The sequence below is a fragment of the Pseudomonas sp. R11F genome (assembly GCF_050312575.1).
Classification (GTDB): domain Bacteria; phylum Pseudomonadota; class Gammaproteobacteria; order Pseudomonadales; family Pseudomonadaceae; genus Aquipseudomonas; species Aquipseudomonas palleroniana.
In genome coordinates this window covers 57,672-110,659 of the sequence record NZ_JBNPJU010000080.1, presented here as the reverse complement: position 1 = coordinate 110,659, position 52,988 = coordinate 57,672, and the positions used below count along the sequence as shown (strand labels likewise).

Below are 52,988 nucleotides of genomic sequence, written 5' to 3'. Positions count from 1 at the left end.
CTTGTTTACCAAGGAGTTTTCAGTTTCGACTGCGCCGGAAGTGGGGCGAATTATAGACAGATACAATTTGCCGTCAAGCAATAATTACGTTTTTGTTGCAGAGGGGGCTTTTTTCGCAATAAGACGAGGGATCCGGCGCATCACTGGAGGCAAACGCAACATTAAAAGCAGAGCACCTATAGATGCATAGATAGCCCATTCCTTCAGATCAGCCCGCACGATCCACAACATATGCAGCAAACCGAGCCCCAGAATGACATACACCAGACGGTGCAGTTTCTTCCAACGGCTACCCAACCGGCGCTGGCTATAGCGGTTTGAGGTCACCGCAAGCACCAACAAGGAAATGAACCCCAGCGCACCGACAATAATGTAAGGCCGCTTACGCAGCTCCACTCCCAATTGCGACCAATCAAGCCCAAGGATAAACACGCAGTAAGCCGCCAGGTGCAAAAACACATACGCAAAACACCAGAGTCCCAACTGTCGCCGCACCGCAATCCACCCGGCCCACCCGCTAAGCTTCTGCAGCGGTGTCATGCTCAAGGTGATCAATAGCAAGATCAGCGTCCCAAGCCCCAACCGATCCATCAGCACTTTCCCAGGATCAGGCCCCAGCACAGAACGCCATGCTTCATACAGCCAGTAAAACGGCCATATCGCCGCCGCTATAAAAACGCCAATGCGCCAGATGGGATAACGCATCAATAGTTCTTCCGCAAATCGAGACCTGTATAGAGAGAAGCGACCTCATCCGAATAGCCATTGAACATTTGCGTTTCGCGCACATTCGGGCTGAACAAACCGCTCGGCAAGCGCCGCTCCCGCGCCTGGGTCCAGCGAGGGTGATCGACTGTAGGGTTCACGTTTGCGTAGAACCCATATTCGTTGGCCGCAATACTCTGCCAGGTAGTCTTAGGCTGTTCGCTCACCAAGCTGATCCGCACAATGGACTTCACACTCTTGAAGCCATACTTCCACGGCACCACCAAACGCAATGGCGCGCCATTCTGGTTAGGCAACTCCCGCCCATACATGCCCACAGCAAGGATCGCCAAGGGATTCATCGCCTCATCCAGGCGCAGCCCTTCTACATAAGGCCAATCGATCAATCCGAAACTCGACCGCTGACCCGGCATACTCTTAGGGTCCTGAAGCGTTTCAAACCGGATGTACTTGGCATTTGATGTCGGCTCAACCTGCTTTAGCAAAGCAGAGATCGGAAAACCGATCCACGGAATAACCATCGACCACGCTTCAACACAGCGCAAACGGTAGATCCGCTCCTCCAATTGATAAGGTTTCATGAAATCTTCCAAGGCATAACGCCCCGGCTTCGCCACCTCGCCGTCGATGACCACACTCCAGGGTTCGGTCTTGAGTGAGCCTGCGTTCGCCGCCGGGTCGCCCTTGTCAGTACCGAATTCATAAAAGTTGTTGTAGTGGGTGGCATCCTTGAACGGCGTAATAGCCTCGTCCTTTACCGTAACCGCCTGCCATTTGGCTCCCGACAGCTTTTCGGCAAACCAGGCCGGCGCCTTGCCCGGCTCAACATCAGCATAACGCGAAGCATCACCAGCACTGGCCCAACGCGGCAGACCAGTGGCGGCGATGCCGGCCAGCGCACCACCGAGCAAGCTACGACGAGAAAGGTAGAAGGATTCAGGCGTGACATCCGATTCGTGACAATCGGAGGCTTTGGGAAGTTTGATTAACATGGCTACTCCGCAGTGTTGGAGGACTGATGCACCAATAGACTGCGGAGTATGGGGGAAATTACATTAAGGCAACGTTTTGTCCCGACGCAGATGCAGTAAATACTGAATCGGCCCCGAAGCCGCGTAAACCAGGAAGGCCAGCAGCAGAATGCGCGGTGGATCGCTGAAAACTACGGCGAACACCAACACCACTATCAGGATCGCCACGAAAGGCACCCGCCCCTTGAGGTCGAACTCCTTGAAGCTGTTGTACTTGATGTTGCTGACCATCAGCATGCCGGCCGCAGCCACCATCAAGGCGACCAGGAACGACATTTTCGAACCCTGGATGCCGTAGTCGCTGAATGCCCACACGATACCCGCGACCACTCCCGCTGCAGCAGGGCTGGCCAAGCCAATGAAGTAACGCTTGTCGGCCGTTCCCACCTGGGTGTTGAAACGCGCCAGGCGCAAGGCAGCCCCCGCGACATAGATGAAGGCAACCATCCAGCCGACCTTGCCCATATCACCCAGTGCCCAGGCAAATGCCAGCAACGCCGGAGCAACGCCAAAGGCAACCATGTCCGATAGCGAATCGTACTCTGCGCCGAAGGCGCTCTGAGTATTGGTCATGCGCGCTACACGACCATCAAGGCCGTCGAGCACCATGGCGACGAAAATCGCGATGGCAGCAAAGCCGAAATACTTGCTGGCACTCGCCGCATCACCCGCCGCCAGGGCGCTTTGGGCACTCATGGAATTGATGATGGAATAAAACCCGGCAAACAGGTTCGCCGTGGTGAACAGGTTGGGCAGAAGATAGATACCACGATGCCGGACCTTGCGGCCTTCCGCGTCATGCCCTTCTTCGACATGCTCATCGATCGGCAGCAGGCTTTCGGCGTCAGAAGCCTGGTTTGGCTCTTCGGGACGTTCGCTCATGGACTTTACCTTACAACGGTGTGAAAAAAATTCGACAAGTACTTGCGGCGAGTGTTCGCACGCAAAGGATGCAGCTTTATACCAGAACCCGTCCTCCCAAACGAAAAAACGCGGCCTAGGCCGCGTTTTCTCTTGATACATACGACTTAGTTTTTGGCTTTGTCGACGATCTTGTTGGCACCGATCCACGGCATCATCGAGCGCAGCTGCTCGCCGATGACTTCGATGCCATGAGCGGCGTTGTTACGACGCTTGGCGGTCATCGAAGGGTAGCCGGTTGCGCCTTCACTGATGAACATTTTGGCGTATTCGCCGTCCTGAATACGTTTCAGGGCGTTGCGCATAGCCTGACGGGACTCGGCGTTGATCACTTCCGGGCCAGTCACGTACTCGCCGTATTCGGCGTTGTTGGAGATCGAGTAGTTCATGTTGGCGATACCGCCTTCGTACATGAGGTCAACGATCAGCTTCAGTTCGTGCAGGCACTCGAAGTAGGCCATTTCCGGCGCGTAGCCAGCTTCAACCAGGGTTTCGAAACCAGCTTTTACCAACTCAACGGTACCGCCGCACAGAACGGCTTGTTCGCCGAACAGGTCAGTTTCGGTCTCGTCCTTGAAGGTGGTTTCGATGATGCCGGTACGGCCGCCGCCCACGCCGGAAGCGTAAGACAGTGCAACGTTCTTGGCGTTGCCCGACGCGTCCTGGTAGATCGCGATCAGGTCAGGAATACCACCGCCTTTGACGAACTCGGAACGTACGGTGTGACCCGGGGCCTTCGGTGCGATCATGATCACATCGAGGTCGGCGCGCGGCACAACCTGGTTGTAGTGAATCGCAAAACCGTGGGAGAAGGCCAGGGTGGCACCCTTCTTGATGTTCGGCTCGATTTCGTTCTTGTACAGCGTGGACTGGAACTCGTCCGGGGTCAGGATCATGACCACATCGGCAGCAGCTACGGCGGAAGCCACGTCAGTGACTTTCAGGCCATGGGCTTCAGCCTTGGCAACCGTGGCCGAGCCTTTGCGCAGGCCGACAGTCACGTCAACGCCGGAATCTTTCAGGTTGCAGGCTTGTGCATGACCCTGGGAGCCGTAGCCGATGATGGCGACTTTCTTGCCCTGGATGATCGACAGGTCACAATCTTTATCGTAATAAACTTTCATGAGGTTCCTCTATATATCCAGGCCGTAAGGCCATTCGCTAATTTGGGTTAGATGCTGAGTACTTTGTCGCCACGGGCAATCCCGGTGACACCACTGCGTACCGTTTCCAGAATCGAGGCCGTCCCGATCGACTGGATGAAGCTGTCCAGCTTGTCGCTCGTACCGGTCAGTTGAACGGTATAAACGCTGGCACTCACATCGACGATCTGCCCGCGATAAATGTCGGTGGTGCGTTTGATCTCGGCACGTTGAGCACCCGTGGCCTTGACTTTAACCAGCATCAGCTCGCGCTCGATGTGGGCACTTTCCGACAGGTCGACCAGCTTGACCACTTCGATCAGCTTGTTGAGGTTCTTGGTGATCTGTTCGATGACCTCATCGTGACCCACGGTGGTTAACGTCAGGCGCGACAGGGTCGGGTCTTCGGTTGGCGCCACAGTCAGGCTTTCGATGTTGTAGTTACGTTGCGAAAACAGGCCGACAACACGAGACAGAGCGCCGGGTTCGTTCTCCAAAAGCAGGGAGATAATATGCCGCATGATTAAGTACGCTCCGTCTTGTTCAACCACATGTCGCGCATAGAGCCGTCTTTGATCTGCATCGGGTAGACGTGCTCGCTGGTATCCACCTGAATATCGATGAACACCAGGCGGTCCTTCATGGCGAACGCCTCTTCCATCTTCGGCTTCAGATCTTTCAAATCCGTGATGCGAATGCCGACGTGGCCATAGGCTTCAACCAACTTGACGAAATCTGGCAGCGACTCCATGTAGGAATGGGAGTGACGGCTGTTGTAACTCATGTCCTGCCACTGACGAACCATGCCCAGCACGCCGTTGTTCAGGCACACGATCTTCACCGGCAGCCCGTACTGCAGGCATGTCGACAGCTCCTGGATATTCATCTGAATACTGCCCTCACCGGTGACGCACGCGACGTCGGTGTCAGGGAAGCTCAGTTTCACACCCATGGCGGCAGGGAAACCAAAGCCCATCGTGCCCAGGCCACCGGAGTTGATCCAGCGGTTAGGCTTGTCGAACTTGTAGTATTGCGCGGCGAACATCTGGTGCTGGCCCACGTCGGAGGTCACAAAGGCGTCGCCCTTGGTCACTTCGCACAGGGTCTCGATCACGGTTTGTGGCTTGATGATGCTGCCGTCACCCTTGTCGTAAGGGAACAGGCCGCGGTCACCGCGCCATTCGTCGATCTGTTTCCACCAACTGGCCACGGACTCTTTGTTCGGCGCTTGGCCGATGTCCTTGAGCGCGGCAACCATTTCGGTCAGTACGCTTTCCACTGGCCCCACGATCGGCACATCGGCCTTGATGGTCTTGGAAATGGACGCCGGGTCGATGTCGATGTGGATGATCTTGGCATTCGGGCAGAATTTGCTCGCGCCGTTGATCACTCGATCATCGAACCGTGCGCCTACAGCCAGAATCACATCGGCGTGGTGCATGGTGAGGTTGGCGGTGTAGCTGCCGTGCATACCGAGCATGCCGACGAACTGACGGTCCGTCCCCGGAAATGCGCCAAGGCCCATCAGGGTATTGGTGACCGGCAGGTTAAGCAGTTTGGCCAGTTCGGTGAGCGGTGCTGAACCGCCCCCCAAAATCACGCCACCGCCCGAGTACAACACAGGGCGCTTGGCCGCCAGGAGCATTTCTGCCGCCTTGCGGATTTGACCCGAATGCCCACGAACGGCCGGGCTGTAGGAACGCAGCTTGGCTTTCTTCGGGAAGACGTATTCGAATTTTTCCGCCGGGTTGGTCATGTCTTTCGGGACATCGACCACCACAGGGCCCGGGCGACCGGACTGTGCGAGGTAGAAGGCCTTCTTCATGACTTCCGGGATTTCCGACGGATGCTTGATCATGAAGCTGTGTTTCACGATCGGCCGGGAGATACCGATCATGTCGGTTTCCTGGAATGCATCGGTACCCACCATGGTGCTTGGCACCTGGCCGGAAATGATCACCATCGGGATGGAGTCCATATAGGCAGTCGCGATGCCGGTAATGGCATTGGTTGCGCCTGGGCCGGACGTTACCAGTACCACGCCGGCTTTACCGGTGGCACGGGCGTAACCGTCAGCCATATGGGTCGCGGCCTGTTCGTGGCGAACCAGGATGTGGGTAACAGCCGGTTCCTTGAACAGTGCGTCGTAAACATGCAGCAGAGCACCACCTGGGTACCCGTAGATATAGTCGACGCCTTCGTCACGCAAAAAGCGGACGAGCATCTCACCACCAGATAAAAGCTCCACGTTGTTCACCTCTAAAACGCCAGAATACCGTCCGTTGAAAACCGACGGGTCTTAATAGGTTTACTTCTCAACAGAGCATGAGCGACGGTGGTCGCCGACTACGTCAGCACTGACTGAGCAAGTATTGGGATCGTCCCAAGTGTTGCGGGCTTTTCCCACCCAGCGCGAGGTAACGCGTTGCGGGTGTTACAGGTCGGCGCGGATATGCGCCTCATGATCTGCCGAGCGGGCCTGCTTCTGGCAGTCCCGATACAGCGGACTTTGGATTCTTCTGTTTCAGCCCCTTCAAGTCAAGCAATAATTGCGCTTTTTTCCAACTAAGCGCACGAGAACGTAGAAGAAAGGGGTTTGAGGAGGGATAAAACTCGCCTGAATGTCGTCAAGCGGTAGAAATATGCGCAAGACTGCCGGAAAAACCGGCAGTCAGGCAATTAACGAGCGTCGACGATCAGTTGGTCGAACTTTTTCAGCGCATCACGCAAGCCAAGGCTCTCCGACGGCCGATCGGCGTAGACCATCTCGGCCATCTCCAGGATTCCCGACGCGTTGGGCAGCGGCAGATCCTGCTCGAGAATCTGCTTCATGCGCACCAGGAAGATCCATTGCAGCCACTGATGAAAATCCAGGGTATCGACCGAAAAGGGCTCCGTGCTGCCAAGCGCCTCGGCGCTGGGGGGCACTTCGTCCCACCAGCCCTGCACACGCAACTCGCGCTCAATCAACAGCAACTGTTCGGCAATCGCGGGAAAACGTGCATCCATCAGAGGCTGACCTTGGCTTTCTGCCGCGCTTGGGCGGCACCGGCGGCATCACCTTGCGCCGCACGCGCATCACCAATCAAAGCCCACAAGTTGGCCTGCAGGTCAGGGCGACCGTTGGCCAGAGTCAGGCCGCGACGTGCGAACTGTTCGGCTTGCGGTGCATCCCCCTGGGCCAAACGCACCTGGGCGAGTCGATACAGCACTTGCGGCTCGCGAGGTGCAACACGTTGGGCACGCTCAAGGCTCGACGATGCGCCGTTCAGGTCACCACCGGCCTGCTGTTGCTGGGCGGTGGTCAGCAAAGCCAATACCGGCCCGTCCAGTTGCTCGTCAGCCGACAGGCCGCCGGCATTCGACGATGGAATGCCGCTCGGCGTCGAAGGCGGCATGTTGTAGGTGCCCTGGTTGATCGGTGCGGCCTGGATCGGCGTCGAATCCACTGGGCCCGAAGTGCTCGGCCCTGGCGTCCACGGCTCGGCACTGATCGGCGCCGAGGTAGCGGCTCCGGCACCCGGCACCATGACGACCACGCCCGAATCCTGCGGCACGGCTTGAGGGGCCTGGGCAGGACGTTTGACGACAGTCTGGCGGAAACCGCCGTTGGCCGAAATCCGGTCGTTATTGGAAACGGTCGTGCTCGAATCCACTACGGGAATGGAGCCACGTTGCACACTGGAGCAACCGTTGAGCAAAGCCAGAGCTGTAATAGCTGGAATCCACCACTTGTTCACTTGAAACCCTCTTTGCTTAATTCATCCAGCCCTTGACCCAATCCATCACCGACTCCGCATCAGCAGGCGCACTGCCACCGCACGCGGCGCCAGGTGGTGGCTCGCTGCCGCGAATATACGGCATCTGTACCGCACCCGGACAGTTGGCATCGGAACCCTGGCCGGTGTGCGGATCAATCCATGCCTGCACGATATTGTCCGGCTGCGGCATGTTCAACGGCAGCGGGTCGGCCTTGCGCATAAAACTGGTCCAGACCTGCAATGCACCAGTGGCACCGGTGAACGGCGTTTTGCCGTTGTCATCTCGGCCCAGCCACACCACCGCCAGCACATCCTGGCCGAAGCCAGCGAACCAGCTGTCGCGAGAGTCGTTACTGGTGCCGGTCTTGCCCGCCAGCGTCAGGTTGGACGGCAACACGCTATAGACCGAGCGCCCCGTACCTTCACGCATTACGCGCTGCATGGCGTTCTGAATCAGGTAGATGGAGCCCGCGTCGAAACGCTGCTGGATCTGGAACGGATAACGTTTGAGCGGCTCACCGTCGGCGGTCAGTACGCTGCGAATGCCGCGCATCGGCGTATTGAACCCCCCGTTGGCGAGGGTCTGGTACATCGTGGCCACTTCCATCGGGGTCATCGCACCGGCGCCCAGCAGCATCGATGGGAACGCCGGGAACTCACGGTTGATGCCCAGGCGCCCCAAGGTTTTCAGCACGTTCGGCACGCCCACTTCAAGCCCGAGGCGCGAGGTGGAAATGTTGTAGGAATGCGCCAGGCCTTGATACAGGAACACCGTGCCGTGGGAGCGGCGATCGAAGTTCTGCGGCGTCCATACCTGGCCATCGGCACCCTTGACCGACAGCGGTTCATCCGACAGCCAACTGGTCAGGGTGTATTTGCTTGGTTTCTCCAAGGCCGTCAGGTAGACCGCAGGCTTGACCAGCGAACCGATCGGCCGCACGGCATCCAGCGCACGGTTGAAACCGGCGAAACTGGCTTGGCGACTGCCGATCATGGCCTGGACTTCACCGGTTTCCGGGTTGGTCACAACCATGGCCGCTTCCACTTCATCCGAGCCCTTGCGACCGGTCAGGCGCTTGAAGGTGTCATTGACGGACGCTTCGGCCTTCATCTGCAGAATCGGGTCGAAACTGGTGAAAATCCGCAAGCCTTCTTCGGTCAAGTCTTCGTCGCGGTAGTCTTCACGCAATTGGCGTTTGACCAGGTCGATAAAGCCTGGGAAGGAACTGTCGGCAAGCTTGCCGCGAGTAGTCACACCCAGTGGCATTTTCTTCGCCGCAGCCACCTGCTCGGCGGTAGCGACGCCCTGCTGTTCCAACACATCGAGCACCAGGTTGCGGCGCTCAAGGGCGCGCTCCGGGTTACGACGCGGGTTGTAATAGGAAGGCCCTTTGACCATCCCCACCAGCAACGCGACTTGATGCAGCTTCAATTCGGACAACGGCTGGCCAAAGAAGAACTGGCTGGCCAAGCCAAACCCGTGCACAGCACGCTGACCATCCTGGCCGACGAATACTTCGTTGAGGTACGCCTCAAGGATTTCCTGCTTGCTGTAGTGCAGCTCCAGCAACATCGCCATCATGGCTTCGGTGAGTTTGCGGGTCAGGCTGCGCTCGTTGGTCAGGTAGAAGTTCTTGACCAATTGTTGCGTGAGCGTACTGCCGCCCTGAGTCATCTTGCCGCCGGACGTGTTGACCCAGATGGCACGGGCAATCGACTTGGGCGACACGCCCCAGTGGCTGTAGAAGTCGCGGTCTTCTACCGCAACCAGGGTTTCCAGCAGATACGGTGGCACCTGATCGAGCTTGATCAGGATGCGATCTTCAAGGTTTTTCGGGTAAATACCGCCGATCAACAGCGGTTCCAGGCGGACTACGGGCAGTTTCGAGCCATTGAGCGACGAAAGCTCGGCCACATAATCGCCGGAGAAGCGCACGCGCACCGGCTGGGCTTTTTCCAGGCCCTCATAGAACTGGAAGCCACGGGTATTCAAGTCGACGGTATTGCCGCTGACGGCAGCCGCACCTGGGCCATTGCTTACGGGTTCGCGACGATAGCCCAGCGCATCGAGCTCAGTGAGGAAGTCATCCTTGCTCAGCTTCTGGCCGGTGAACAGCTCCAGCGGGCGAGCGTATACCTTGGCCGGGATGGTCCAGCGCTTGCCGGAGAACTTCTCCTGAACCACAGCGTCGAGGTACACCGCGAAGCCGGCAAGCACCACAAGGCCCACCAGGCTGAGCTTGAGCGCCCAGCCCAACCAGGGACGCAGGCCGCGGGAAGGAGGTTTTTTACGGGAACGGGGAGATCGGGTTCGAGTCATGGCGGCGGATTATACGCACTTTATTGATGATCAACATGAGCCGGACAGCGGTTTGCACGACCGGCTGTAGCCGCCATAATGCCTGCCATGATTTCTCCCAGACTTTGAAGGATCGCCCGTGAGCCAGTCCCTGATCGCTGCCCTGCAAAACCCGGCTTTATACCCTCACCCGGTTGAGGCGTTTCAAGTCATCGAGACCCATATTTCCTGGGTGATACTGACCGGCCCTTATGCTTATAAGCTGAAGAAACCGATGAACTTCGGTTTTCTGGATTTCACCAACCTGGCTGATCGCGGCCACTTCTGTCGTGAAGAACTGCGCCTCAACCAGCGTCTGACCAAAGATTTGTATCTTGAAGTGTTGCCTATCACCGGTACCGCTGACGCCCCGCAAATCGGCGGCGACGGCCCGGTGATCGAATACGCGCTGAAAATGCGCCAATTCCCGCAAAGCCAGATGCTCAGCACGTTGCAGGCGAACGGCGAGCTGACCAGCGCGCACATCGATGAAATGGCCCGGCAAATCGCGCACTTCCACCTCAACGCGCCAAAGGTGCCGCAAGACCACCCTGCCGGCACCCCGGATGAGGTAATGGCACCGGTACGCCAAAACTTCGAACAGATCCGCCCGTTCCTCAGTGACAAGGCCGACCTGGTTCAACTGCAAGCGCTGCAAGCCTGGGCAGAAAGCAGCTTCGAACGCCTCAAACCACTGCTGGCACAACGCAAGCTCGATGGCTTCACCCGCGAATGCCACGGTGACATCCACCTGGGTAACGCCACCTTGATCGATGGCAACGTGGTGATCTTCGACTGCATCGAATTCAATGAACCGTTCCGCTTCACCGATGTGTACGCCGACACCGGCTTCCTGGCCATGGACCTGGAAGACCGCGGCCTCAAATCCCTGGCCCGACGTTTTATCAGCCAGTATCTGGAATTGACCGGCGATTATCAGGGCCTTGAAGTCCTGAACTTCTACAAAGCCTACCGGGCCCTGGTACGCGCCAAGGTTGCGCTGTTCAGCATGCCGAGCGAAGCCGACCCGGTGCAACGCGCTACCACTCTGCGCCAGTACCGTAACTACGCCAACCTGGCGGAAAGCTACAGCACCATTCCGTCGCGCTTCCTGGCAATTACCCATGGCGTTTCGGCCGTCGGCAAAAGTCACGTCGCCATGCGTCTTGTTGAAGCCCTGGGTGCCGTGCGCCTGCGTTCGGACGTCGAGCGCAAGCGCCTGTTTGGTGAGCAGCAGATTGAAAACACGCCGCAGGCCGGAATCTATAGCCAGGACGCCAGTGCTGCGACTTACGCGCGCCTGAACGAAATCGCCAACACTATATTGCGCGCGGGCTTCCCGGTGGTGCTCGATGCCACTTTCCTGAAGCGAGAACAGCGTGACGCAGCCGCCAAGATAGCCGAAGCCACGGGCGCGCCTTTCCTGATTCTGGACTGCAATGCACCACAGGCCGTTATCGCCAACTGGTTGGCGCAACGTCAGGCAGATAAAAACGACCCGTCTGACGCAACACTCAGCGTTATTGACGAACAGCAAGCCCACCGCGAACCGCTGACTGCCGAAGAACTGCTCCTGAGCAAACGCGTAGAAACCAATGAGAGCGGAACGCTTGACGCACTCGTGGCGCACATTCGCCAGCGTCTGCCCGGCCTGTAAGAAATATTTCTTGGTCGTGTCACCGACCTACGGTGCACGGCCAAGAAATAGTGGCACTATAATGGCATTATAAATCCAATCGGAGTCGCCATCATGAGTCAGCCCAAGCTTCTTGATACTCCGCTCTTCGCTCTCCTGCATAAAGACGATATCCGCGGCTTTAACCAGGAGCGCCCCAAAGAGGGTGTCATCAACCTGCGCGGTGGCGACTTCCGAGGGCTGGACCTGCGCGACCTGAACGCCACCGGCGTGGACTTCACCGATGCCTATTTCCGCTCGGCCGACCTGCGCGGCCTGGATCTACGCGACTGCTCGCTGGAAGGCGCCAGCCTGGCGCATGCGCAGATCTCCGGCACCTACTTTCCAGCCGAATTGACCGCCGATGAAATCCTGATGTCCGTCAACTTCGGCACCCGGCTGCGCTACCGCACCAAGTAACAGCGCCTGCCCCCCTCCCCCGGCACGTCCTCAAGCGCGCCGGTATTCCTCGCCTGCTTGTGGCTGAAGCGTGTTCGTCACTCTTATAGCTTTTCAGCCGTTTCTGCCCAATGAACTACGCTTTTCCTACTGAGCGCTACACTCCTTTCAGGCTTGCCTGGTCACGATACCCACCGCACCATTCGGCCGTCGCAAGGAGGCTTGATGAACGATGAGCTGCAACACCTGAAAAACCTCGGCAAGACCTCCGCGCAATGGCTGCACGCAGTGGGTATCCACAGTGCGTCGGATTTGCGCCGCCTGGGAGCGGTTGATGCCTACCGCGCCGTGCGGACTCGTGGCTTCCGGGCCTCGAAAGTACTGCTGTATGCAATCGAAGGTGCATTGATGGATGTGCACTGGAACGACATCCCCGCAGAGCGCAAGGAAGCGTTGAACCGTCAGTTGGATGCGATTTCAGCGCGCCAGAAGAATTAAATCGGCCACAAACCCCAAGGTTTACAAGCGTTCCAAACAGCTGTTTGAGAAAATTCGATAGGCAGCCAAAACAACTGTTGACTCACAAATGAGAATCGTTATGATTATCACAACTGGTCGCGAGATCAGCCGATAACTGAAAGACCCTTGGTTCGGACTCTCAGATTATCTCCTCATCAGGCTAATCACGGTTATTTGACCCGGCTCTTGCCGGGTCTTTTTTTGCCTGATAAAAGCCGCCTGTGAGAAGCTGCTTTCAGCGCGCAATTATCAACGGATGCCCAAGCTCCGGATGTGGCTGAACCAGCACATCCAAGCCAAACACAGCCTTGAGCAATTCCGGCCGCAACACGTTTGATGGCGTGTCCAAGGCCTGTGGGCAGCCGTTTTCCAGCAACAGGATACGATCGCAGTAGCGAGCCGCCAGGTTCAGATCGTGCAGAATCACCAATACGGCCGCCCCTCGATCGGCAAAACGGCGGATGGCCTGCAGCGTCGTGTGTTGATGCAGAGGGTCCAGCATCGATGTCGGCTCATCCAGCAGCAAGGTTTGACCCGCTTCGCCCGGCCATAACTGCGCCAGCACTCGTGCCAGGTGCACACGTTGACGTTCGCCGCCGGACAACGCCAAATAGCTGCGACCACTCAAATGCCCGACATCCGCCGCGTGCAAGGCTGCGGCGATGATTTCATCATCCCGCACCCGCCCGGTCTGATGGGGCAAGCGGCCCATGCCGACGACCTCTTCGACACGGAAAGCGAAGTCCAGGCTCGACGTCTGCGGTAACACTGCCAAACGCTGCGCACGCTGTGGGCCACTCCAATGCGTCAACGCCTGCTCAGCCAGCCAGACGCTGCCTTGGTCCGGATGCAGCTCCCCGCACAATGCCCCAAGCAAGGTACTTTTACCGGCGCCGTTGGGCCCCAGCACACCGAGCACTTCGCCCGACAACAGATCCAGCGTGATATCCGTCAGCACCACCTTGCGCCCGCGCCGAATCTGCAGCCCTTCCACACGTAGCATCAGGCGCGCCCCCGCAACAACAGATATAAAAAGAACGGTGCGCCAATGAACGCGGTCACGATGCCGATCGGCAGCTCTGCAGGTGCCAGCGCCAGGCGCGCCACCAAGTCCGCAAACAGCAGCAAACTTGCGCCTGCCAGTACCGAGGCCGGCAACAACACCCGATGGTCCGGGCCCGCCAGCAACCGCACCAGATGCGGCACTACCAGGCCGACAAAACCGATCATCCCCGCCGCCGCTACCGCAGCGCCCACACCCAGCGCGGTGCAGAACACCAATTCGCGCTTGAGCCCTTCGACATCGATGCCCAAGTGATTGGCCTCGGACTCACCCAATAACAGTGCATTCAACGCCTTGGCCCGGCGCGGCAACCAAAGCGCCACACCCGCGCTCACCAGCAGCAATGGCCATAACCGCGAATAACTGGCGCCATTGAGGCTGCCCAGGTTCCAGAAAGTCAGGGTACGCAACGTAGCGTCATCTGCCAGATAGGTGAACAGGCCCACAGCCGAACTGCCGAGAGCCGTAAGAGCAATGCCGGCCAGCAACATCGTCGCGACATGGGTCTGGCCATTACGGCGCCCCAATCGATATACCAGCGCGGTAACCCCCAAGCCGCCAAGAAATGCACACAGCGACAACAAATAGGGCCCGAACGCGTCCGGTAACCCGCCAAAAAACGAACCACCGACAATCGCGATCGCTGCCCCCAGCGCTGCGCCACTAGACACCCCCACTAACCCGGGATCAGCCAACGGGTTGCGAAACAGGCCTTGCATCGCCACGCCCGACAGCGCCAGCACGCCGCCCACCGACAAACCCAGCAACGTGCGCGGAAGACGGATTTGTCCCAGGATCAATTCGGCCTGCTCCAGGCCTTGCGCATCAATCGGCAACCCCATCAAGCGCAAAGCGGCCTTGAGCGTATCCAGCAAAGGCAGACTGACGGGCCCCAGCGCCAATGAAAGCCAAGTCGCGAATACACACATCAGCGACAACCCGATAAACAGTGTCTTCGGCTTTACCAGTGTGGTCATGGGGCAGGCTTGGCCTGGGAGGGATAGAACCCGGCAGACAGCTCAACCAAACTTTTTGGCAGGCGAGGCCCAAGGCCGCCGACCAGCAGGGTCGGGTCCAACTCAAACACTCGCGCCTGCTTGGCCGCCGGGGTTGAAGCCAGGATCGGGTTCTCTTTGAACAGAGCCGCACGCGCTGCATCGCCGGTCAAAGCTCGGTCGGCAAACACCAACACGTCAGGGCTCAGCCCCGCCAGCGATTCGACCGAAAACGGTTTGTAACCGGTGTGGGTCGCCAGGTTATGGCCGCCTGCCTGCTGCAATATCCAGTCGGCGGCAGTGTCTTTACCCGCAATCAGCGGCTTGCCACCCGCGTGGCCCAGCAACAACAGCACACCCGGCGCCTTTTGCGTAGCCTGCGCCTTGGCGACCCAATGCTTCTGCTGCTCAAGAGCCTGCTCATACTCGGTAAACAGCTCGCTGGCCTTGGCTTCACTGCCCAGCAATTTGCCCAAGTGCTGCAGGTTGCCTTTCAAGGTTGGCAAATCCGGCTGGGCCGAGAACATTTCCACCCGCACACCGGCGTCACGAATCTGCGCCAGCACCGGCGGCGGCCCCATCTCCTCGGTACCGACGAGGATCTGCGGGCGCAGGCTGAGAATGCCTTCAGCCGACAGCTGCCGCTGGTACCCAATACTCGGCAACGCCTTGAGCGACTCCGGGTGCTGGCTGGTCGTGTCGACCCCCACTAACTTCGACTCTGCACCCAGGGCCGTCACCCATTCCGACAACGCCCCACCGGCACTGACCCAACGTTGTGGCTGTTCAGAGGCTTGTGCCCCGTGGTTGACCAGCAGTGAGACAACAAGCGCAAAAACGCTGGTACTCAAGCGCATAACAGGGTTTCCTTCCAAGGGCAGGGCCACTCAAGCGCACATCGATGTGACAGATAACACCCGCCTTACATCGTATGAAGCACCCGGTCAGCCGACGGGCGAAGCGGGCATTTGATAATTGTTTGCATTTGAACGTCAAGGCACTTAAGGATTGAAATGAAGTTTCTCTGCCCCTCCGAAACCCTCGCGCCCAACAGCAGCCGCGGCTTTGATATCGACGGTCGCAAGCTATTGGCCGTGCGCCGGGACGGCATTGCCTACTTCTATATCAACCGTTGCCCCCATCGCGGCATTCCACTGGAGTGGCAACCCAACCAGTTCCTGGACTCCAGCGCCAGCCTGATCCAATGCGCCACCCACGGCGCGCTGTTTCTGGTTGAAAGCGGCGAGTGCATCGCCGGCCCTTGTGCAGGCGAAAGCCTCACCCCCCTGCTCGGCCGCGAAGACGAACAAGGCTTATGGGTTGAACTCTAGTCGCCCAGCAGCACCTCCAACCGACGGTCGACGTACATTTCCTCAGGCGTCACCCGCACGCCATAGGCCAACACCTCAACGCCGGCGGCCTTGGCCTCACGCAGCGCAGCGGCATAACCGGCATCAATCTCCACCGCCGGCCGCACCGCATCAACCCCCGATAGACACACGCAGTACAACTGCACCGCCCGCACACCTTCACGCGCCAAGTGCGCCAGCTCACGCAAATGCTTGGCACCGCGCTGGGTCACGGCATCAGGAAAGGCCGCCACGGAAGAATCGTCAAACCCCAGCGTCACGCTTTTTACCTCCACATAAGCCGCGCCCTGGGGATATTCCAGGCGAAAGTCGATACGGCTTTTCTCCTGCCCGTAAGGCACCTCGCGCTTCAGCGCGGTGAAGCCGTTGAGCTCAGTGATTACCCCAGCACGCAACGCTTCTTCGACCAGCTGATTGGCGCGCGCCGTGTTGATGCATGCCAATCGGCCCTGAGGCGTTTCGGCGATTTCCCAGGTGCCTGGCAGCTTGCGCTTTGGGTCATCGGAACGGCTGAACCAGACCTGCCCACCCTCTAGCATGCAATTGAGCATCGAGCCGGTGTTCGGACAGTGAATAGTCAGCAACTCGCCGGCATCCGTTTCGATATCGGTGAGAAAACGCTTGTAACGGCGAATCAGCCGCGCTTGTTCCAGAGGAGGATGAAAGCGCATCAGCCTTGCCAACTCTGCAAGCCGCGAGCAATGCGCTCCACAGCCTCTTCTAGCCGTTCAAGGTTTTGCGTGTAGGCAAAACGCACATGGTGACCGGCTTGATGGCGGCCGAAATCCAGCCCCGGTGTAAAAGCGACATGTTCGGTTTCGAGGAAGTGGCGACAGAACGCGAAGGCATCACCGCCGAACGCGCTGATATCGGCATACAAATAGAAAGCGCCCTCAGGTTCTACGGCAATACCGAAGCCCAAGTCGCGCAACGCCGGCAGCAGAAAGTCCCGACGGCGACCGAATTCAGCGCGGCGCGCCTCCAGAATCTCCAGGGTTTGTGGGGTAAAGCAGGCCAGCGCCGCGTGCTGGGCCATACTTGGCGCGCTGATATAGAGGTTTTGCGCCAGCTTCTCCAGTTCCCCGACAGCGGCGGGAGGCGCTACCAGCCATCCCAGGCGCCAGCCGGTCATACCGAAATACTTCGAAAAACTATTGAGCACAAAGGCATCATCGTCGACTTCCAGTACGCTGGCAGCCTCAGTGCCGTAGGTGAGGCCGTGATAGATCTCGTCTACGACCACGTGGCCCTTACGCGCCTTGATTGCCCTCGACAACCCGGCCAATTCGTCACGCGTAAGAATCGTACCGGTCGGGTTGGCAGGCGAAGCCACCAGCGCGCCGACGCTGTCGTGATCCCAATACCGCTCAACCAGATCGGCATTCAATTGGTAACGCACCTCCGGACCTACCGGCACCAACTGCGCAGCCCCCTCCACCAACCGCAGGAAATGCCGGTTACAGGGGTAGCCGGGGTCCGCCAGCAGCCAGTGCTTGCCGGGGTCCACCAACAGGCTGCTCGCCAGTAACAAGGCGCCGGAGCCTCCGGGCGTAATCAGAATGCGCTCGGGATCGACATCCAGCCCGTAGCGCTGCTGATAGAACCCGCTGATGGCCTCACGCAGCTCAGGCAACCCACGAGCCGCGGTATAGCGGGTCTTGCCGTTGGCCAAGGCCGCCTGCCCCGCCTGAATGATCGGCTCGGCCGTGGTGAAGTCCGGCTCACCGATTTCCAGATGGATCACATCATGACCCGCCGCCTGCAGCTCATTGGCGCGCGCCAGCAACGCCATGACATGAAAAGGTTCGATGGCGCGACTGCGCGCACTATAGGGCTGAGCCATTAGCCTTCCTTAACCGAGAGGACAAAATCCGGATTCTACCGAACCCACGCCGTAAAACATGTTCTATTGCCTGCTCGGCCACTTGAACGGTGCGGGCACACACGCGCAAAACGACTAAAATCAGTATTCGAGACGATTCATACCCAGCCACGACGGGCCGCTGCTATTTACGCCCCCGTGCGATGGGCCTCGACAACCGGGAGTGGCGCACCCCGAATCTATCTGGTAAGTTCGCCCGCTTGCAGCCGCAGGGCCGGCAGGTGTCGGTGACGTTGCAATCCTGCGCAATGGATTAGAAGAGTGAGAGGCGGTCTATTCATGTCCACCCAAGCAAAGCAACAACAATCCTCAGCCCTCAGCGGCTTCACACCTTATGTCGAGACAAAAGGTGAGGAGTACATGGGTGAGCCCATGCGCAAACACTTCTCCAATATCCTGAAGAAGTGGAAGCAGGACTTGATGCAGGAAGTCGACCGTACGGTTGACCACATGAAGGACGAAGCCGCCAACTTCCCGGACCCGGCCGACCGTGCCAGCCAGGAAGAGGAATTCGCCCTCGAGCTGCGCGCCCGTGATCGCGAACGCAAGCTCATCAAGAAAATCGACAAGACCCTGCAACTGATCGAAGACGAGGAATACGGCTGGTGCGAATCCTGCGGCGTCGAGATCGGTATTCGCCGCCTGGAAGCTCGTCCTACCGCAGACCTCTGCGTAGACTGCAAGACCTTGGCTGAAATCAAGGAAAAACAGGTCGGCAAGTAATTCCTGCCGAGCTGAACGAATGGGGCGTGCGAACGCCCCATTTTGGTTTCTGGGATTTACCGAATTCCAGTAGTATCCGGCCCATGACAGCCTCTACCTATATCGGGCGTTTCGCCCCCACGCCCAGCGGCCACCTGCATTTCGGCTCGCTGGTTGCAGCCCTCGCCTCCTACCTCGATGCTCGCGCCAACCATGGCCGCTGGCTGATGCGCATGGAAGATCTCGACCTTCCGCGTGAAGAACCCGGCGCCCAGGCGGCTATTCTGCATGCCCTGGAAAGCTACGGCTTTGAATGGGATGGCGAACTGGTCCGACAAAGCGAGCGGCATGATGCCTACGCCAAAGTGCTGAATGACCTGTTCAGCCACGGCTTGGCATACGCCTGCACCTGCTCACGCAAACAGCTGGAAACCTACAACGGGGTTTACCCGGGCCTGTGCCGCAATGCCGGTCACGATCAGCAGGACGCCGCCATCCGTTTGCGCGTTCCAGAGTTGGAGTACCACTTTACCGATCGTGTACAGGGCGAATTCCGACAACACCTGGGCCGCGACGTGGGCGACTTCATCATCCGGCGTCGAGACGGCCTGTATGCCTACCAATTGGCCGTGGTGCTCGACGATGCCTGGCAAGGGGTGACCGATATCGTGCGCGGGGCCGACCTGCTCGACTCCACACCGCGCCAACTGTATCTGCAAGAGTTGTTAGGGCTGCGCCAGCCGCGCTATCTGCACGTGCCGCTGATCATCCAGCCGGATGGTAACAAACTGGGCAAATCCTACCGTTCCCCACCGCTGGCCCCCGACCAGGCCACGCCGTTGCTATTGAGAGCATTGCGTGCCCTTGGCCAGCACCCGGGCGACGAACTGCTCCACGCCAGCCCACGGGAGCTGCTCGATTGGGGCATTGCGCACTGGGATGCCGCAAAGATCCCGCGCACACTCACGTTGGCGGAAGCGCAATTAAGCTGAAGGCGCTTGCAGCTTGCCAGCCATCCGTTACCATCGCCGCACGTTTTCACACAGAGGCCAACATGTACATCTATCGATTGGTCCTGCTGCTGGTCGTCGGGATCTACCTGTTTTCCCCCGCCATCATGGATTGGTGGATCGACGCCACGGGCGCCTGGTACCGCCCTTATCTGCTGTGGCTGATCCTGATCGTCGTGACTTTCATCCTGCAGAGCCAAAAAGATGCCGATGAGCTTTAGCCTCACCCAGATGCTGCTGATCAGCGCCGCCTACCTGGCTGCGTTGTTCGGCGTCGCCTGGATCAGTGAGCGCGGAATGATTCCGCGGGCGATCATTCGCCATCCGCTGACCTACACCTTGTCCCTGGGCGTCTACGCCAGTGCCTGGGCGTTCTACGGCACCGTTGGCCTGGCCTATCAGTACGGTTATGGCTTCCTTTCCAGCTACCTCGGGGTTTCCGGCGCTTTCCTGCTGGCGCCCGTGTTGCTGTATCCGATCCTGAAAATCACCCGCACCTATCAGTTGTCGTCCCTGGCAGACCTGTTTGCCTTTCGCTTTCGCAGCACCTGGGCCGGCGCGCTGACCACCGTATTCATGTTGATTGGCGTCCTGCCCTTGCTGGCCCTGCAGATCCAGGCGGTGGCCGACTCCATCAGCATACTGACCCGCGAGCCGGTGCAGCATCGCGTTGCCCTGGCCTTCTGTGCGCTGATCACCCTGTTCACGATTTTCTTCGGCTCGCGCCATATTGCCGCCCGTGAAAAACACGAAGGCCTGGTATTCGCGATAGCCTTCGAGTCGGTCATCAAGCTGATCGCCATCGGTGGCGTCGGCCTCTACGCGCTGTATGGCGTGTTCGACGGCCCGCAACAGTTGGAGCTGTGGCTGCTGCAAAACCAGACCGCCCTCGCCGCCCTGCACACCCCCTTGCAGGAAGGCCCGTGGCGCACACTGCTGCTGGTGTTCTTCGCCTCGGCGATCGTGATGCCGCACATGTACCACATGACCTTCACCGAGAACCTCAACCCGCGCTCACTGGTCAGCGCCAGTTGGGGCTTGCCGCTGTTCCTGTTGCTGATGAGCCTGGCGGTGCCGCTGATCCTGTGGGCCGGCCTGAAGCTGGGGGCCACCACCAACCCGGAATACTTCACCCTCGGCGTCGGTATCGCCGCGAATAACCCGGCCCTGGCGCTACTCGCCTATGTGGGCGGCTTATCGGCGGCCAGCGGCTTGATCATCGTGACCACCCTGGCCCTGTCGGGGATGGCGCTCAACCATCTGGTCCTGCCGCTCTACCAGCCGCCCGCCGAAGGCAATATCTACCGCTGGCTGAAATGGACGCGCCGCGCACTGATCGTCGCCATCATCATGGCCGGCTATGGTTTCTACCTGCTGCTGGGCGCCGGGCAAGACCTGGCCAACCTCGGGATCGTCGCGTTCGTCGCCACCTTGCAGTTCCTGCCGGGCGTGTTGTCGGTACTGTACTGGCCCACCGCCAACCGCCGTGGTTTTGTCGCCGGGCTGCTGGCCGGCATCTTGGTGTGGATCGTCACCATGTTGTTGCCGTTGGTCGGCAACCTTCAGGGTTTCTACATCCCGTTGCTGAACATGATTTACGTGCTGGATGACACCAGCTGGCACATGGCGGCGATCGCGTCCCTGGCCGCCAACGTGCTGATGTTCACCCTGATCTCGCTGTTCACCAACGCCAGCCCCGAAGAAACCAGCGCCGCTGAGGCCTGCGCGGTGGATAACGTACGTCGCCCACAACGCCGCGAGCTGCACGCCGCCTCACCCCAGGAGTTCGCCACGCAACTGGCCAAGCCACTGGGCGCCAAGGCGGCACAGAAAGAAGTAGAACAGGCCTTGCGCGATCTCTACCTGCCGTTCGACGAGCGCCGCCCCTATGCGCTGCGCCGCCTGCGTGATCGTATCGAAGCCAACCTTTCCGGCCTCATGGGGCCGAGCGTGTCCCAGGACATGGTCGAAACGTTCTTGCCCTACAAGGCTGGCGGTGAAAACTACGTCACCGAAGACATCCACTTCATCGAGAGCCGGCTGGAGGACTACCACTCACGCCTCACCGGCCTCGCCGCCGAACTCGATGCGCTACGCCGCTACCATCGCCAGACTCTGCAGGAACTGCCGATGGGCGTGTGCTCCCTGGCCAAGGATCAAGAGATCCTGATGTGGAACAAGGCCATGGAAGAACTCACCGGCATCGCCGCCCAGCGGGTAGTAGGTTCACGCTTGAATACCCTGGGCGAGCCGTGGAAAGAACTGCTGCAAGGCTTCATCAACCTGCCCGACGAACACTTGCACAAGCAGCATCTGGCCCTCGACGGCCAGACCCGCTGGCTCAACCTGCACAAGGCGGCGATTGACGAACCCCTCGCCCCCGGCAACAGCGGCCTGGTGCTGCTGGTGGAAGACCTGACCGAAACCCAGATGCTCGAAGACAAACTGGTGCACTCTGAGCGCCTGGCCAGCATCGGCCGACTGGCGGCGGGTGTCGCCCACGAAATCGGCAACCCGATCACCGGTATCGCCTGCCTGGCGCAAAACCTGCGCGAAGAACGCGAAGAAGACGGCGAGATCACCGAGATCAGCGGGCAAATCCTTGAGCAGACCAAACGTGTTTCGCGCATCGTGCAATCGCTGATGAGTTTCGCCCACTCAGGGGCTCATCAGAACCAGGATGAAGCCGTGTGCCTGGCCGAGGTGGCGCAGGATGCCATTGGGCTGCTGGCCTTGAACCGGCGCAATTTCGAAGTACAGTTTTTCAATCTGTGCGACCCGGATCACTGGGTCGACGGCGACTCCCAACGTTTGGCGCAGGTGTTGATCAACCTGCTGTCCAATGCCCGTGACGCATCACCGGCCGGCAGCGCGGTACGTGTCAAGAGCGAGGCTTTCGAGCACACGATCGACCTGATCGTGGAAGACGAAGGCAGCGGCATTCCACAGAACATCATGGACCGATTGTTCGAACCTTTCTTCACCACCAAGGATCCAGGTGAAGGTACCGGTCTGGGCCTTGCACTGGTCTATTCCATCGTTGAAGAGCATTATGGACAAATCACCATCGACAGCCCGGCTGACACCGAAAGCCAACGCGGCACCCGTATAAGGGTGACCTTGCCGCGTCATGTCGAAGCGACGTCCGCTGTGAACTGAGACCGTCGAGAGAATTGAATCAATGCCGCACATTTTGATCGTCGAAGACGAAACCATTATCCGCTCTGCCTTGCGTCGCCTGCTTGAACGTAATCAGTATCAGGTCAGCGAAGCCGGCTCGGTGCAGGAAGCCCAAGAGCGATTCAGCATTCCCACGTTCGACCTGATTGTCAGTGACCTGCGCCTGCCGGGCGCACCGGGCACCGAGCTGATCAAGCTGGGCCAGGGCACCCCGGTGCTGATCATGACCAGCTATGCCAGCCTGCGCTCGGCGGTGGACTCCATGAAGATGGGCGCGGTGGACTACATCGCCAAGCCCTTCGACCACGACGAGATGCTCCAGGCCGTGGCCCGCATCCTGCGCGACCGGCAGTCGGCCGGCAGTGCGCAGGCCGAAGCGCGCCCCGCCGGCAAGGCCACCAACGGCGCGGACAAGCCTGGGGTCGACAACAGCAATGGCGAGATCGGCATCATCGGCTCGTGCCCACCGATGCAGGATCTTTACAGCAAGATCCGCAAGGTTGCGCCGACCGACTCCAATGTATTGATCCAGGGCGAATCGGGCACCGGTAAAGAACTGGTGGCGCGTGCGCTGCACAACCTGTCCAAGCGCGCCAAGGCACCGATGATTTCGGTGAACTGCGCGGCGATCCCCGAGTCGCTGATCGAGTCCGAACTGTTCGGCCACGAGAAAGGCGCGTTCACTGGCGCCAGCGCCGGGCGTGCGGGCCTGGTGGAAGCGGCGGACGGCGGCACCTTGTTCCTCGACGAAATCGGCGAACTGCCCCTGGAAGCCCAGGCGCGATTGCTGCGGGTACTGCAGGAAGGCGAGATTCGTCGCGTCGGCTCGGTGCAGTCACAGAAGGTCGACGTGCGATTGATCGCCGCGACCCACCGTGACCTCAAGAGCCTGGCCAAGATCGGCCAGTTCCGCGAAGACTTGTATTACCGCCTGCACGTCATCGCCCTCAAGCTGCCGGCGCTGCGCGAGCGTGGTGCCGACGTCAACGAAATCGCCAACGCGTTCCTGCTGCGTCAAAGTGCGCGCATCAACCGCACCGACCTGAAATTCGCCGCGGACGCCGAGCAGGCGATTCGGCATTACTCGTGGCCGGGTAACGTGCGAGAGCTGGAAAACGCTGTCGAGCGTGCGGTGATCCTGTCGGAAAGCCCGGAAATTTCCGCTGAACTGCTGGGCATCGATATCGAACTCAGCGATCTTGAAGACGACGACTTCCTCGACATGGCCCCACAGCCAGGCGGCGGTAGCAATACCAGCCATGAGCCGACGGAAGATTTGTCACTGGAAGACTACTTCCAGCATTTCGTCCTGGAGCATCAGGACCACATGACCGAGACCGAACTGGCCCGCAAGCTTGGCGTGAGCCGCAAGTGCTTGTGGGAACGGCGCCAGCGCCTGGGTATTCCACGGCGCAAGACCGGGGTGGCCAGCGAAAGCTGAGTATGCGCGCCTGCGGGTAACACCCTCAGATGTGAAAAAACTGTTACCGCAGAATTTTTACGTAACAAAAGCCGGGGCTTACGGTAACGAAGCCCCGGCTTTTTTTCGTCCGAAAAAACCTCGAAAACCCACCAACCCCCCGTTTTTGCTGGGCGGTGCAAAAGTTGGCACGCACCCTGCTATATGCTTAGTACAAAAACAATAACAAGCTTTGTACAAGACAATAAAAATAAGACGAATCGACTCACGCATAACAAAAACAACACGGCGGAGGCGCAGCTAACTGATTCTTTTGGAGAGGCGTTGCATTTGGGGCTTGCCCCGCAACCAGGCCGAGAACAACAAAAAACTGCCCTAAGGCAGAGCCTGAACTGGTTGGATCGTAGATCAGCAACACAGCGACCAAAGCAATCCGTTTGCTCTTGACTCCCGATTGGGAGTGTCATGAAGGTAAAGCTTCCTGACGAGGGCGATCAACAAAAACAAGAAGCCCGCAATCAATAATAAAAATAGAGCACGCAACTACTTCTGGGGGAGCTTCGGCTCCCCTTGTAGTTTCCGGCGTTTAGCTTGAGCGCTCTGACGATTTAAGGCTTATGGCGCAAGGCCGCAGCTTGTTCCTACACCATCCCCTGACTAAATGCTAGAATCCCCGCCCATCATGCGGTCATTCTTCGTTATGGCCGAACATTCCTTCAAACAGTGCATCCCATGCTGAAGAAGTTGTTCCAGTCATTCCGTTCTCCCTTGCGTCGAACGCAACACATTCGCAGCACGCCTGAAGTGCTTAACAGCAATCAGCATTCATTGCAGCGCGCTCAATTCAGCCGTTATGCGGTGAACATCGTCGAACGGTTGCAGAACGCCGGCTACCAGGCTTATCTGGTGGGTGGGTGCGTACGCGACATGCTGCTCAATATCACGCCCAAGGACTTCGACGTCGCCACCAGCGCCACGCCTGAGCAAGTGCGCGCCGAGTTTCGCAATGCGCGAATCATCGGCCGACGCTTCAAGCTGGTGCACATCCACTTTGGTCGCGAGATCATCGAGGTCGCGACGTTCCGTGCCAACCACCCGCAAAACGACGAGGAGGAAGACACCAACCAGTCTTCTCGCAACGAGAGCGGGCGCATTCTGCGGGACAACGTCTATGGCACCCTGGAAGAAGACGCGCAACGTCGCGACTTCACCATCAACGCCCTGTATTACGACCCGGTCAGCGAGCGCATTCTCGATTACGCCAATGGCGTCCATGACATTCGCAATAACCTGATTCGCCTGATCGGCGATCCGGTCCAGCGCTACCAGGAAGACCCGGTCCGTATGCTGCGAGCGGTGCGCTTTGCCGCCAAGCTGAACTTCGGTATCGAGAAGCACACGGCCGCGCCGATTCGTGAACTGGCGCCGATGTTGCGCGAGATTCCTTCCGCGCGCCTGTTCGAAGAAGTACTCAAGCTGTTCCTCTCGGGCTACGCCGCCGACACGTTCGAAATGCTGGTCGACCTGCAGTTGTTCGACCCACTGTTCCCGGCCAGCGCCGAGGCCCTGGAATACAACCCGACCTACACCCACACGTTGATCAGCGAAGCGCTGATCAACACCGACCTGCGCATCAAGCAGAACAAGCCGGTAACCCCGGCGTTCCTGTTTGCCGCCCTGTTGTGGCCTGCCCTGCCCAAGCGTGTACTGCGCCTGCAAGAGCGCGGCATGCCGCCGATTCCTGCCATGCAGGAAGCTGCTCACGAGCTGATCGCCGAGCAGTGCCAGCGCATCGCCATCCCGAAACGCTTCACCATGCCGATCCGCGAGATCTGGGACATGCAGGAACGCCTGCCACGCCGCAGCGGCAAACGCGCCGACCTGCTGCTGGACAACCCGCGTTTCCGCGCCGGCTACGACTTCCTGTTGCTGCGCGAAAGCGCTGGGGAACAGACCGACGGTCTGGGCGAATGGTGGACTGACTATCAGGACGCTAATGACAGCCAGCGCCGCGACATGATTCGCGACCTCGGCAGCAAAGGTGACACAGAAGGCCCGAAAAAACGTCGCCGCAGCGGTGCCAAACGCAAGCGCAGCGGCGCCGATGCCGCAGGCGAATAACCGTGGAACGCATCTACATCGGCATGGGCAGCAACCTCGCTGCCCCGCAGCAGCAATTGCGCAACGCCTTGCAGGCGTTGGTGCTATTACCCGGTACCACCCTCGCAGGGGTATCGGCGTTCTATCAAAGTGACTCCCTGCTCCCAGGCCAGCCGCGCTACACCAATGCCGTTGCGGCCCTGGACAGCAGCCTGGCGCCACTGGAGCTGCTGGATGCGCTGCAAGCCATCGAGCATGACCAGGGCCGCGAACGCCTGGAACGCTGGGGGCCGCGCACGCTGGACCTGGACATCGTGCTGTTTGGCGATCGCCTGATCGACGAGCCCCGCCTGAAAGTGCCTCACTACCAGATGCACGTTCGACCGTTCGTGCTGTACCCATTGGCCGAATTGGCCCCTGCCGATCTGCAACTGCCGGATGGCCAGCGACTCAGCGCGCTGCTTGAAGCTTGCCCGTTTGTCGGCCTGGAACGCCTGCCTGATTGAATCCAGGAGCAGGCCCGCCTTGCTCGCGAAATACGTCAAAACACCGCGTTTATCCAGGCACGGCGTATTGTCGTTAACGATCTTCGCGAGCAAGCTCGCTCCTACAATCGCATCAGTAACACAGGTAACACCCCGCTCGTAACAATGCGGTAACACATCCAATTGACTTCCCGTGTCCTCCTCACGACTATAGGCGTCCCGCCGCCGCCAACCCGGCGCTGAAGGGCGCAATCCAGGCCATATAAGCACTGCTTTCAAGACAGTGCGCCTGTATAAACGAAGACTCACGCGCGTTACTCGCTGTTTCCAAGCGCCTGAACGAGGACCCTTTTCATGCCAAGCATTACCCTGACCACCTTGCAGAGCCTCAAGCTCAAGGGTGAAAAAATCACCATGCTGACCTGCTACGACGCCACCTTCGCCCACGTCAGCTGCCAGGCCGGGGTCGAGGTGCTCCTGGTGGGCGACTCCCTGGGCATGGTTCTTCAAGGGAATGACAGCACCCTGCCGGTGACCACCGATGAACTGGCCTACCACACCGCCAGCGTCAAGCGCGGTAACGACGGCGCGTTCATCATCGCCGACCTGCCATTCATGGCTTACGCCACCCCCGAGCAGACCTTCCAGAACGCCGGCAAACTCATGCAAGCCGGTGCACACATGGTCAAGATTGAGGGCGCCGTATGGCTCGCCGACTCGATTCGCCTGCTGGCTGAGCGCGGAGTTCCGGTGTGTGTGCACATGGGGCTGACGCCGCAGTCGGTGAACATCCTCGGCGGCTACAAGGTTCAAGGCCGCAATGAAGCCCAGGCACGCCAGATGCGCGCCGATGCCATTGCCCTGGAACAGGCCGGCGCCGCGATGATCGTGCTGGAGTGCGTACCGAGCGAACTGGCCGCTGAAATCACCCAAGCCGTCAAAGTGCCGGTGATCGGCATTGGTGCCGGGTCCGCGACCGATGGTCAGGTACTGGTGGTGCACGACATGCTTGGCCTGTCCATAAGCGGCCATGTGCCTAAGTTCGTAAAGAACTTCATGGACGGCCAGGACAGCATCCAGGCAGCACTGAGCGCCTACGTTCGTGAAGTCAAAGCAGTAACCTTCCCAGGCGCCGAACACGGGTTCTCTGCATGAACACTGTCAAGACCGTACGTGAACTGCGGGCCGCCGTGACCCACGCGCGCAGCGCCGGCAAGCGCATCGGCTTCGTGCCGACCATGGGGAACCTGCACAGCGGCCATGCCACCCTGGTCACCAAGGCGGCTCAGCAGTCGGACTTCGTAGTCGCGAGTATCTTCGTCAACCCGCTGCAATTCGGCGCCGGCGAAGATTTGGACAAATACCCTCGCACCCTCGCCGCCGACCAGGAAAAACTGCTGCAAGCCGGCTGCAACCTGCTGTTTGCACCGACCGTCGAGGAAATGTACCCAGGCGGCATGACGGGCCAGACCCGCGTCAGCGTCCCGCAGCTGTCCGAAGGCCTGTGCGGGGCCAGCCGCCCCGGGCACTTCGAAGGCGTGGCGACGGTGGTCAGCAAGCTGTTCAACATGGTCCAACCGGACATGGCCGTATTTGGCCAGAAGGATTACCAGCAGTTGGCGGTGATCCGTGCCATGGTCCATGACCTGAACATGCCGATCCAGATCATCGGCGAGCCCACCGTGCGTGCCGAAGACGGCCTCGCGCTGTCTTCGCGCAACGGCTACCTCACCGAGGAGCAGCGTGCCATTGCCCCGGTGCTCTATCGCAGCCTCAGCCAGATTGCCGCGTCGATCAAGGCAGGTGACAAAGACTTCGCCACGTTGCGTGCCGAACAGGTGCAGCAGATCGAAGCTGCCGGCCTGCGCGTCGACTACCTTGAAGTGCGCCAGGGCGTGCATCTGCGTCCAGCCACGGCCGAGGACCGCGATGTGGTGATTCTGGTAGCCGCCTATCTGGGCGCCACTCGCCTCATCGACAACCTGCATTTGACCCTCAACTGAACACCTTCATTTGCCCTCCTCGCTGGGCCGGTATAAAAAAGTACCGGCTACAGCGCAGACAAAGCCAAGACATATCGACACGCTAGGTTTAATGTAATCGCCCTGCGCTCTTGGTTAGCGCTGTCCGGCATCGGCCGCTTGATCAAAGACAGGACGTTCCGGACTTTGAAGTGTCCTAAAGGCAGTCCCCGTAATAAAAAGGAAACCCGCAGCGATGGCGTACTACCGCACTCCTCATGACGTTACCGCTCTGCCCGCCTGGCAAGCGCTCAATCAACATCGCCAAGCCATGCAGGATTTCAGCATGCGCGAGGCATTCAATGCCGATCCCCAGCGCTTTTCCCAATTCACTTTGAGCAGCTGCGGGCTTTTCCTCGATTACTCGAAAAACCTCATCACCCGCGAAACCCGTGACCTGCTGGTGGGCCTGGCCAACGAAGTCGGCCTCAAGGACGCGATCAACTCGCTGTTCGCCGGTGACCCGGTCAACTCGTCCGAAGGCCGACCTGCCCTGCACACCGCCCTGCGCCGCCCGGTGGGCGACAAATTGTCGGTCAACGGCGTGAACATCATGCCGGACGTGCACAAGGTGCTGAACCAGATCACGGACTTGGTCGGCCGCATCCACGACGGCCTGTGGCGGGGTTACACCGAGAAGCCGATCACCGACGTGGTGAACATCGGCATCGGTGGCTCGTTCCTCGGCCCGGAGCTGGTCTCCGAAGCGCTGTTGTCCTACGCCCATAAAGGCGTGCGCTGCCATTACCTGGCGAACATCGACGGCAGCGAGTTCCACGAGCTGACCATGAAACTGCGCGCCGAGACCACGCTGTTCATCGTCTCGTCGAAATCCTTCAACACCCTCGAAACCCTGAAAAACGCCCAGGCCGCCCGCGCCTGGTACCTGGCCCAGGGTGGCTCGGAAGCGGAGCTGTACCGCCACTTCATCGCCGTGTCGAGCAACAACGCAGCGGCGGTAGCTTTCGGTATCCGCGAAGAAAACATCTTCCCGATGTGGGACTGGGTCGGCGGCCGTTACTCGCTGTGGTCGGCCATCGGCTTGCCAATCGCCCTGGCAATCGGCATGTCCAATTTCAAGGAACTGCTGTCCGGTGCCTACACCATGGACCAGCACTTCCAGAACGCGCCATTCGAAGCCAACATGCCGGTACTGCTGGGCTTGCTGGGCGTGTGGTACGGTAACTTCTGGGGCGCGCAGAGCCATGCGATCCTGCCGTACGACCACTATCTGCGTAACATCACCAAGCACTTGCAACAGCTGGACATGGAATCCAACGGCAAGAGTGTGCGCCAGGACGGTACACCGGTGTCCACCGATACCGGCCCGGTGATCTGGGGTGGCGTAGGCTGCAACGGCCAACACGCTTACCACCAGTTGCTGCACCAAGGGACCCAACTGATCCCGGCCGACTTCATCGTGCCGATCGTCAGCTTCAACCCGGTGTCCGACCACCATCAGTGGCTGTACGCCAACTGCCTGTCCCAGAGCCAGGCATTGATGCTGGGCAAAACCCGCAGCGAAGCCGAAGCCGAACTGCGCGACAAGGGCCTTCCGGAAGCCGAAGTACAGAAACTGGCTCCGCACAAGGTGATCCCGGGCAACCGTCCAAGCAACACCCTCGTGGTTGAACGCATCAGCCCGCGCCGCCTGGGCGCCCTGGTGGCGATGTATGAACATAAAGTGTTTGTGCAGAGCGTGATCTGGGGCATCAACGCCTTCGACCAATGGGGCGTGGAGCTGGGCAAAGAGCTGGGCAAAGGCGTCTACAACCGCCTGACCGGCACCGAAGAGACCTCCGCCGAGGACGCTTCGACCCAGGGCCTGATCAACTACTTCCGTGGTCGTCACCGCGGCTGATAGCGGTAGTACAGGGCCAACGTCCGCTTGGACGTTGGCCTTGAACCCTCCCCCCACAGGGTGCATCTTTATGACTTGTCGCAAAACAAGAATAAGGAGCGCTCATGTTCGATATCAGCCAGTATCCCCACGCCGATGCCGTCCGCCGGGCTGCGCAACTCAGTCAAGAGGACTACCAGCGCCTCTATCGTCAATCCATCGAGCAACCCGATGCCTTCTGGGCTGAACAAGCCAAGGGCTTTCTCGACTGGATCACCCCCTGGCATACCGTGCACAGCGCCGATATCCGCAGCGGCGCCGCCCAATGGTTCGCCGGCGGCCAACTGAACGTCAGTTACAACTGTATCGACCGTCACCTGGCACAACGTGCCGATCAACCGGCGTTCATCTGGGAAGGCGATGATCCTGCCCATGCTTGCAGCATTACCTACCGCCAACTCCACCAGAAGGTCAGCCGCCTGGCCAACGTACTGAAAAGCCGTGGCGTGAAGAAAGGCGACCGGGTGTGCATCTACATGCCGATGATTCCCGAGGCCGCCTACGCCATGCTGGCCTGCACGCGAATCGGGGCCGTGCACTCGGTCGTGTTTGGCGGGTTCTCGCCGGATGCCCTGCGCGACCGCATTCTCGACGCCGACTGCCGCACCGTGATAACCGCCGATGAAGGCGTACGCGGCGGCAAGCCGATCGCACTGAAGAAGAATGTCGACAAAGCCCTGGCCAGTTGCCCGAACGTCAGCACGGTGCTGGTGGTACAACGCACGGGCGCTGCCGTGAATTGGAGCGAGGGCCGTGACCTTGCGTACCAGCAAGCCCTGGATACCGCCAACGAGCACTGCCCGCCCGAGCCGATGGATGCCGAAGACCCATTGTTCATCCTCTACACCTCCGGCAGCACCGGCAAACCCAAGGGCGTCCTGCACACCACCGGAGGCTACCTGCTGCAGGCGGCGATGACCTTCAAATACGTGCTCGATTACCGCGACGGCGAAGTGTTCTGGTGCACGGCCGACGTGGGCTGGGTCACCGGGCACAGTTACATCGTGTACGGTCCGCTGGCCAACGGCGCCACCTCGCTGATGTTCGAAGGCGTGCCGAGCTACCCCGACAGTTCGCGCTTCTGGCAGGTGATCGACAAACACCAGGTCAATATCTTCTATACCGCTCCCACCGCGCTGCGCGCCCTGATGCGTGAAGGCCACGGCCCGCTGGAGCACACCTCACGCGCCAGCCTGCGCCTGCTGGGCAGCGTCGGCGAGCCGATCAACCCGGAAGCCTGGGATTGGTATTTCAACGCGGTGGGCGAGCAGCGCTGCCCGATTGTAGATACCTGGTGGCAGACAGAAACCGGCGGCATCATGCTCAGCCCACTGGTCAGCGCTCAGCGCATCAAACCCGGCTGTGCGACCCGGCCAATGTTTGGCGTAGAGCCCGTGCTGCTGGACGAGCACGGCAAGGAACTCAGCGGCGCCGGCAGCGGCATTCTCGCGATCAAAGCCAGCTGGCCGGGGCAGATCCGCAGCGTCTACGGCGACCCGCAGCGCATGATCGACACCTATTTCAAACCTTACCCCGGCTACTACTTCACCGGCGACGGCGCACGCCGCGATGAAGATGGCGACTATTGGATCACTGGACGCATCGATGACGTGATCAATGTCTCCGGGCATCGTATCGGTACCGCCGAAGTGGAAAGCGCCCTGGTGCTGCATGACCAGGTGGCCGAGGCCGCAGTGGTGGGCTACCCCCATGATGTCAAAGGCCAGGGCATCTACGCGTTCGTTACGCCGATGAATGGCGTGGAACCCAGCGACGCCTTGAAGCAACACCTGCTGGACCTGGTAAGCCAGGAAATCGGCAGCTTTGCCAAGCCGGAACTGATCCAATGGGCGCCGGCCTTGCCGAAAACCCGCTCGGGCAAGATCATGCGACGCATATTGCGCAAGATCGCCTGCAACGAACTGGACAGCCTCGGTGATACCTCGACCCTGGCCGACCCCAGCGTCGTGGACGGCCTGATCGACAAACGCCTGAACCGATAGGAAACCCCGAGTCGCCATGGAATTTATCCGCAGCCGCATCGAAACCCAACTGATGAGCCTGACCGGCCTGTCGCTGGGCCAACTGGATCTGGAAAACCCCAAGGGCGATCCGGGCCTGTTCGGGCCGAACTCGGTAAGCTGGCAAGTGCATGGCGACTTCAGCAGCATGCTCATCGGCGGCATCAGTGCATTGATGCTGCAAGCCTTGCATCCCCTGGCGCTGGCCGGCGTGTGGGACCACTCGAATTTCCGCCAGGACATGCTCGGGCGCCTGCGCCGAACCTCGCAGTTTATTTCCGGCACCACCTTCGGCTCGCGTAAAGATGCCGAATGGCTGATCGAAAAAGTCCGCACCATTCACCTGCAAGTGGTCGGGCATGCCCCGGACGGGCGGCCCTATGCGGCCAGTGACCCGGAGCTGTTGACCTGGGTGCATGTGGCTGAGGTCAGCAACTTCCTGGCCGCGCACCTGCGTTATTGCAACCCGCATCTGTCGGGGCGTGATCAGGATCGTTACTACAGCGAAATCGCCTTGGTCGCCGAACGGCTGGGCGCCAGGCATGTGCCGCGTTCACGGCAGGACGTTTCGGATTATCTGGCACGCATCCGTCCGCAGTTGCTGTGCGACGAACGCAGCCGTGAAGTGCTGCGCCTGCTGCTCAACGCTCCCGCCCCAAGCACCCTGGCCAAACCCTTCGGCAGCCTGATGATGCAAGCCGGGATCGACCTGCTACCGGACTGGGCCAGTACCCTGCTTGAACAACACCAGAGCCCGCTGCAGCGTCAGATGATCCGCGCGGGGGTCAAGCGCAGCGCGCCGCTGCTGCGTTGGGCAATGCGCAATGGTTCGGTGCAACGCGCCCATCGACGGATGGGGCTGATGTAGGCCGGCGCCTATAGCTGTTAAACTCCGCGCCCACCTTTACCCCCATTGACCCAGCACGCAAGGCGCGTTCCATGTATTCCCTGAATCAGGCGCTGCGCGCCGCCCTCGATCAACGCCAAGACCTGATCCATGAGCTGCACGCCCAAGGCACTGACTGCTACCGGTTGTTCCACGGCAGCCAGGAAGGCGCCGGCGGCCTGACCATCGACCGCTATGGCCCGCAATTGCTGGTGCAGAGTTTTCACCAGCCGTTGGAAACGGCCGAGTTGCTGGACATGCATCAACTGATCAATCAGTTCATGGGGTTGGAATTGCTGCTGGTGTACAACGACCGCTCCCGGGGCAATTCACGGATCGACCGCGAAGACACGGTGTATCGCGCCGAACCTGCGGCACTGGAAGACCTGGTCGGCCATGAGTGGGGCCTCAACTACCGCGTGCGCGGGCGCCATGCCGGGCAAGACCCGCTGCTGTTCCTCGACTTGCGCAATACCCGCGGCTGGGTCAAGGACCACAGCGCCGGCAAGAGCGTGCTGAACCTGTTCGCCTACACCTGCGGCGTGGGCTTGAGCGCCGCCGCCGGTGGCGCACGCGAGGTGTGCAACCTGGACTTCGCCGAGGGCAACCTGGCAGTCGGTCGTGAAAACGGCCTGCTGAACCCGCAGCTGCCGAGCATGCAGTTCGTGCAGTCCGATTACTTCCCGGCCATCCGCCAACTGGCGGGTTTGCCGATTACCCAGCGGCGTGGGCAAAAACTGCCGAGTTATCCACGCCTTGAGCCGCGCCAATATGACCTGGTATTGCTCGACCCACCGGCCTGGGCCAAGAGCGCCTTCGGCACCGTCGACCTGTTGCGCGACTATCAAAGCCTGCTCAAGCCTGCACTGCTGGCCACCGCCGACAACGGCGTGCTGATCTGCTGCAATAACCTGGCAAAAGTCAGCATGGACGATTGGCGCGAGCAAGTGCTGCGCTGCGCCGAAAAAGCCGGCCGCCCGGTACGCGACTGGCAGATCATGACACCGGGGGCGGATTTTCCCTCACAGGACCAACAGCCACCGCTGAAGACCCTGATCCTGCAACTGTAGGCCTTTTCCCAATAGCCCCGGTTCTTCGGAACCGAAATCCCGTGCCATACTCCAAGGCACTCTCGTTCGATATAGATGCCGCCACCCATGCCCAAAGGATTGATTCGCGCCATCGGCGCCGTGTTGACTGCTCTTGCTCTGTACAGCTTGCTGGGCTTCCTGATTTTGCCGGGCATCGCCCTTCGGATCGCCAATCAACAGCTGGCCAATTACGCCACGGCGCCGGCACGCCTCGAGCGTCTCGAACTCAACCCGTTCAGCCTGGAAGTCACGGCATGGGGCCTGCAGATCGGCGAACCGGGCAAGGAACAGGTCGGTTTCGAACGCCTTTACGTCAACCTGCAGATCGACAGTCTCTGGACTCGCGCCCTGCACCTGGCCGATGTCCAGTTGGACAAGCCCAAGACCGAGTTGCTGTTCGACAAGTCCGGCCAACTGAACCTCGCGCAGTTGTTCAAACTGCCGCCGAGCGAACCCACTCCGGCCGACCCCAACGCCAAACCATTCCCTTTGCGCATCGACAGCATCAAGCTGGCGAGCGGTTATGTGCACTTCCAAGACCTGCGCCCCAGCGAGCCCATCGAGTTTCTCTACGACAAACTCGACTTCGAGCTGAAAAACCTCAGCACCTTGCCCGAAGACAACGCCGACATGACCTTGGTGGCCGCAGGGCCTCAGGGCGGGCAGATCGACTGGAAAGGTAATTTCAGCCTGGTACCGATCACGTCCGAGGGCACGCTGAAAGTCACCGATGGCAAGATGAAAGCCTGGTGGCCCTATGTCCGTGACGCCTTGCCGCTGGTGCTGGAAGACGGCGTGCTGAACTTCAGCACCGAGTACACGTTCAGCCTGGCCAAGGAAACCGAACTGAAACTGACCAATACCGCGGCCAGCATTGCGCCCTTTGCAATCAAGGCCCCGGACGGACGCCCATTGGCACGCCTGGAGCGCCTGGACGTCAGCGAGACCACGGTAGACCTGGCCAAGCAGCAAGTGGTGGTTGGCAAGATCCGCAGTAACAAGCTGGAAACCTGGGCGGCCCGCGAGGCTGACGGGCAATTGGACTGGCAGAAACTGTTCGCCAGCCAACCGAGCAAACCGGCCAAGGCCCCGGAGCCGGCAGCCGCGCCGGCCACTGCCGACTCGCCAAAAGCTGAACCCGCAGCCCCAAGCAAACCCTGGCAAGTGCTGCTCAAGGACGTGCAACTGCGTAATTACCAGGTGCACCTGGCTGACCGCGCGGCCACGCCTGCGGTAGCGCTGGAGCTGGGCCCGTTGAACGTCGACATGCAGAACTTCGACAGCCTCAACCAGAGTCCCTTTACCCTGAAGGTCGACAGCGGCCTGGGCAAGCAAGGCAAGATCCAGGCAACCGGCGAGGTCAACCTCAACCCGGTCAGCGCCAAGCTGAAAGTGAATACCCAGGACATCGACCTGCGGGTCGCCCAGGCCTATATCAGCCCATTCATTCGTTTGGAACTGCGCAGCGGCATGCTGGGCAGCAACCTGGATGTAAACCTCAAAAGCACCGCACCGCTGGCGTTGCAAGTTACCGGTCGCGCGCAAGTCGACCAGTTGCATACGCTGGACACCCTCAAGACCCGCGACTTCGTCAAATGGCAGCGCCTGATACTGGAAGGCGTGAACTATCAGCACGGCGAGAGCCTTTCAATCGACAAGGTCAACCTGCTGCAGCCGTATGCACGCTTCATGATCAACGATGACCGTACCACCAACATCGACGACCTGCTGATACCACAACCGGCCGACAGCGGCGCCAAGTCTGGTGCCAAGCCTGCAGCAAGCAACGAGAAGCCGTTGGGCATTCATATCGGGCAAATTGCGATCAACGATGGCTCGGCCAACTTTGCCGACTTCAGCCTCACACCCAATTTCGCCACGGCCATTCAACAGCTCAACGGGCAGATCGGCACCATCGACAGTCGCCAGGCCAAACCGGCCAGTGTCGACATCAACGGCAAGGTCGACCGCTACGCACCTGTGACCATCAAAGGCAGCGTGAACCCGTTTGATCCCATGGCGGCATTGGATATCGCCACCAGCTTCAAACGGGTCGAACTGACGACATTGACGCCCTACTCAGGCAAATTCGCCGGTTTCCGCATCCGTAAGGGTCGCCTGAACCTGGACCTGCACTATGTGATTACCAAAGGCCAATTGAAGGCCGAAAACAAAGTGGTGGTTGAACAGCTGCAACTGGGCGAGAAAGTCGACAGTGCCGACGCCGTGGATTTGCCGATTCGCCTGGCGATCGCGTTGCTCAAAGACAGCGACGGCAAAATCTCTATCGAACTGCCGGTGAGCGGTGATTTGAACAACCCGCAATTCAGCGTAATGCCGATTGTGTGGCAGACCCTGCGCAACCTGGTGGTACGCGCGGCAACAGCACCATTCAAATTCATTGGTGGGCTAATCACCGGCAGCGGCTCGGAAGACCTCGGCAGTGTGTCCTTTGCCGCAGGTTCCAGTGAGTTGAGCAAAGATGCAGAAGGCGCCCTGAACACGTTGGCCAAGGCACTTAAAGAACGCCCTAGCCTGCGCCTGGAAATCGAAGGCACGGCAGCGGCCAGCAGCGACGGCCCGTTCCTTGCCGCCGAGCGTCTGGAGCGTGAATACCAATACAACTACTACAAGATGCTGCAACGCCGTGGCGACAAAGTCCCGGCCCAAGCCTCGTTGCTGGTTGTACCGGAGAAGGAAAAAGCGCCTTTGCTGGAAGGCATCTACCGCACGCGCCTGAAACAACAACCACCAGCCGAATGGAAAGACCTGAGCAGCGATGAGCGTACCGCCAAGCTCAAAGACGGCGTGATCAAGTTCTGGAGCGCCAGTGATGTGCTGCTGCGCCAACTGGGGCAGGACCGGGCCAGCACCATCAAGGACTATCTGGTGGATAAGGCGAAACTGGAAGATGACCGGGTGTATTTCATTGATGCCAACCTGGGGCAGGCCGAGAAAGACGGCCGCGTAGTGACGCCGATGCATCTGGATGCCGAATAATCTCCCCAAATAGAACAGGCCCCGACACAAGTGTCGGGGCCTGTAATGACCACATCCGTGTGGTCGGTCGCATGAACCTCGGAGGTGCATTGAGTGGATATCTAACTCACGCGCCGCCGCCGCCTAGTTCAGACGATTCCTCAAGCGTTACTGAACGGTAAGACCATCAGCCGATACAGATTTGACGCCTTTGATTTTCTTGGTAATCGCTACTGCAGTCTCTTTCTGCGCTTGGGTCAGAGCGGCAGTGGACGACAGCGATACTACGCCGTGGTTGGTTTCGACTTTGATGTCGGTACCAGGAATACCTTTTTCGGTAACCAGGTCGGATTTAACTTTGGTAGTAATCCAGGTATCCGAGGTGCTGGTCTTGGCTTTGTCGATGTTGTCAGCTTTAACTGCGCCGCCTGCCAGCAGGCCATCAGCAGAAACAGCGGTTACACCTTTGATTTTCTTGGTAATGGCTACAGCGGTCGCTTTCTGCGAGTCCGAGATAGCGACTTCGGAGGACAGGGAAACCACGCCTTTGTTGGTTTCAACCTTGATATCCGAACCAGGAATACCTTTCTCGGTCAGCAGATCAGCTTTCACTTTGGTGGTGATCCAGGTGTCCGAAGTAGACTCTTTAGCCTTGGTCATTTCACCGGCCGCCAAAGTCATAGGGGCTTGGGAAGTCTGAGCAAAGGCTACGTTAGCACCCATGGCCAGCGTCAGAGCGGTAGCAGTAGCGAGAGCGAACTTCTTCATACGAGTAACTCCTGTTTTATTGAAAGTCTGCAGCGCATAGACCTTGATGCTGCAGTGTTAACAGGGTTATTGCAGGCAGTATGCCAATTCTTGATGCCAGATTAATTCTTTATAAAACAATAACTTATGAAATCAGGCTTTTTTCGAAATCGTGCAACTTGCATGAAGTCACTCAGGCCTGCATGCAAGTTGCGGGTTTCAGGATTTACTAAGCGCCTGATTTCCTGACCTTTTCCCACGCGCATAAAAAAAGGACTCCTGAGAGTCCTTTTTTCAGCTTAGCGCTAAGGCTGGGTGGTTAAACGCCCGACGCCTTGGCTGCTGCTACGTCCTTGATGGACAGCTTGATACGGCCGCGGTTGTCCACGTCCAGTACCAGCACTTCCACTTCCTGGCCTTCTTTCAGAATGTCGGTCACTTTCTCGACACGAGCATCGCTCAGCATGGAGATGTGTACCAGACCGTCTTTGCCCGGCAGGATGTTGACGAATGCGCCGAAGTCGACGATGCGCTCAACTTTACCGACGTAGATCTTGCCGATCTCGGCCTCGGCGGTGATGCCCAGAACGCGCTGACGTGCAGCTTCAGCCGCTTCCTTGGTTTCGCCGAAGATCTTGATCGAGCCGTCGTCTTCGATGTCGATCGAAGCCTTGGTTTCTTCACAGATCGCACGAATAGTCGCGCCGCCTTTACCGATGACATCACGGATTTTGTCGGTGTCGATTTTCATCGCGATCATGGTCGGAGCGTTTTCCGACAGTTCGGTACGCGACTGACCAATGATCTGGTTCATCTGGCCGAGGATATTCAGGCGCGCTTCCAGGGCTTGGCCCAGGGCGATTTCCATGATCTCTTCGGTGATGCCTTTGATCTTGATGTCCATCTGCAACGCGGTCACACCTTTGGCGGTACCGGCTACTTTGAAGTCCATGTCGCCCAGGTGGTCTTCGTCACCCAGGATGTCGGTCAGAATGGCGAACTTCTCGCCTTCTTTGACCAGGCCCATGGCGATACCGGCAACCGGCGCCTTCATCGGCACACCAGCGTCCATCAATGCCAGGGAAGCACCGCAAACGGAAGCCATCGAGCTGGAACCGTTGGATTCAGTGATTTCCGACACAACACGGATGGTGTACGGGAACACGTCAGCCGCAGGCAGCATGGCCTGAACCGAACGGCGCGCCAGGCGGCCGTGACCGATTTCGCGACGACCAGCACCACCCATGCGACCGCACTCGCCCACCGAGAACGGAGGGAAGTTGTAGTGCAGCATGAACGGGTCTTTTTTCTCGCCTTCCAGGGTGTCCAGCAGCTGTGCGTCACGGGCAGTACCCAGAGTCGCGACTACCAGGGCCTGGGTTTCACCACGGGTGAACAGAGCCGAACCGTGGGTTTTAGGCAGAACGCCGACTTCGATGTTCAGCGGACGTACGGTGCGAGTGTCACGGCCGTCGATACGTGGCTTGCCGTTAACGATGTTTTCGCGAACGGTACGGTATTCGATTTCACCGAATGCAGCTTTGACGTCGCTGGCGGAAGGCTGGCCTTCTTCACCGGACAGCTTGGCCACGACCTGGTCCTTCAGTTCGCCCAGGCGAGCGTAACGGTCGGCCTTGACGGTGATGGTGTAGGCATCGGAGATCGCAGCACCGAACTCGGAGCGGATAGCGCTCAGCAGTTCAGTCGCTTCAGCTTGTGGAGCCCAGGTCCAGGTTGGCTTGGCAGCTTCGGCAGCCAGCTCGGTGACGGCCTTGATGACAGCCTGGAACTCGTCGTGGGCAAACAGTACAGCGCCCAGCATCTGGTCTTCGGTCAGCTCTTTGGCTTCCGATTCAACCATCAACACGGCTTCCGAAGTACCGGCAACGACCATGTCCAGGCTCGAAGCTTTCAGTTGTTCGTAAGTCGGGTTCAGCAGGTAGCCGGTGCTTTCGTGGAATGCAACGCGAGCAGCGCCGATCGGACCATCGAAAGGAATGCCGGAGATGGCCAGGGCCGCCGAGGTACCGATCATCGCAGCGATGTCCGGATCGGTCTTCTTGCTGGTGGAAACGACGGTGCAGACAACCTGCACTTCGTTCATGAAGCCTTCTGGGAACAGCGGACGGATCGGACGGTCGATCAGTCGGGAAGTCAGGGTTTCTTTCTCGGAAGGACGGCCTTCACGCTTGAAGAAACCGCCAGGAATCTTACCGGCAGCGTAAGTCTTTTCCTGGTAGTGAACGGACAGAGGGAAAAAGCCTTTGCTCGGGTCAGCGGTCTTGGCACCTACAACGGTCACCAATACGGTGACGTCGTCGTCAACGGTAACCAGCACTGCGCCGGAGGCTTGACGGGCGATACGGCCTGTCTCGAGGGTAACGGTCGACTGACCGAACTGGAATTTTTTGATAACCGGGTTCACGGTGTCCTACCTTCTTTGTGGCTCTTGGGGGAACGGGTCTTCTTGCGAAATTCTTGGGCAATGCCGGGAATCGGCCCGACTCTAGTCCAGGGTAAAACGTGTATCCAGATAAAACTTGAGGCTGGGAGCCTGCCATGGGCCAGCGGGAATCCCACTGACACACGGCAGACAACCAACCTCTAGCGCAATCGCTGATTAGCGACGCAGACCCAGGCGACCGATCAGAGTCTGATAACGACCCAGATCCTTGCCCTTCAGGTAGTCCAGCAGCTTACGGCGCTGGTTTACCATGCGGATCAGACCACGACGGGAGTGGTGATCTTTACCGTTGGCCTTGAAGTGACCTTGCAGCTTGTTGATGTTGTGGGTCAGCAGTGCAACTTGCACTTCTGGCGAACCAGTGTCACCAACAGCTTGCTGATAGTCAGCTACGATTTGTGCTTTTTCTTGAACGTCGAGAGCCATGAGGCAATCCTTTTTTTCAGGAAACCACCCAAAGGTGATCTCAACAGGCCAGGGACAAATCCCTGTATCTAAAAATGAGAAGTGACCGTGCCTGTTAACAGCCACCCTCGTCCGGTCATTCTGACCGAATCAGTCGACGTGGCGCGATGCGCCCGTCTTCGCTCACTTCACCGATACCGATAAAGCGACCGTTATGATCCTGTACCCGCACCATACCGAACTTCGGAGCGTCCGGGGCACGTACCGGCTGGCCGTTGAGCCAGTAGAACGCGCTGTGCTCCGAAAAGTGCAGCAATGGCCAATCCTGCAACCCGCTGTCCGATGGCATGAGGAAGCGATCAACCGCTTCGTTGCCGCCTTCGGCGTGTACGGCTTCCAACTCTTCCAGCGTTACGGTCTGCGCCAGGCTGAAAGGTCCGGCCTGCGTGCGTCGCAGTTCTGCAACGTACGCGCCGCAACCGAGCTTTTCACCGATATCTTCCACCAGGGTACGGATATAGGTGCCTTTGCTGCAGTCCACCGCCAAACGCGCGGTATCGCCTTCACAGGCGAGCAATTCCAAGCGGCTAATAGTAACAGAACGCGGTTCGCGCTCCACTACTTCACCGGCACGTGCCAACTTGTAAAGAGGCTGCCCATCACGCTTAAGCGCCGAGTACATCGGCGGTATCTGACTGATTTCCCCACGAAAAGCGGGTAAAGCGGCCTCGATATCAGCACGACCAACGGTCACGTCACGAACCTGCAAGACATCACCTTCGGCATCGGCCGTGGTGGTGGTCTTGCCCAGTTGCATCAGGGTTTCGTAACCCTTGTCGGAGTCGAGCAAGTATTGCGAGAACTTGGTGGCCTCGCCAAAGCACAACGGCAGCACGCCGGTGGCCAGGGGATCGAGGCTGCCGGTGTGCCCGGCCTTCTCGGCGTTGAGCAGCCAGCGGACCTTCTGCAACGCGGCATTGGAAGTAAAGCCAATGGGCTTGTCGAGCAGAATGATGCCGCTGACGTTGCGACGGATACGTTTGACCTGAGCCACCCGCTTACTCCTTGGCGTCTTCAGGTGTGGACGAATGCTGGCTGTCTTCAGCCACGGCGCGCTCGATCAGGGCCGACAGGTGCGCACCACGCACGACGCTTTCGTCGTAGTGGAAGTGCAACTGAGGAACGCTGCGCAGCTTCATTTCACGGGCCAACTGCATGCGCAGGAACCCTGCGGCGGAGTTGAGCACCTTGATGCTTTGCGCAATTTCTTCGCTGCTGTCCTGGCCCATCACGGTGATGAAGATCTTGGCGTGCCCGACGTCACGGCTCACTTCAACTGCGGTGATGGTAACCAGGCCAACGCGTGGGTCTTTGACTTCGCGACGGATCAGTTGGGCCAGCTCGCGCTGCATCTGATCGCCGATACGCTGGGTACGGCTGTATTCTTTTGCCATGTCTTGTTACCTGTTACTGCCACACGGTGAAACCCGTGGGGTCTGAAAGCGGCAAACGCCCGGCCTGACAAAAGCCAGACCGGGCGTTGCGTTTAGAGTCCGTACGCGGTGTTGGGCATCTGCATGCCCACACGCTGCGTGGCTCCTGAAGTGCGCGAGTTAGAGGCTGCGAGCAACCTGAACCTTCTCGAAGACTTCGATCTTGTCGCCAACCTTGACGTCGTTGTAGCTCTTGACGCCGATACCGCACTCCATGCCGGCACGTACTTCGGAAGCGTCATCCTTGAAGCGGCGCAGGGATTCCAGCTCGCCTTCGAAGATAACGATGTCTTCACGCAGTACACGGATCGGACGGTTACGGTACACGGTGCCTTCGACAACCATGCAGCCAGCGACCGCGCCGAATTTAGGCGAGCGGAACACATCACGCACTTCGGCGATACCCAGGATGTTCTCCCGGACGTCACTGCCAAGCATGCCGGTGAGGGCTTTCTTGACGTCTTCGATGATGTCGTAGATGACGTTGTAGTAACGCATGTCCAGGCCTTCCTGCTCGACGATCTTGCGAGCGCCGGCATCGGCACGCACGTTGAAGCCGAACAGTACAGCGTTGGAAGCCAGTGCCAGGTTGGCGTCGGACTCGGTGATACCACCGACACCGCCACCGACGACACGCACTTGCACTTCGTCGTTACCCAGGCCGTTCAAGGCGCCGTTCAACGCTTCGAGGGAACCACGTACGTCAGACTTGAGGACGATGTTAAGCGTCTTCTTCTCTTCCTGGCCCATGTTCTCGAAGATGTTTTCCAGCTTGCCGGCGTGAGCGCGAGCCAGTTTGACTTCGCGGAACTTGCCTTGACGGAACAGAGCCACTTCACGGGCTTTCTTCTCGTCGGCAACCACGCTCATCTCGTCGCCGGCGTCCGGAGTACCGTCCAAGCCGAGGATTTCGACCGGGATAGCCGGGCCGGCTTCCTTGATTGGCTTGCCGTTCTCGTCGAGCATGGCACGTACACGGCCGTAGTTCGAACCGACCAGCACCATGTCGCCTTGGCGCAGGGTACCGTCTTGAACCAGAACGGTGGCAACCGGGCCACGGCCCTTGTCGAGACGCGATTCAACCACCACACCACGGCCCGGGGCCGAAGGCGTAGCGGTCAGTTCCAGAACCTCGGCTTGCAACAGAACGGCTTCGAGCAGTTCGTCAACGCCAGTACCCATCTTCGCGGAGACTGGAACGAATGGAGTGTCGCCACCCCACTCTTCGGACGTCACGCCGTGAACCGACAGTTCGCTACGGATGCGATCGAGATCAGCGCCCGGCTTGTCGATTTTGTTCACGGCAACCACCAGTGGCACGCCAGCCGCCTGAGCGTGCTGAACAGCCTCGATGGTTTGTGGCATCACGCCGTCATCGGCTGCAACCACCAGGATCACGATGTCGGTAGCCTTGGCACCACGGGCACGCATCGCGGTAAACGCGGCGTGGCCAGGGGTGTCGAGGAAGGTCACCATGCCACGGTCGGTTTCAACGTGGTACGCACCGATGTGCTGGGTGATACCGCCGGCTTCGCCAGCAGCCACCTTGGCACGACGGATGTAGTCGAGCAGGGAAGTCTTACCGTGGTCAACGTGGCCCATTACGGTCACAACCGGCGCACGGGAAACCGCCTCACCTTCAAACTTCAGGGACTCGGCCAGGGAATCTTCCAGGGCTGTGTCGCTGACCAGGGTCACTTTGTGGCCCAGCTCTTCAGCAACCAGTTGGGCAGTTTCCTGATCCAGTACCTGGTTGATGGTGGCCGGAGTACCCAGCTTGAACATGAACTTGATGATTTCAGCAGCCTTGACCGACATCTGCTGGGCGAGATCGCCCACAGTGATGGTCTCGCCGATCTTCACTTCACGCACGACAGGACCGGTTGGGCTCTGGAAACCGTGGGCGTTGCGTTTTTTCAGCTTGGCCTTGCCGCGGCCACCACGACGGAAGCCATCGCTTTCTTCGTCAGTGGTACGCGGGGCAACGCGTGGAGCAGGGGCTTTCTCTTTGACCGAAGCGCGATGTGGAGCGTTTTTACGCTCACCATCGCCGCCGCCACCGCGACGATTGTTATCGTCGGCACGTGGCTTGTCCGGACGACGAGGTTCGTCACGCTTGCGCTCTGCTGCAGGCGCAGGTGCAGCGGCAACCGGAGCGGTCTCACGTACAGCCTCAACAGGCGCGCTAGGTGCGGCAACCGCTTCGGCGGCAGGTTGCACAGCCGCAGGCTGGCGACGCGCTTCTTCTTCGGCGCGACGCTTGGCTTCTTCTTCAGCCTTCTGGCGAGCAGCATTTTCTACTGCGCGACGTTCTTCCAGCTCGCGTTTGCGCTCGGCTTCGATTTCTTCCGGGCTGCGCTGTACGAAGACTTTCTTCTTGCGTACTTCAACGCTGATGCTTTTGCTACCAGCAACACGCAAGGTGCTGGTGGTTTTGCGCTGCAATGTAATCTTGCGCGGTTCTTCCACTTTCGCCTTGTGGCTGCTCTTCAAGTGAGTCAGCAAAGACTGCTTCTCACTGTCGCTCACACCTTCATCGGCGGCGGTGTGCGGCAGACCTGCCTCACGCATCTGCTGCAACAGGCGCTCTACCGGTGTTTTGACCTCATCGGCCAGTTGTTTCACCGTGACTTGCGTCATGCACTTCTCTCCTCAGGCCGCGCCTATTACTCGAACCAATGGGCTCGGGCGGCCATGATCAACTTGCCGGCACGATCATCGTCAATGCCGTCGATGTCGAGCAGATCGTCAATAGACTGCTCGGCCAGGTCTTCGCGGGTAATTACGCCGCGCACCGCCAGTTCCATCGCCAAATCCTTGTCCATACCCTCAAGCGAGAGCAGGTCTTCGGCCGGATGGGCGTCTGCCAGCTTTTCCTCAGTAGCGATGGCTTTAGTCAACAAACGATCCTTGGCCCGAGCGCGAAGCTCGTTGACGATGTCCTCGTCAAAGCCGTCGATGTTGAGCATTTCTTCCAACGGTACGTAGGCAATCTCTTCCAGGCTGGTGAAACCTTCATCTACCAGCACCTGAGCCAGTTCTTCATCGACTTCAAGCTCTTCGATGAAGTTGCGCAGGATGTCACCGGTTTCAGCTTGCTGCTTAGCCTGGATGTCCGATTCGGTCATCACGTTCAGGGTCCAACCGGTCAGTTGGCTCGCCAGACGCACGTTCTGACCGCCACGACCAATGGCCTGAGCCAGATTGTCTGCGCCGACGGCGATGTCCATTGCATGGGCATCTTCGTCAACGATAATTGCCGCCACTTCAGCCGGCGACATGGCATTGATCACGAACTGCGCCGGGTTATCGTCCCACAGAACGATATCCACACGCTCACCGCCCAATTCGCCCGACACTGCCTGGACACGCGAACCGCGCATACCAATGCAAGCGCCTTGCGGGTCGATGCGTTTGTCCTTGGAACGGACCGCGATCTTGGCGCGCGAACCCGGGTCTCGGGACGCAGCCATGACTTCGATCAGGCCTTCGGCAATTTCCGGCACTTCGATACGGAACAGCTCGATCAGCATTTCCGGCGCGGTACGCGACAGGATCAACTGAGGGCCGCGGTTCTCGGTGCGGATTTCCTTGAGCAGCGCACGCAGACGCACGCCGACACGGAAGGTTTCGCGAGAGATGATGTCTTCGCGGGCCAGCAACGCTTCGGCGTTGTTGCCCAGGTCAACGATCACGTTGTCACGAGTCACTTTTTTCACGGTGCCGGAGATGATTTCACCCAGGCGCTCGCGATAAGCGTCAACGACTTGAGCGCGCTCGGCTTCGCGAACCTTCTGCACGATGACCTGCTTGGCGGTCTGTGCAGCAATACGGCCGAATTCGATCGATTCGATCTTTTCTTCGACGACATCACCGACCTTGGCACCAGGATGCGTTTCGGCAACCTTGCTTGGCCAGGTTTCGATGGCCGGATCATCAAGATCGGCCTCTTCGACGACCGTCCAGCGACGGAAAGTCTCATAGGCACCGGTGTGGCGGTTGATTTCCACACGCAGATCAACTTCGTCTTCAAAACGCTTTTTGGTCGCAGTGGCCAGGGCCAGCTCCAGCGCTTCAAAAATCACGTTTGCCGGTACGCCCTTTTCATTGGATACCGACTCAACAACCAGCAGTACTTCTTTGCTCATCGTACGCCTCGCCTTTCGCAAGCCATTGGATCCGCGGGATCCGCGTCTCAGTCAAAACTGGGAATAATGTTGGCCTTGTCGATCATATCGATCGGCAACAGGAACTCATGGTCTTCTACCTGCACCACGACATCCTGTTCTTCTACACCGCGCAGAAGGCCCTGAAAGTTGCGTCGCCCTTCAAAGGGAGATCGCAGCCTGATCTTCACTTGTTCACCGGCAAATTTTGCAAACTGCTCAATAGTGAACAGTGGGCGTTCCATGCCTGGCGAGGAAACTTCGAGGGTGTATTCAACGGAGATCGGATCTTCAACATCCAGCACACCGCTGAGCTGACGGCTGACAATGGCACAATCGTCCACCAGCACGCCGCCCTCTTTATCGATATAAACGCGCAACATTGAGTGGCGACCTTGAGCCGAAAACTCAATACCCCAGCATTCATAGCCTAGGGCCACGACCACCGGGGCCAACAAGGCCTGCAACTCTTCTAGCTTGCTCGACACCTGAACCCCCTCGTGCATGTATGTGCATGCTGTGCAAAATAAAAAAATGGGCGAAACGCCCATCCTTGAAACGCCGTCGAACAGCGGCGTTGAAAGTGTCCAGCTAACAAAAAGCCCCTTAAAAGGGGCTCCGCTAAAACTGGTTGCGGGGGCCGGATTTGAACCGACGACCTTCGGGTTATGAGCCCGACGAGCTACCAGACTGCTCCACCCCGCGACAAAGCTGGGGCGGAAGTATACGACCGATCCCTTACAGGGTCAATGTAACCTTCCACCTACAAGAAAGCCCGCAACAGCGGGCTCTCCTGATAATTGGTACCGAGAAGGGGACTCGAACCCCTACACCCTATGGGCACAACCACCTCAAGGTTGCGTGTCTACCAATTCCACCACCTCGGCAATACAGCGTTTACAACCCTTCTTACTTCTGCTCTTGAGCTGGAGGTACGTCAGTCGCCGGAGTAGCCGACTTTTGCTCTTGAAGCACCGGGACATCATCAGAAGCCGGTTTTGCTTTTGGTACTTCCAACACCGCCGGATTTGGGAGACCTACTTGAGTCAGCACATGAGCTTTCTCTTTAGCAAAGTAACCTAACCCTAAGCTGGTTATGAAGAAACCTGCGGCAAGTATAGCAGTAAACTTACTAAGAAAGGTAGAGGAACCTTGGCTTCCGAACACAGTATTTGAAGCACCTGCACCGAAAGACGCACCAGCATCCGCACCTTTACCCTGTTGCAACAAAACCAGGGCAACTACGCCCAGGGCAGCCAACAGATGAAAAACGACTACGACTGTTTCCAGCATTTTTTCAGTTTCCCGCGGCGCGACAAATCGCACCGAACTCATCTGCATTCAGGGAAGCTCCACCAATGAGCCCCCCATCGATATCCGGCATGCCGAACAGTTCGACCGCATTGGCCGCCTTCACGCTGCCGCCGTATAGAAGACGCACACCTTGTGCAACTTCAGAATTCTCTGCCGCCAACTGTGCGCGAATGGCTGCGTGCACATCCTGCGCTTGTTGCGGCGTAGCAGTCAGCCCGGTGCCAATGGCCCAGACCGGCTCGTAAGCAATTACCGCCTTTGCAAATGCACCAACACCCAGCTCCTCGATGATGCTGCCCAGCTGACGCGAGACAACCTCAAGAGTCTTGCCCGATTCGCGCTGTTCAAGGGTCTCCCCTATGCACAACACCGGAACCAAGCCACAAGCCTGTGCAGCAGCGAACTTGCGATTGAGTGTCCCATCACGCTCACCCATCATCTGACGACGCTCGGAGTGCCCGACAAGCACATAGGAACAACCCGCATCAACCAGCTGACTCGGCGATATCTCGCCGGTCAACGCACCTTGCATGGGTTCCACCGCAGAGTTCTGCGCGCCGACCTGAATCGACTTGCCCTTCAAGCCTTCAATCACTTGATTGATATGCAAGCAAGGCGGGAAAACCGCAACATCAACACCGCTAGGCAAGGCCAGGTGACGAAGGCCATTGATCAGCTCAGCGACACTGGCGCGGGTACCGTGCATCTTCCAGTTACCAGCTACCATAGTGCGACGCATGCTGTACCCCGTCGGTCAAAGTGGGCGCAGATGTTACCCAACCACACCCTCACTGGCAAGCCGAATTCAGCCGCAAACTTCAGTTACCAGTTTTGCCAGGTCTTCGGCATGGCCGCGGACCTGATTTTCATCATCACCCTCGACCATAACGCGCACCAAAGGCTCTGTGCCGGACTTACGCAGCAGCACACGGCCACGCCCCGCCATCGCCAGGGTCACGCGCTCGCAAGCCTCCTTCACAGAAGGGTGTTCGATTGGGTTTTCACCCCCGGCGAAACGCACATTGAGCAAAACCTGCGGGCACTTGCGCAGAGCCTGACGCGCCTGAGCCAGGCTCTCATCACGACGGCGCAGGGACAGCAAAACCTGCAAGGCTGCAATAATCGCATCACCCGTGGTGGTGTGATGGAAGCAGACCACGTGCCCGGAGTTCTCACCACCCACCTGCCAGTTGCGCTCAAGCAACTCGGCGATGACATAGCGATCCCCCACGTTGGCCCGCACGAAGGGAATTCCCAGATCCGCCAGTGCCAATTCCAAGCCAAGGTTGCTCATCAGCGTACCGACGACACCCCCTTGCAGCTTATTACGCTCATGCAGGTCGCGAGCAATGATGAACAACAGGTCATCACCATCGACCACCGCACCGGTGTGGTCCACCATCAGAACCCGGTCGCCATCACCGTCAAAAGCGATCCCCAGGTCAGCATGCTCCGCAAGAACTGCGGCCTGCAGCTGTCCCATGTGGGTGGAGCCACAGTTTTCATTGATGTTCAAACCGTTGGGCTGGGCCGACAGCACCGTCACATCAGCGCCCAACTCCTTGAACACGCTTGGCGCTACCTTGTAGGTAGCCCCATGAGCGCAGTCCACAACAATCTTCAGCCCAGCGAAATTGGTACTGGTGGGTACGCTGCTCTTGCAAAACTCGATGTAACGGCCGGAGGCGTCGTTGATACGCGATACCTTACCCAGCTTGCTGGATTCGACCACCGTCATTGGCGCGTCCAGCAACTCCTCAATCATCAACTCGATCTCGTCCGGCAGCTTCGTGCCCTGCCCCGAGAAAAACTTGATGCCATTGTCATCATGAGGATTGTGCGAGGCACTGATCACGATACCGGCTTCAGCGTGAAATGTACGGGTCAGGTAAGCGATTGCCGGTGTCGGCATAGGCCCCAGCAACATCACATCGGCACCTGCGGCGGACAAACCGGCCTCCAGTGCAGACTCAAACATATAACCTGAAATACGGGTGTCCTTGCCTACCAGGATGCGGCACGCGCCCATGCTACGGAACGCCATACCTGCCGCCCAACCCAGCTTCAGCATAAAGTCAGGAGTAATAGGGAATTCGCCGACACGACCACGAATGCCGTCGGTGCCAAAATACTTTTTAGTCATAAATACTCCATCATTCTTATTTGGCGGACTCTACAGCCTCAATCATGCGCACCACATCGACAGTCTCTGCGACGTCATGCACACGCAAAATACGCGCGCCCTTGGCCACTGCGAGCGCTGCAAGCGCAAGACCGCCATATAGCCGCTCGCCCACCGGGCGATTCAAGGCCAGCCCTATCATGCTCTTACGCGAAACACCGACCAACAAAGGCCGACCCAGCACATGCAAGGATTCCATGTGCTTAAACAGACTCAAATTGTGCTGTAACGTTTTGGCAAAACCAAAACCGGGGTCAAGGATGATCTTCTCGGGCGCAATGCCCACAGTGACACATTGAGCAATACGCTCAGCAAGAAACCCACTGACCTCACCGACCAAGTCATTGTAATGAGGACTGTCCTGCATATTGCCGGGCTCCCCCAGCATATGCATCAAGCAGACCGGCAAACCGGTCGCCGCTGCAGCATCCAGTGCGCCATCCCGCTGAAGAGATCGCACATCATTGATCAGCCCCGCCCCTAAACGCGCCGTTTCGCGCATCACAGCCGGGGTCGATGTATCGACCGAGATGATCACATCCAGCTCACGTGCAATACGCTCGACGATCGGCGCCACCCGCTCCAACTCCTCCAATGGAGAAACCACGCGAGCACCAGGCCGAGTCGACTCACCGCCGACATCGATCAGCGTCGCCCCCGCAGCCACCATTGCCTCAGCGTGACGCAATGCAGCATCCGACTGGCAGAAGCGGCCGCCATCGGAAAAGGAGTCGGGGGTTACGTTAAGAATACCCATCACATGAGTATGGGCCAAATCAAGAACCCGGCTGCCGCAAGGCAACCGGGTGGTAGAGGACAACGCAGAAGTCATTTCAAACCTTAGTGGTCAGCTGCCGGGCCGCCGATCGGGGTTTCAGGGCGCTCATTCTGTACCACTGGCGGGGTGCCCGAGGTACCCGAACCACCCTCCCAATCGCGAGGTTCACGCGGTGCGCGCCCGGCCATGATGTCGTCGATCTGGTCGGCATCAATGGTTTCATACTTCATCAGCGCATCAGCCATCGCATCCAGCTTGTCGCGATTGTCGGTCAGGATCTGCTTGGCCGTGCCATAGCACTGGTCGATGATGCTGCGCACTTCGGAGTCGATCAGCTTGGCTGTCTCGCCGGAGAAGCTGGCATTCTGACCACCACCGCCACGTCCCAGGAACACTTCGCCTTCTTCCTCGGCATACATCAGTGGGCCGAGTTTTTCCGACAAGCCCCACTTGGTCACCATGTTCCGCGCAATCTGGCTGGCACGCATGATGTCGTTGGAGGCGCCGGTGGTTACACCATCGAAACCGAGGGTCATTTCCTCAGCGATCCGACCACCGTACAGCGAGCAGATCTGGCTGATCAATGCACGCTTGGAGAGGCTGTAACGATCCTCTTCCGGCAGGAACATGGTGACACCCAGCGCCCGGCCACGAGGAATGATCGATACTTTGTAGACCGGATCGTGCTCAGGCACAACGCGACCGACAATAGCGTGACCGGCTTCGTGATAAGCGGTGTTCTGCTTCTCTTTTTCGGACATGACCATGGTTTTGCGCTCTGCGCCCATCATGATCTTGTCTTTCGCCAGTTCGAACTCTTTCATTTCGACGATGCGCTTGCCGGTACGAGCAGCGAACAACGACGCCTCGTTCACCAGGTTGGCCAAGTCAGCACCGGAGAAGCCTGGAGTACCACGGGCAATCACCGCAGGAGCGACGTCATCGCCCATCGGTACTTTGCGCATGTGCACTTTAAGGATCTGCTCGCGGCCACGAATATCCGGCAGACCGACGACAACCTGACGGTCGAAACGCCCCGGACGCAACAGCGCAGGGTCCAGCACGTCCGGACGGTTGGTCGCGGCAATGACAATGATGCCGTCATTCATCTCAAAGCCATCCATCTCGACCAGCAACTGGTTGAGTGTCTGCTCACGCTCGTCATGACCGCCGCCCATGCCGGCACCACGATGGCGACCAACGGCGTCGATTTCGTCGATAAAGATGATACATGGCGCGTGTTTCTTAGCCTGTTCGAACATATCGCGAACACGGCTGGCACCGACACCGACGAACATTTCGACGAAGTCGGAACCGGAAATGGTGAAGAACGGCACCTTCGCCTCGCCGGCAATCGCCTTGGCGAGCAAGGTTTTACCAGTACCTGGAGGACCTACCATCAGCACGCCACGAGGGATGCGGCCACCCAGGCGCTGGAACTTGCCCGGATCACGCAGGAACTCGACCAGCTCACCCACTTCTTCCTTGGCTTCATCGCAACCGGCAACGTCAGCCAGCGTGGTTTTCACTTGGTCCTCGGAGAGCAGGCGCGCCTTGCTCTTGCCGAAGCTCATCGGCCCGCCCTTGCCTCCCGCGCCACCTTGCATCTGGCGCATGAAGAACATGAACACGGCGATAATCACCAGGATCGGGAAGCTCGCCACCAGGAGTTGAGTCCAGATGCTCTGCTGTTCAGGCTGCTTGCCTTCGACAACCACGTGGTTATCCACCAGGTCGCCGATCAGACCGTTATCCTGAATGGCCGGACGAATGGTCTTGAAGCTGTCGCCATCGTTGCGCTTGCCGGTGATCACGTAGCCAT

At 59.0% G+C, this 52,988-nt stretch carries 45 protein-coding genes and 2 tRNA genes (1 of these 47 only partly in view); 18 read left to right on the top strand and 29 right to left on the bottom strand.

Annotated features, from left to right (window positions below; genetic code table 11):
• Window positions 1-84: 84 nt before the first annotated feature.
• The 9 genes from msrQ to mrcB form a co-directional block, all read right to left on the bottom strand.
• Entirely contained in the window at window positions 85-705 is a 621-nt protein-coding gene (gene msrQ, locus ACQRBV_RS27490) for a protein-methionine-sulfoxide reductase heme-binding subunit MsrQ (RefSeq protein ID WP_411985622.1), read from the bottom strand.
• On the bottom strand, window positions 705-1,718 hold the full coding sequence (msrP, locus tag ACQRBV_RS27485) for a protein-methionine-sulfoxide reductase catalytic subunit MsrP (protein ID WP_104995982.1): 1,014 nt from the start codon (window positions 1,716-1,718) through the stop codon (window positions 705-707). Before msrP ends, msrQ begins: the two co-directional genes overlap by 1 nt.
• A gap of 63 nt (window positions 1,719-1,781) precedes the next feature.
• Window positions 1,782-2,639, bottom strand: a complete 858-nt coding sequence (pssA, locus tag ACQRBV_RS27480) for a CDP-diacylglycerol--serine O-phosphatidyltransferase (RefSeq protein ID WP_060752232.1) — start codon at window positions 2,637-2,639, stop codon at window positions 1,782-1,784.
• A 146-nt stretch (window positions 2,640-2,785) separates the two neighbouring features.
• A complete protein-coding gene (gene ilvC, locus ACQRBV_RS27475; RefSeq protein ID WP_060752233.1) occupies window positions 2,786-3,802 on the bottom strand; it encodes a ketol-acid reductoisomerase in 1,017 nt (338 codons plus the stop codon).
• Window positions 3,803-3,849: 47 nt separating this feature from the next.
• A complete protein-coding gene (ilvN, locus tag ACQRBV_RS27470; RefSeq protein ID WP_003176102.1) occupies window positions 3,850-4,341 on the bottom strand; it encodes an acetolactate synthase small subunit in 492 nt (163 codons plus the stop codon).
• Window positions 4,342-4,343: 2 nt separating this feature from the next.
• The gene (locus ACQRBV_RS27465; protein WP_090365838.1) at window positions 4,344-6,068 is read right to left on the bottom strand and encodes an acetolactate synthase 3 large subunit; all 1,725 of its coding nucleotides are present in this window, start codon (window positions 6,066-6,068) and stop codon (window positions 4,344-4,346) included.
• A gap of 431 nt (window positions 6,069-6,499) precedes the next feature.
• Window positions 6,500-6,829, bottom strand: coding sequence for a YqcC family protein (locus ACQRBV_RS27460; RefSeq protein ID WP_060752234.1), 330 nt, complete (start codon window positions 6,827-6,829; stop codon window positions 6,500-6,502).
• Complete coding sequence (locus ACQRBV_RS27455; RefSeq protein ID WP_060752235.1) at window positions 6,829-7,560, bottom strand: hypothetical protein; 732 nt, start codon at window positions 7,558-7,560, stop codon at window positions 6,829-6,831. The genes ACQRBV_RS27460 and ACQRBV_RS27455 overlap by 1 nt, the downstream gene beginning before the upstream one ends.
• Before the next feature lie 16 nt (window positions 7,561-7,576).
• Complete coding sequence (gene mrcB / locus ACQRBV_RS27450; RefSeq protein WP_104995984.1) at window positions 7,577-9,901, bottom strand: penicillin-binding protein 1B; 2,325 nt, start codon at window positions 9,899-9,901, stop codon at window positions 7,577-7,579.
• Between the two features lie 118 nt (window positions 9,902-10,019).
• Between mrcB and ACQRBV_RS27445 the strand changes: the two genes are divergently transcribed.
• The 3 genes from ACQRBV_RS27445 (at window position 10,020) to ACQRBV_RS27435 (ending at window position 12,491) form a co-directional block, all read left to right on the top strand.
• Complete coding sequence (locus tag ACQRBV_RS27445) at window positions 10,020-11,576, top strand: AAA family ATPase (RefSeq protein ID WP_411985621.1); 1,557 nt, start codon at window positions 10,020-10,022, stop codon at window positions 11,574-11,576.
• Between the two features lie 93 nt (window positions 11,577-11,669).
• Entirely contained in the window at window positions 11,670-12,014 is a 345-nt protein-coding gene (locus tag ACQRBV_RS27440; protein WP_104995986.1) for a pentapeptide repeat-containing protein, read from the top strand.
• Window positions 12,015-12,218: 204 nt separating this feature from the next.
• Complete coding sequence (locus ACQRBV_RS27435) at window positions 12,219-12,491, top strand: TfoX/Sxy family protein (RefSeq protein WP_010562703.1); 273 nt, start codon at window positions 12,219-12,221, stop codon at window positions 12,489-12,491.
• 256 nt (window positions 12,492-12,747) lie between these two features.
• On the opposite strand, the gene ACQRBV_RS27430 is transcribed toward ACQRBV_RS27435, so the two are convergent.
• Genes ACQRBV_RS27430 through ACQRBV_RS27420 form a run of 3 tightly spaced genes read right to left on the bottom strand, consistent with a single transcriptional unit; the run spans window position 12,748 to window position 15,427 of the window.
• Window positions 12,748-13,515 carry a heme ABC transporter ATP-binding protein gene (locus tag ACQRBV_RS27430; RefSeq protein WP_411985620.1) on the bottom strand — a complete coding sequence of 256 codons (768 nt, stop codon included), beginning with the start codon at window positions 13,513-13,515 and terminating at the stop codon, window positions 12,748-12,750.
• Entirely contained in the window at window positions 13,515-14,504 is a 990-nt protein-coding gene (locus ACQRBV_RS27425) for a FecCD family ABC transporter permease (protein WP_411985624.1), read from the bottom strand. Before ACQRBV_RS27425 ends, ACQRBV_RS27430 begins: the two co-directional genes overlap by 1 nt.
• A 44-nt stretch (window positions 14,505-14,548) precedes the next feature.
• Window positions 14,549-15,427, bottom strand: a complete 879-nt coding sequence (locus ACQRBV_RS27420; RefSeq protein ID WP_411985619.1) for a heme/hemin ABC transporter substrate-binding protein — start codon at window positions 15,425-15,427, stop codon at window positions 14,549-14,551.
• A gap of 156 nt (window positions 15,428-15,583) precedes the next feature.
• On the opposite strand from ACQRBV_RS27420, the gene ACQRBV_RS27415 reads away from it, so the two are divergent.
• The gene (locus tag ACQRBV_RS27415) at window positions 15,584-15,901 is read left to right on the top strand and encodes a Rieske (2Fe-2S) protein (protein ID WP_244385077.1); all 318 of its coding nucleotides are present in this window, start codon (window positions 15,584-15,586) and stop codon (window positions 15,899-15,901) included.
• Here the strand turns inward: ACQRBV_RS27415 and sfsA are convergent.
• Both sfsA and ACQRBV_RS27405 read right to left on the bottom strand, forming a co-directional pair.
• Entirely contained in the window at window positions 15,898-16,611 is a 714-nt protein-coding gene (gene sfsA / locus ACQRBV_RS27410; protein ID WP_411985618.1) for a DNA/RNA nuclease SfsA, read from the bottom strand. The genes ACQRBV_RS27415 and sfsA overlap by 4 nt on opposite strands.
• Window positions 16,611-17,783 (bottom strand): pyridoxal phosphate-dependent aminotransferase, encoded by a 1,173-nt coding sequence (locus ACQRBV_RS27405; protein ID WP_411985617.1) that lies wholly within the window; start codon window positions 17,781-17,783, stop codon window positions 16,611-16,613. Before ACQRBV_RS27405 ends, sfsA begins: the two co-directional genes overlap by 1 nt.
• A 318-nt stretch (window positions 17,784-18,101) precedes the next feature.
• On the opposite strand from ACQRBV_RS27405, the gene dksA reads away from it, so the two are divergent.
• The 14 genes from dksA (at window position 18,102) to ACQRBV_RS27335 (ending at window position 37,638) form a co-directional block, all read left to right on the top strand.
• Window positions 18,102-18,545 carry an RNA polymerase-binding protein DksA gene (dksA, locus tag ACQRBV_RS27400; RefSeq protein ID WP_060752245.1) on the top strand — a complete coding sequence of 148 codons (444 nt, stop codon included), beginning with the start codon at window positions 18,102-18,104 and terminating at the stop codon, window positions 18,543-18,545.
• Window positions 18,546-18,628: 83 nt separating this feature from the next.
• Window positions 18,629-19,516: a tRNA glutamyl-Q(34) synthetase GluQRS gene (gene gluQRS, locus ACQRBV_RS27395; RefSeq protein ID WP_411985616.1), complete on the top strand. Its 888-nt coding sequence runs from the start codon at window positions 18,629-18,631 to the stop codon at window positions 19,514-19,516.
• Window positions 19,517-19,578: 62 nt separating this feature from the next.
• A complete protein-coding gene (locus ACQRBV_RS27390) occupies window positions 19,579-19,755 on the top strand; it encodes a hypothetical protein (protein ID WP_003176118.1) in 177 nt (58 codons plus the stop codon).
• Window positions 19,739-22,693, top strand: coding sequence for a sensor histidine kinase (locus tag ACQRBV_RS27385; protein WP_161548368.1), 2,955 nt, complete (start codon window positions 19,739-19,741; stop codon window positions 22,691-22,693). Before ACQRBV_RS27390 ends, ACQRBV_RS27385 begins: the two co-directional genes overlap by 17 nt.
• 22 nt (window positions 22,694-22,715) lie before the next feature.
• Window positions 22,716-24,155 carry a sigma-54-dependent transcriptional regulator gene (locus ACQRBV_RS27380; protein WP_104995993.1) on the top strand — a complete coding sequence of 480 codons (1,440 nt, stop codon included), beginning with the start codon at window positions 22,716-22,718 and terminating at the stop codon, window positions 24,153-24,155.
• A gap of 711 nt (window positions 24,156-24,866) precedes the next feature.
• A complete protein-coding gene (locus ACQRBV_RS27375; RefSeq protein WP_411985615.1) occupies window positions 24,867-26,255 on the top strand; it encodes a polynucleotide adenylyltransferase PcnB in 1,389 nt (462 codons plus the stop codon).
• Between the two features lie 2 nt (window positions 26,256-26,257).
• Window positions 26,258-26,740: a 2-amino-4-hydroxy-6-hydroxymethyldihydropteridine diphosphokinase gene (gene folK / locus ACQRBV_RS27370; protein WP_411985614.1), complete on the top strand. Its 483-nt coding sequence runs from the start codon at window positions 26,258-26,260 to the stop codon at window positions 26,738-26,740.
• A 333-nt stretch (window positions 26,741-27,073) separates the two neighbouring features.
• On the top strand, window positions 27,074-27,874 hold the full coding sequence (gene panB / locus ACQRBV_RS27365; RefSeq protein ID WP_060752251.1) for a 3-methyl-2-oxobutanoate hydroxymethyltransferase: 801 nt from the start codon (window positions 27,074-27,076) through the stop codon (window positions 27,872-27,874).
• Entirely contained in the window at window positions 27,871-28,722 is an 852-nt protein-coding gene (panC, locus tag ACQRBV_RS27360; protein ID WP_060752252.1) for a pantoate--beta-alanine ligase, read from the top strand. The genes panB and panC overlap by 4 nt, the downstream gene beginning before the upstream one ends.
• Window positions 28,723-28,936: 214 nt before the next feature.
• Complete coding sequence (gene pgi, locus ACQRBV_RS27355; protein ID WP_411985613.1) at window positions 28,937-30,601, top strand: glucose-6-phosphate isomerase; 1,665 nt, start codon at window positions 28,937-28,939, stop codon at window positions 30,599-30,601.
• 104 nt (window positions 30,602-30,705) lie between these two features.
• Window positions 30,706-32,643 (top strand): acetate--CoA ligase, encoded by a 1,938-nt coding sequence (gene acs, locus ACQRBV_RS27350; RefSeq protein WP_411985612.1) that lies wholly within the window; start codon window positions 30,706-30,708, stop codon window positions 32,641-32,643.
• Window positions 32,644-32,659: 16 nt separating this feature from the next.
• A complete protein-coding gene (locus ACQRBV_RS27345) occupies window positions 32,660-33,529 on the top strand; it encodes an oxygenase MpaB family protein (RefSeq protein WP_104995998.1) in 870 nt (289 codons plus the stop codon).
• Window positions 33,530-33,600: 71 nt separating this feature from the next.
• Window positions 33,601-34,617: a class I SAM-dependent rRNA methyltransferase gene (locus tag ACQRBV_RS27340; RefSeq protein ID WP_090365792.1), complete on the top strand. Its 1,017-nt coding sequence runs from the start codon at window positions 33,601-33,603 to the stop codon at window positions 34,615-34,617.
• A gap of 87 nt (window positions 34,618-34,704) precedes the next feature.
• A complete protein-coding gene (locus ACQRBV_RS27335; RefSeq protein ID WP_411985611.1) occupies window positions 34,705-37,638 on the top strand; it encodes a DUF748 domain-containing protein in 2,934 nt (977 codons plus the stop codon).
• Between the two features lie 147 nt (window positions 37,639-37,785).
• Here ACQRBV_RS27335 and ACQRBV_RS27330 read toward each other — a convergent pair whose 3' ends face one another.
• The 15 genes from ACQRBV_RS27330 to ftsH form a co-directional block, all read right to left on the bottom strand.
• Window positions 37,786-38,385 (bottom strand): BON domain-containing protein, encoded by a 600-nt coding sequence (locus ACQRBV_RS27330; RefSeq protein ID WP_060752258.1) that lies wholly within the window; start codon window positions 38,383-38,385, stop codon window positions 37,786-37,788.
• Window positions 38,386-38,683: 298 nt separating this feature from the next.
• Entirely contained in the window at window positions 38,684-40,789 is a 2,106-nt protein-coding gene (gene pnp, locus ACQRBV_RS27325) for a polyribonucleotide nucleotidyltransferase (RefSeq protein ID WP_060752259.1), read from the bottom strand.
• 195 nt (window positions 40,790-40,984) lie between these two features.
• Window positions 40,985-41,254: a 30S ribosomal protein S15 gene (rpsO, locus tag ACQRBV_RS27320; RefSeq protein ID WP_003177875.1), complete on the bottom strand. Its 270-nt coding sequence runs from the start codon at window positions 41,252-41,254 to the stop codon at window positions 40,985-40,987.
• 115 nt (window positions 41,255-41,369) lie between these two features.
• Window positions 41,370-42,287 carry a tRNA pseudouridine(55) synthase TruB gene (truB, locus tag ACQRBV_RS27315; RefSeq protein ID WP_060752260.1) on the bottom strand — a complete coding sequence of 306 codons (918 nt, stop codon included), beginning with the start codon at window positions 42,285-42,287 and terminating at the stop codon, window positions 41,370-41,372.
• Window positions 42,288-42,291: 4 nt separating this feature from the next.
• Window positions 42,292-42,687, bottom strand: coding sequence for a 30S ribosome-binding factor RbfA (gene rbfA, locus ACQRBV_RS27310; RefSeq protein WP_060752261.1), 396 nt, complete (start codon window positions 42,685-42,687; stop codon window positions 42,292-42,294).
• A gap of 159 nt (window positions 42,688-42,846) precedes the next feature.
• Entirely contained in the window at window positions 42,847-45,366 is a 2,520-nt protein-coding gene (gene infB, locus ACQRBV_RS27305; RefSeq protein WP_090365789.1) for a translation initiation factor IF-2, read from the bottom strand.
• A gap of 26 nt (window positions 45,367-45,392) precedes the next feature.
• Window positions 45,393-46,874, bottom strand: coding sequence for a transcription termination factor NusA (gene nusA, locus ACQRBV_RS27300; protein WP_056854968.1), 1,482 nt, complete (start codon window positions 46,872-46,874; stop codon window positions 45,393-45,395).
• 47 nt (window positions 46,875-46,921) lie between these two features.
• On the bottom strand, window positions 46,922-47,380 hold the full coding sequence (gene rimP, locus ACQRBV_RS27295; protein WP_060752349.1) for a ribosome maturation factor RimP: 459 nt from the start codon (window positions 47,378-47,380) through the stop codon (window positions 46,922-46,924).
• A 140-nt stretch (window positions 47,381-47,520) separates the two neighbouring features.
• Window positions 47,521-47,597, bottom strand: a tRNA-Met gene (locus ACQRBV_RS27290).
• Window positions 47,598-47,693: 96 nt separating this feature from the next.
• A tRNA-Leu gene (locus ACQRBV_RS27285) sits at window positions 47,694-47,779 on the bottom strand.
• 22 nt (window positions 47,780-47,801) lie between these two features.
• Window positions 47,802-48,185 carry a preprotein translocase subunit SecG gene (gene secG / locus ACQRBV_RS27280; RefSeq protein ID WP_010206600.1) on the bottom strand — a complete coding sequence of 128 codons (384 nt, stop codon included), beginning with the start codon at window positions 48,183-48,185 and terminating at the stop codon, window positions 47,802-47,804.
• Window positions 48,186-48,189: 4 nt separating this feature from the next.
• A complete protein-coding gene (gene tpiA, locus ACQRBV_RS27275; protein WP_090365788.1) occupies window positions 48,190-48,945 on the bottom strand; it encodes a triose-phosphate isomerase in 756 nt (251 codons plus the stop codon).
• A 66-nt stretch (window positions 48,946-49,011) separates the two neighbouring features.
• A complete protein-coding gene (gene glmM, locus ACQRBV_RS27270) occupies window positions 49,012-50,349 on the bottom strand; it encodes a phosphoglucosamine mutase (protein WP_090365786.1) in 1,338 nt (445 codons plus the stop codon).
• A 16-nt stretch (window positions 50,350-50,365) separates the two neighbouring features.
• The gene (gene folP, locus ACQRBV_RS27265; protein ID WP_411985610.1) at window positions 50,366-51,220 is read right to left on the bottom strand and encodes a dihydropteroate synthase; all 855 of its coding nucleotides are present in this window, start codon (window positions 51,218-51,220) and stop codon (window positions 50,366-50,368) included.
• A gap of 8 nt (window positions 51,221-51,228) precedes the next feature.
• Window positions 51,229-52,988 carry the 3' portion of an ATP-dependent zinc metalloprotease FtsH gene (ftsH, locus tag ACQRBV_RS27260; protein ID WP_060752266.1) on the bottom strand. Its footprint extends 151 nt past the window's final position, so only the last 1,760 of its 1,911 coding nucleotides appear in the window; its start codon lies beyond the right edge, outside the window; the stop codon is at window positions 51,229-51,231.

Excerpts from the sequence above, each read along its gene's own strand:
- ACQRBV_RS27380 (WP_104995993.1), top strand. The coding sequence starts at position 22,716 with ATGCCGCACATTTTGATCGTCGAAGACGAAACCATTATCCGCTCTGCC.
- panC (WP_060752252.1), top strand. The coding sequence starts at position 27,871 with ATGAACACTGTCAAGACCGTACGTGAACTGCGGGCCGCCGTGACCCAC.
- rpsO (WP_003177875.1), bottom strand. The coding sequence starts at position 41,254 with ATGGCTCTCGACGTTCAAGAAAAAGCACAAATCGTAGCTGACTATCAG.
- tpiA (WP_090365788.1), bottom strand. The coding sequence starts at position 48,945 with ATGCGTCGCACTATGGTAGCTGGTAACTGGAAGATGCACGGTACCCGC.
- mrcB (WP_104995984.1), bottom strand. The coding sequence starts at position 9,901 with ATGACTCGAACCCGATCTCCCCGTTCCCGTAAAAAACCTCCTTCCCGC.
- ACQRBV_RS27425 (WP_411985624.1), bottom strand. The coding sequence starts at position 14,504 with ATGTGTGTATTCGCGACTTGGCTTTCATTGGCGCTGGGGCCCGTCAGT.
- pssA (WP_060752232.1), bottom strand. The coding sequence starts at position 2,639 with ATGAGCGAACGTCCCGAAGAGCCAAACCAGGCTTCTGACGCCGAAAGC.
- ACQRBV_RS27435 (WP_010562703.1), top strand. The coding sequence starts at position 12,219 with ATGAACGATGAGCTGCAACACCTGAAAAACCTCGGCAAGACCTCCGCG.
- ACQRBV_RS27390 (WP_003176118.1), top strand. The coding sequence starts at position 19,579 with ATGTACATCTATCGATTGGTCCTGCTGCTGGTCGTCGGGATCTACCTG.
- ACQRBV_RS27460 (WP_060752234.1), bottom strand. The coding sequence starts at position 6,829 with ATGGATGCACGTTTTCCCGCGATTGCCGAACAGTTGCTGTTGATTGAG.
- pgi (WP_411985613.1), top strand. The coding sequence starts at position 28,937 with ATGGCGTACTACCGCACTCCTCATGACGTTACCGCTCTGCCCGCCTGG.
- rbfA (WP_060752261.1), bottom strand. The coding sequence starts at position 42,687 with ATGGCAAAAGAATACAGCCGTACCCAGCGTATCGGCGATCAGATGCAG.
- ACQRBV_RS27335 (WP_411985611.1), top strand. The coding sequence starts at position 34,705 with ATGCCCAAAGGATTGATTCGCGCCATCGGCGCCGTGTTGACTGCTCTT.
- ilvN (WP_003176102.1), bottom strand. The coding sequence starts at position 4,341 with ATGCGGCATATTATCTCCCTGCTTTTGGAGAACGAACCCGGCGCTCTG.
- ACQRBV_RS27415 (WP_244385077.1), top strand. The coding sequence starts at position 15,584 with ATGAAGTTTCTCTGCCCCTCCGAAACCCTCGCGCCCAACAGCAGCCGC.
- folP (WP_411985610.1), bottom strand. The coding sequence starts at position 51,220 with ATGACTTCTGCGTTGTCCTCTACCACCCGGTTGCCTTGCGGCAGCCGG.
- msrQ (WP_411985622.1), bottom strand. The coding sequence starts at position 705 with ATGCGTTATCCCATCTGGCGCATTGGCGTTTTTATAGCGGCGGCGATA.
- secG (WP_010206600.1), bottom strand. The coding sequence starts at position 48,185 with ATGCTGGAAACAGTCGTAGTCGTTTTTCATCTGTTGGCTGCCCTGGGC.
- nusA (WP_056854968.1), bottom strand. The coding sequence starts at position 46,874 with ATGAGCAAAGAAGTACTGCTGGTTGTTGAGTCGGTATCCAATGAAAAG.
- ACQRBV_RS27345 (WP_104995998.1), top strand. The coding sequence starts at position 32,660 with ATGGAATTTATCCGCAGCCGCATCGAAACCCAACTGATGAGCCTGACC.
- ACQRBV_RS27340 (WP_090365792.1), top strand. The coding sequence starts at position 33,601 with ATGTATTCCCTGAATCAGGCGCTGCGCGCCGCCCTCGATCAACGCCAA.
- ACQRBV_RS27375 (WP_411985615.1), top strand. The coding sequence starts at position 24,867 with ATGCTGAAGAAGTTGTTCCAGTCATTCCGTTCTCCCTTGCGTCGAACG.
- sfsA (WP_411985618.1), bottom strand. The coding sequence starts at position 16,611 with ATGCGCTTTCATCCTCCTCTGGAACAAGCGCGGCTGATTCGCCGTTAC.
- acs (WP_411985612.1), top strand. The coding sequence starts at position 30,706 with ATGTTCGATATCAGCCAGTATCCCCACGCCGATGCCGTCCGCCGGGCT.
- ACQRBV_RS27405 (WP_411985617.1), bottom strand. The coding sequence starts at position 17,783 with ATGGCTCAGCCCTATAGTGCGCGCAGTCGCGCCATCGAACCTTTTCAT.
- ACQRBV_RS27430 (WP_411985620.1), bottom strand. The coding sequence starts at position 13,515 with ATGCTACGTGTGGAAGGGCTGCAGATTCGGCGCGGGCGCAAGGTGGTG.
- dksA (WP_060752245.1), top strand. The coding sequence starts at position 18,102 with ATGTCCACCCAAGCAAAGCAACAACAATCCTCAGCCCTCAGCGGCTTC.
- infB (WP_090365789.1), bottom strand. The coding sequence starts at position 45,366 with ATGACGCAAGTCACGGTGAAACAACTGGCCGATGAGGTCAAAACACCG.
- ilvC (WP_060752233.1), bottom strand. The coding sequence starts at position 3,802 with ATGAAAGTTTATTACGATAAAGATTGTGACCTGTCGATCATCCAGGGC.
- glmM (WP_090365786.1), bottom strand. The coding sequence starts at position 50,349 with ATGACTAAAAAGTATTTTGGCACCGACGGCATTCGTGGTCGTGTCGGC.
- gluQRS (WP_411985616.1), top strand. The coding sequence starts at position 18,629 with ATGACAGCCTCTACCTATATCGGGCGTTTCGCCCCCACGCCCAGCGGC.
- ACQRBV_RS27420 (WP_411985619.1), bottom strand. The coding sequence starts at position 15,427 with ATGCGCTTGAGTACCAGCGTTTTTGCGCTTGTTGTCTCACTGCTGGTC.
- ACQRBV_RS27440 (WP_104995986.1), top strand. The coding sequence starts at position 11,670 with ATGAGTCAGCCCAAGCTTCTTGATACTCCGCTCTTCGCTCTCCTGCAT.
- ACQRBV_RS27385 (WP_161548368.1), top strand. The coding sequence starts at position 19,739 with ATGCCGATGAGCTTTAGCCTCACCCAGATGCTGCTGATCAGCGCCGCC.
- ACQRBV_RS27330 (WP_060752258.1), bottom strand. The coding sequence starts at position 38,385 with ATGAAGAAGTTCGCTCTCGCTACTGCTACCGCTCTGACGCTGGCCATG.
- panB (WP_060752251.1), top strand. The coding sequence starts at position 27,074 with ATGCCAAGCATTACCCTGACCACCTTGCAGAGCCTCAAGCTCAAGGGT.
- msrP (WP_104995982.1), bottom strand. The coding sequence starts at position 1,718 with ATGTTAATCAAACTTCCCAAAGCCTCCGATTGTCACGAATCGGATGTC.